The organism is Burkholderia sp. WTPI3 (assembly GCF_021483755.1).
Classification (GTDB): Bacteria; Pseudomonadota; Gammaproteobacteria; order Burkholderiales; family Burkholderiaceae; genus Burkholderia.
The window spans coordinates 1-56,121 of the sequence record NZ_JAGIXF010000008.1 but is presented as its reverse complement, the minus strand read 5'-3'; the positions used below and the strand labels follow the sequence as shown (position 1 = coordinate 56,121).

Here is a 56,121-nt window from a genome sequence, read left to right as displayed (position 1 = left end):
AGCCGGGTGAAGTGAGCCAGGAGGATTGAATATGGCGAAAGCCAAGGGAGCGGCCAATACCGAATCACCCAAGTCGCGTGCGCAGGTTCAACACACGCTGGGCTTCGGTGTGCCCGCGACCTCAGACCCACACCACTTTACCGTTGTAATTCCCAAGGGCAGCACGAGCAAAGTCCAGATCAGCGAACATCTCGGCTTGCAGGCTGCTAGTGTGGACAGCACGGTGATAGATCGTGTCCTGCTAGATCGACCGCGCTGGACGGCCATCCGTGCAGAAGTGCAGCGTGCATTCAATGCGCGCCTCGCTGCACACGGTTTGAAGCCCAGTGCGTGGAAGGTCGGCGCCAATCCCGTGGATCGCCTGCTCGGCAAGGAGCTGTGCGTTCTGGCGTGGGCGGTTGAGCAGATGGACGCCGAAAAGATCCCGGTCGCCGTTCGCAACTGGCTGGCGCTGCGCCCGGAAGAACGGTGGTGGCTTTTCGGCATGACAGCGATGAGCACAGGCGGTCTTATGGATGCAGGCAGGGGTTGGCGGGTCGCGCTCAAGCACGCCTTGGGCGATGTCGCGCAAAGTGACCTGCTGGCCCCACGCACGCGCCGTAGCAGCCGTGGTCAGGATGACGTTCGCGCCTCACTCGACCTGTTTGGGGACGAGACATCGTGAATGTTGTGCTCGTATCGACGCAACCGAAGATTTATCACATCGCCCAGGTGGATCGGCTGTCGTTCGAACCCGTAGCGACTCATTGAACAAGTACAAGCAAGATGCACGCAAAGACACAAACGGCAATGCTCACGCCCCTAACTCTGAAAGACGCGCCTGCGCTGATTGAAACGGTTTTCCCGGCGCAGAAGGTTTCTTTCGAGGCGCAAGAAGAGCGGACGGCGGTGCAAAGCCAGACCCTTACCGGTCTTGGTTCGTACTGGAAAGGCCGTAAGCCGCTGATTCTGGTACGGGCCATCGTGCTCGGGTGCCTGCTACCGCCAACGGACGATGCAGAGGCCGACCTCGCCATCTTCGAGAAGTTAATGGCCTTCGATGATGAAAGCTTGGCTCGCCGCGCACTGACCGCCAATGCGTACTCAGCTACGACGCTTCAGGATGTTATCCCAATCTCCGATCCCGAACGCTACTTCAGTGGGCGAGGCTGGCGGCGTGACATTAGCATCGACGAAAAGCTCGTCCTGTACCGCCGCGCGTTGGCCACGCTGTCGAGCTATGAAGAAAGGGCCAGCTTGGGCAAGCGCCCGGAAGAATTGGATCAGAATTGGCTCTATGCTCCGGTATGGCCGGATGTCAATCGCCACTACGCGCACTTGGGCGTGAACGTGCAGTCGTTGCCTGAGTTGGTCGAGCAATTCGGTATCCTGCGCTACGGCCATCGCCCGCGCGTGGGCGACACATTTTGCGGCGGTGGCTCGATTCCGTTCGAAGCCGCTCGCCTCGGTTGCGACGCACGCGCCTCCGACCTCAATCCCATTGCCTGCATGCTGACTTGGGGGAGCGCAGAGATCATTGGCGCACCTAGCGCTCGGCGTGCACAGGTTTCAGAAGCCCAGTCGACACTGGTGAAAGCCGTCGATGAGCGTATTGCGAAGCTGGGCATCGAGCATGATGCTCAAGGCAATCGAGTCAAGGCCTATCTCTGGTGCGTCGAAGCACGTTGCCCTGAAACCGGATGGATGGTGCCATTGTCCCCGACGTGGATTGTTTCGAAGACACGCAATGCCATCGCCCGCCTGAAACCCGACCCCAAGAACAAGCGGTTCGATATCGACATTGTCTCGGGCGCATCCAAGGCGGAAATGAGCGCCGCCGAAAAAGGTACTGTACAAGACGGCGATATGGTGTACACGTTAGACGGCAAAACATATCGCACGCCCATCAAGACGCTGCGGGGTGACTTCCGACAAGCGGATGGCGTGACGGGTAACCGACTGCGCCGCTGGGGAAAGAACGAGTTTAAGCCACGCCCTGACGATATTTTTCAAGAACGGCTGTACGCGATCCAGTGGATCACCAAGGCGACGCTGAATGCTGGTCGTCAGGAGATCTACTTTGCCGCGCCGAACGACGATGATCTAAAGCGCGAGCAGCGCGTGGAGGAGTTCGTCGCCAAGAATCTGAGCCACTGGCAAGAGGAAGGCTTGGTTCCTGATATGGCAATCGAACCGGGCGACGAGACGACGCGCTTATTCCGTGAGCGTGGCTGGACGCACTGGCATCACTTGTTCAGTCCACGACAGCTTCTAGTTGCTGCTTTGGTACATGAACAAATCAGGGCCATGCCCGCTGACGTGCAGCCGGCTCTGTACCTGTCGTTGGCGAAAATGCTGGATTGGTCAAGCAAGCTCTGCCGCTACGGCACCGGTGCGGCGCGCGAATCCATCACGCAGACCTTTTACAACCAAGCCTATAACACCAACTACTTTTATGGGGTTCGGTCGTTTGTTACCGGCCAGAACTATCTGTTTCTGACCGACGCGGCGAGCAGTATTGCCGGCAGCCTGACTGTCAGCAACAAGGAAGCATCCGATCTCCAGCACGACGCCGAGTTTTGGATCACCGATCCCCCCTATGCAGATGCGGTGAACTATCACGAGATCGCCGAATTTTTTATTGCATGGCTGCGGAAAAGCCCTCCCAAACCTTTCAGCGAATGGGTGTGGGATTCCCGACGCGCACTGGCCGTCAAAGGCTCCGGTGAGGACTTTCGGCAGGGCATGGTAGCCGCCTATAAGGCGATGGCCGGGCATATGCCGGACAATGGCATGCAGTGCGTGATGTTCACGCATCAGGATACCGGCGTATGGGGCGACCTGATCGGCATCTTCTGGGCTGCGGGCCTGCAAGTGGTGGCCGCGTGGTACATCGCCACGGAAACCACCTCAGAACTCAAGAAAGGTGGCTACGTCCAAGGCACGGTCATCCTGATGCTCAAGAAGCGCACCGCTGGCGAACGCACCGGCTTCAAGCAGCGCCTGCTGCCCGCCGTGCGACAAGAGGTGGCCCGCCAGATCGAAACCATGATGCACTTGAACGACACAGTGCGGGCGCATCACGGCGAGCCGGTGTTCAACGACTCCGACCTGCAAATGGCCGGATATGCGGCGGCGCTGAAGGTGTTGACCGCCTACACTCACATCGGCGGCGAGGATGTCACCAACTTCGCTCTGCGTCCGCGCGCACGTGGTGAAGTGACAGTGGTAGACGAAATCGTACAGCAAGCGGCGGAAAGTGCATCCAGCCTGCTGGTGCCCGAAGGACTGGCGGCGGATTCCTGGGCCAAGCTCACCGGCATCGAACGCTTTGTGCTGCGGATGCTTGACATGGAAACCACCGGCTCGGCCAAGCTCGACAACTACCAAAACTTCGCCAAAGCCTTCCACGTCGAGGACTACGCCCGCGTGATGGGCGACATGCGGCCCAACCACGCGCGTCTGAAGCGCGTGAGCGAATACACCTCGCGAGAGTTAACCGACACTACCGAGATCGGCGCGGCCCGGCTGGGGCGGCTCATCATCGCCTTGCAGCAACTCGTCAAGGACATCGAACCGCAGGTTATCGTCGATCAGATACGCGCGGAAATGGTGGACTTTCTCGAAGTGCGATCAGTGCTCGTGGATGTGCTGGCCTTCATCGAACGCAAATCGCCGGAACCGGAGGTGCGCACTGCCGCTGAAGTGCTGGGCGCGCGCCTCAAGAACCTGCGTTTCGGCGAATGAGGGCTTGAAGCATGAGCATCCGCCGCCTTTCTTCGCGTACTCACCGGCTCGATGCGAGTTTCCTGATGCAGCATCTGGCCGGTGCGAAGAGTTACAAGCGCATCGCGGGCTACTTCACCAGCTCCCTATTCGAGGTGGCGGGCGAAACGCTGGAGCAGATCCCCGAGGTCAAGATCGTCTGCAATGTGGACATCCACCCGGACGACTTGAAGGTCGCGCAACTGCGTGAGAGCAAGATGCTGGGCCGCTGGAACGAGCGCGGCCTGGAGGCCGAAGCGCTGCTGAACCGCGAGCGATACCGACGCCTGGATGACTTCCTTCTTAAGCATGGGCAAGCGGTGCGTGTTGCGCCCGACGACATTTGCGGCTTCGTTCATGGCAAGGCGGGGGTGATCACGCTGGCTGATGGCCGCAGGCTGGGTTTCGTCGGATCGATGAACGAGACGCGCAGCGGCTGGCAGCGCCACTATGAAATCCTGTGGGAAGACGAGTCGCCGGAGGGCGTGGCGTGGATCGAGGAGGAATTCGATTTTCTCTGGAACGCCGCTAAACCACTGCCGCAGGCCGTGATCCGCGAAGTGCATCGGCGCGGCTATCGGCACGAAATCGAGTTCACCGAGATCGAGGACGATGAGAACCTTGCGCCTGCGGCTCTGATCGAGTCGCCGCTATATCGCGAGGGACAGCAGCTTCAGCCGTGGCAGCAGGGCTTCCTGACCGAGTGCCTGCGGCACCAGCACCTATATGGCACGGTGCGCCTGCTGCTGGCCGACGAGGTGGGCTTGGGCAAGACGCTCTCGCTAGCCACCGCCGCGCTGACGCTGTGTCTGCTGTCGGACAAGGAAAATGGCCCGCGCCGTCCGGTGGTGATCTTCGCCCCGGCCACGCTGACCGAGCAATGGCAGACGGAGATGCTGGACAAGCTCGGAATCCCGACCGCACGTTGGGATACCGTGGGCAAGGTCTGGCTAGACGCGGAGGAGCGAGTCATTTCCCCTGCGGGGCGCGAGCAGATCGCCCATTGCCCACTGCGGATCGGAATCGTTTCCACCGGACTGATGATGCGCGATTCGCTGGAAAAGCAGCACCTACTAGGTATGCACTTCGGCATCGTCATTCTGGATGAAGCGCACAAGGCCAGAACGCGACAGGGCTTCGGCAAGGAGGCAGGCATGCCGAACGAGCTGCTGGCCTTCATGCGAGAAGTCGCCGCGCGCGCAGACCATGTTCTGTTGGGAACGGCCACGCCGATCCAGACCAATCCCGCCGATCTGTGGGATTTGCTCGGTATCTTGCATCAAGGCCCGGGGCGCTTCGTGCTGGGCCATGACCTTGCGCCGTGGCACCGGCCAGAAGACGTGCTCGACATCCTCGCAGGTCGTGAGGAAGTGCTGACCCTCGCCCATGCTTGGGAATTGCTGCGCTCGCCGCTACCGCGCACGGAATCGACCACTGAACCTCGTGCCCGGCGCTTGTTCTCCGCCATCCGACAAGACTTGGGCCTGCAGAACGGCGAGTGGCAGACCAACCATTCGCTCGTCGACTTGACCGAAGAAACGCGGGAGATTTTGGAAGAAGAACTGGAGCGCCGCATCGCTGGCGCCACTTTTTTCCAGCGCGAGAACCCTCTGGTACGCCATGTCGTGCTGCGCAAGCGCCAGCAGCTCGAGGAAACGAAAGACAAAGATGGCAAGCCTTTGCTAACCCCCGTGGGTGTGGATGTCCATCCCGAACGCGAGAAAGTCACGGAGCAACGCGCCTTCGACGTGTTGTTCGAAGGCAAGGCGCTGCGCACCTCGGAAGATTTTCGTCAGGCCTACGGCGAGGCCCGCGCTTTTGGCAAGGCGCTGGCCAAACGCGGCAAGGGTAGCGGCTTCATGAAGAACCTGATGGAGCAACGCATCTGCTCCAGCATCCATGCAGGCTTAGCAACTGCGCGGCGCTTGCTAAAAGGCGACGCCATACATGAAGAAGACGAAGAGCAAGAAGCTGACGTCAAGGTCGAGACAGGCGAGGAGCGCGAGGTGCTGCAACGCCTGATCGACCGACTGGAACGACTGGATGCCGACCCGAAGATGGAGGCCGTCGTTCACTTCCTCGATAAGGAGAAGTGGCTGAACTTGGGCGTCATCATCTTCAGCCAGTACTACGACACAGCAAAGTGGCTAGGGGATTCGTTGGCGGCCCGTTATCCCGAAGAGGCGGTCGGCCTGTACGCGGGTGCAGGTCGCAGCCGCCTGTACCAGCGCGGCGACAGCGTGACCGTCGAACGCGAAACGCTCAAGCGCATGGTGGCGGAACACCAGATCCGTGTCATGGTGGCGACCGACGCCGCCTGCGAGGGCTTGAATCTGCAAACCCTTGGCACGCTGATCAATGTCGATCTTCCGTGGAATCCGACGCGTCTCGAACAACGAATCGGCCGCATTAAACGGTTCGGGCAGCGTCGAGAAACTGTGGACATGCTGAACCTCGTGTTCGAGCAGACCGTAGATGAGAAAATTTACGAGCGCCTATCCGAGCGCATGAAGAATCGCTACGATCTGTTCGGATCGCTGCCGGACACCATCAAGGACGAGTGGATCGATGACATTGAAACGCTCGGTGAAAGGCTGGACGAATACATTAACGCGCAAAAGAAAGCAACGGGCTTCGATCTACGCTACACCGGCACGATGATGCCACCGGAGAAGGATTGGCGAGAATTTACAGAAGTCCTATCGCGACGAGATCTTGCAACATTGATGAGTGCGGCGTGGGGATAAGGGCCGCGATCTGACTATTGTGTCGCCAGCGCTGCCGACAGCGCCGTCTGAAACACGATCAGCCCAGCCTGCACAGTGAGCCGCGTCTGATCATCGAGTTGTAGATCGTTGACGATCGTCAGCGCCGCAGGAATCGACGTGTTGATGAGTGATTGCATCGATGCGGTATCGACACTGGTGGTTGCCTGGCAGACGGCCGTACTGTCGGCCGCAAGTGCGGCCAGTGCCGATACCTGCGAGGCAAGCAGCGTGTTGCCGTTCGAGGCCAGCGCAGCGAGACTGTTCAATTCCGGCTGGACCACGGCACAGGCCTGTTGGACGCGGGTCTGAAATGTGGTCGCAACCGTCGTTGCCTGCTGCTGTTGCGCCGTCGTGCAGGCACCGAATGCAATTGGCGTGACAAGACCCGCCGCGAGAAGCAGCTTCTTCATGATGGACACCTTCGTGGAGATTGCCGCGAATGCGGCAGGAGGAGAACCGCGGGGAATTACACCTGCGGGGTGGCCGGGGTCGGCGCAGCAGCCGGATCAGTGGCAGGCTCTGCAGGTGCGGTCGCATCGGCCTTCGCAGCTTGGCGGCTCACCCACCAGTTCCCGATCGCATGTGCGCCGGTCACGAGAAGCGCCGCGACCAGATACGGCAGGCTATCCGGGATGGGCGACGGGCATCCGGCCAGCAGCCACTGGAGCATGGGTGCGAGCGTGGCGGCCGTGATGGTCGTGCCGCCGGTGACGAGGGATGAGACTTGATTCATGAGCGGCTCCTTTGCCGTGGTGAAAAAAAAGCGGATGGTTCACGCGAGGCTGGATGCCCCGGACACCAGCGTGCCGCCCGCGTTGACGTAGGCGGTCTGCAATGTGGTGATCGTGTTGACGTGCTGTCCATAGTCGTTGCCGAGGAGGCTTGCCCAGACGCCTGAGCACAGCTGCACTGCCTTCGTGAAATTGCCGATGTCGATGAACGGCAACGCGCCTCTCTCGCGAATCTGCTGAAGCGCGATCCTGTCCTGCGAGAGCGGCGAGAAATCGGTCAGCCGGAGCAATTGCCGGTACGCCAACCAGTAGCGATAGAGCAGCTGGTACCGGCCGGCGGCCGTCGAATTGAACGTGGAGTTGAGGATGTCCGGGTGCGTCGCGTAGCTCGAAAACGTCAGCGGCTTGTCCGGCGTCGCTCCGACGAGCACGCGGTAGCCGTCGTCGGAGTCGGGAATGCGCGACGTCCCTTCGCTCCACGCAATCATGTCGAGAAACGCGGTCCGGTTGGATCCTCCGGCCTGCTGTGCGGTGATGACGGGCATGATCAATCCTCCGTGTTTTGGCGCCGACGAAATATCCTGTCGCGCGCCAGGATAAATATCTGTAAGACCGTGTAGACGAGCGTGGCTGTCAGCACCACATTCGAGAGCGTCAGATACGCTTCGACCTTGCCCAGCAGCGTGCCGATCAGGCCGCCAACCCACGCGACCGATACCTTGACCGATTCCATGACGTGATCATTGCTCTCCATGGGCATGCTCCAGAAATGAAAAACCGCCCCGGAGGGCGGCGTCAGATGCCTGCGGGTCGCGTTCAGCCTATGAGCCGCAGTAGTAAGAGAAGACGGCGAGCGCGAGATCGGGCGCCGCTTGCGGCTGGAATACGTAGAAGCCGCACGAATCGGGCGTGAGAAATGAGTTGATCGCCTCGCTGAAAAGCGTTTGCCACGATGAACCGTCGCCCGACACCTCGTAATACCAGTTCGTCGCGTCGCTCCGGATTCGCATCCATTCCGGGACAGCACCGAGATTGGTGGAGAAGGTGTTGCCGGCCCACGACGAGAAATTGCTGAAGTTGCCGACCCAGTAGCCGAGCTGGTTCTGATACGCGAGCTCAAAAAGCTTCAGCTTTCCGCTTGCGCTGTCATACAGGCAAGGCCCAACGCAACCGTAGTTCGCGTTCGAGGGAGCGGCACGCAGGCGCATCGTCATCTGGAAGGCCCCGGATGGAATCGGCTGCGTGAGGACAAATGCCTGCGCGCTGCTTGAATGCGGAGTGACAATGCCAATGCCCCACGGATATTGCGTGGCGATGGCGCCTGTTGCCCCCTGATTTCGCAGGGTGAAGGCGGACAACTGCGGCACCGTGTCCGTCGCGCCATGCGATGAATTCGGTGTGATCGTCGCACCTGAACCCGCCGCCGTCACACTCGCGTTCGTGAAATTCAGTGCGCCCGGCGCCACGGTCTTGATGATGCCGCCCTGTTCAACCGCGCCGAGGGTACCGGCAAGGGCCAATCCCACTCCGAGATTGCCGCCGTCGATTACCTGCAGGGTCGCGGCGCCCGTGAGCGATTTGAATGCGAGCGCCTGTGCCGTCGAATTCGCCGCATCGAGAATGGAGACACCACTGCCTTCGTTCGACGCGCCAGTAACTGATCCACCCGGGCAGGTCAGAACCAAACCGCCTGCGCCGTTGTCCGTAATCGAGAAATTCCCCGCTGCGGCCAGCGTTTTCACGACGAGATTCGCGGCCGTGGATGTCGAGGTGTCGATCAGGCCGGCGCCAGCCCCTTCATTCACGGCGTCGCGCAGCGATCCGCTGATCGCATTCGGCTGGTAGCTGCGCACGTCGGTGTAGCTCGATGCCGTCAGTGTGCCGGTTACCACCTGATACAGCGGGAACGACGCCACCGGAAAGCTTGACGTGTTGGTACCGACCACTCCCGTCAGCGGATCCGCGTAAATATAGTTGGTCGCGCTCGCGGCCAGCGTCAGGGTACCGTCGGGCACCGCCTGCGCCACACCCTCGGGGTTCACGTACGTGCCGCCGTAGTAGCCCCAGACAAGGCCGCCCGTCGTTGCCCCACGCCGGCCCCACAGCATCAGTGGGCTGGCGGCATCGAACAGCGCGTTGAGCGTCGCCTCCTTTGTCGAGGAAGTCGCGGATAGCGTATCGAGCAGGGTCGAGCTGTTCGACATGACTTACGCTCCGGCGTACCAGGAGAAGAGCGAGACGGCGATGGCCTGTCCGTTCGGGTCGGCGAAAAAGCCGACCTGGTCCGGTGTGAGGAACGTCGTGCGTGAGAATGAATACATGTTGACCCACGTAACGCCGTCCGGCGACACATCGTAGTACCGGTTCGTCCCATCATCCCGGATCCGGTGCCAGTCCGGCCAGAAGGTCATCGCGTACTGCGAACCCTGAAATCCGTTCCACGACGTCGGGCTGTTGAAGTTGCCGATACCGTACTGGAATCCGCTCTGATAAAGCAGGCCCGCGACCTGCAGCAGCCCGCTCGAACTATTGCGCCAGACCAGACCGCACTTGATGTAGCTGGAGCTGGCCGGTAACGCGCGCATGCGGGCGACGACCTGGTAGGGCGTCGCGGGGGCAGCGATCATAAGGCATGCGCAGTTCTCACCACCCGCTTTCGGCGTGGACAGGCTGATGCCCCAAGGCTCCTGTAGTGCCGCTGCGCCACTCTGGTTGACCCAGGTGAAATTCGACAGCTTCGGTGGTTGATCGGGCGTACCGAACCCCGAGAACAGCGACACTTGCGCCTGCGATCCGCCCGGATTGGTGACCTGCGCGCCCTGGAAATTGATCTGCGTCGCCGCGCTGACGACGGTCGTACCGTTCTGCTGGATCGCCGGCGCGACGGCGGCAGCGGCATTCGCAGTGACTTCGATGCCGGCGGCGCCGTTATCGGTGAGGGTGACACCGGAGCCCGCCACGAGCGTCTTGAACGCAAGATTGCTCGAGGTCGAACCGACCGTATCGAGCACGCCGACACCGCCGCCTTCGTTGCTGCCGCCCGTGACGGTGCCGCTCGTACCGCTCGTGCTGATCGTGATCCCGTTCGTTCCGCCGTCGGTGACCGTCACCCCCGAGCCGCCAATCAGCGACTTGAAGGCCAGCATCTGCGGCGTCGAATTCGTCACATCCAGTAGGGGTATTCCGCTGCCTTCGCTCGTCGCGCCGCGGATGGTGCCGGCGATGACACTCGGCTGGTAGCTCCGGCAGTCGGTGTAGCTGGAGACGCCGGTCGAACTGGCCAGGATCTGGTAGAGCGGAATCGACCCTGCCGGAAAACCCGTCGTGTTGACCGACACAGCGCCGGTCGAGGCGTTCGCGCAGACGTAGTTAGTCGTGCTCGCCGTCAGCGAAACGGTACCGTTCGCGATCGCATTGGCGGTGGTGCCGACCATATACGTGCCGCCGTAATAACCCCATGTCAGGCCGCTCGTCGTACTCGCACGCCGGCCCCAGATCATCGCGGGACTCGCCGCATCAAACAGGGCATTGGCGATTACTTCCTTGGCGGCCTGATTCGTCGCGATGGTGTCGAGCAACGTCGTGCTGTTGGACATCGTGTTACCTCGTGATCAACGTCGTAGAGGGCGCGCCGAGCACGCCCTGATCGCTGTTCTGCTGCACGCAGAAGGTAATCGTCGCCCCCGTCGACCAGCCGTCTGCCGAGATGTTGGCGGCTGTATACGTGTACGTGCCGCCCGCGCCATTGCCGGCAATCGTGACGGTTCGGACCGTGGTCGAGCCATTCAGGATCGTGAGCGTGTAGTTCTCGGCCGACTCATCGAGCGGCACGTCGGCCCCATCGAGCCACTGGGCGCGCACCCGGGCACGCCGGATCCACGACAGTGAGATGTCCGAGGTACTGGCCGAACTCCCGTGTGCGGCCGTGAAGTACGCGGGCGACAGCGGCATCACCCGCCCATTCTTCGGCGTGAGACTCACCTGCGCACCGGGCGAGCCCGAGAACAGGTTGAGCAGGAACGTCTCGAAATACAGCGTTGAGCCGAAATCCGTTGTCTGGATCGGCATGGACGCGATCGCCGCAGGATCGAGCAGCACGAAGCGCTCGCCGGCGGTGTGGGTTGGCATGGCTGTTTCCGTGCCGCCACGCCCGCGCAACAGACCCGACAGCGTCCACGTGTTGGCCGCCGTCTGCGTGGCAGTGCGGAAAAACAGGATCTCACCGCCCAGCCACGCTGCATTTGCTCCGGCAAGGAAATCCGCATAGCTGCACGAGGCGAGCGCGCCTTCGTAAATCACGATGCTGACCGTGTTGATCTCGTCGGGAAGATTGCCGCCGCCGAACGATGAGAGAACGCTCGCCGCGTAACCGGTGACCGATGCGTGCGTGATCTGTGCAAACTGCGTGAAGGTTACTTCATCGCGCGACAGGTCGATCGCCACACCGGGCCACGACGAAGCCATACCGCACGCGGTAATGTAGAGGCCCGGCGTGCTGTCCGCATCGCGCAGAGGCGGAATGTCCAGCACCGCCAGGATGGTCGGCCCACTGTAATCGATCTGCTGGCTCGCGAAACCAAGTGCCGTGCCACCCTGCGCCGTGTATGAGGAGCCCGGATAGATGTCGGGCTCCTCGAGCGCGGCGGTCCAGATCAGCGACCCCTGTCCGTCGTACTGGCAGCGCGTGACGCGGACCGTCCAGCTCTCGCCATTGGCTCCTTGCAGCGTCATCACATCGCCCGGCTCGTACTGCAGGTACGCGAGGCCTGTCGAGAAGTGGAAGGTTTTGCGGCCGACCCATGCTGACCACAGCATCGCCTGAGTGCGCACCAGCGCATCAGAGCCCGCGAGCACGATCGGCACCTGCATGACCGTGTCGCGGTTCGAGTTCGTGTACGCGCGCATCGCGCGCTGCGTGTTCGGGTTGTAGTCGTCGCCGAGTTCCGGGTAAGTCAACTGCATCGAGCGCGGCAGATCGACCTCCTGCGCGATCGTCTCGGTAACCGGTGTCGTGTTCGCCGTGTCGCCCAGATTTGGGGAGGCTCCAAGATCGGTATACAGGAAGGTGCCGACCGGCTGGGCGCCGCGTTTGACGAACCGGATCACGCCGCCCGAATCGCACGCATCGAAGAAGTACGTGGACATCAGCGGGCCCAGATTGCTGCGCGTGGTCGAATGGTTCGTCACGCAGTAGCCGTTCAGCACGTCAGTGAGCTGGGAGACGTCGACCTGCGACGCTGACAGGCCAGCACGACTGCACAGGTCCGCCACGGCGTTGCCGACTGTCGTGAAGGTCTGGCCCTGCGAGATCCACATGTAGCCAAGTGAGATGCTGCCGAGATTCGCGCCCGAGGCGAACACGAAGAAATTCTCATTGATGGCCACCATCGTCGAGACGCCGAATGGGGCGTAGCCGAGCACCGTGTACGTGTTCTGTGATGGCCGGAACAGGCACACGGCCTGGTTGTCGCCGACCGTGTAGATGTAGTCGTCCGTCAGCACATACCCGGTGTTTGCATTGAAATTGATGCCGGTATACGTGGCGGTGACGGCCAGCGTGTCGCGGTCAAACTGGAACAGATGACCAGTCAAATCGTCGAATCCATAGACATGCGTGGCCGAACCGCCGAGGATGTGCCATTCGCCCAGCTGGGTGCTCTGCGCGACGATCAACCCCTGTTGCGAGAGATCACATCGGTAAATTGGGCGGCCGCTCGTCGTATAGCAAGAGCTCAGAAAGATGTCGCTGCCGTTGCGCCAGAAACACGCCTCGTCACCATCGAAGCCAAGATCCATACTGCCCGTGAGGCTCATGTCGTCGTAAGAGCCGTCTGGATGCAGCCAGCCGGGCCACGTGTAAATGCCGGGCACATCGCTGTAGCCGAGCGGCATGTTGATGCCGCCCCGGTTGCCGCTCCAGTTGAGTAGTTGGGTCTGGACGGCACCATAGGCGCTCAGGTTCGCAACCGTGACGCCGTTGTAGCCAAAGTAGTACCCATACCCCATCGCGATGCCGCCCGAGGCAGACAGGCACGGCGCCATGAAGAAGGTCCCGAGCGTGGTCGAGTATGCATAGGTCGAGGCCGAACTCGACGTGGCGAGCGCAGCCGGCGCCGTGACGACCTCGACCGAGAGCGACGGCAGGTAGTTGCCCCACTGCGACAAATCCAGGGCGTTGAAGACGACGTAGGCCAGTCCCCGGTACGCGGGCGTATTGTTCACGCCGAGCGTGGCCTGCATCACCGGATCGGGCAGCTGGTTTTCATCGCCGGGGTAGAGGGTGAAATTCGTCACCATCTGGTTCGAGCCACTGATCGCCTGGAAATTCGACGGATTGGACACGTCGTAGATCAGCTTGCCGTTGGCCCAGATGCGCCGCACGGCCGTAATCGGACCTGCACACAGGCCGACCGCGAACGACATCGACACTTTCTGCTGCTGCGGTCCTTTGCCGCCTGCCCCTTTGCCGCCGCTGGCAACGTAAGGCTGGCCGGCCCAGATGATGTTGCCGGCGATCCGGTAGATGCCATAGGCGAGCGGAATCGGCTTGCCGTATGCGCTGTCCTGGATACGGATGTCGGCGGGCTGCGGCCCCTTCTGGCGGAACAGCAGGCCACCGGCAATGCCCCCCGCCATCCACCCGAGTTCTGCGCCTTCGGCGATACCGGCTGGCCCGCCAATCAGAAAGCCGGCCGCACCTCCGACCACGGCGCCAGCGGCAGACAGAACGAGCTGGCCCATTCAGCAGACTCCAGGGATGCGGTAGGCGGCGATCACGTTGCGCCGGGTCTTCTCATCGAGGCGCGATTCGACGACGCGCCGGTTCGGCAGATACGCGTGGATGAAGTGGTCCGCATCGGTGAGGATTGCCACATGGATCGGTGTCGCATGCCACGCGAACAGCAGCACATCACCGCCCTGGGCATCGACAACCGGAACTCGTATCAGGTGAGCTTCGAGCGTGCCACGCAGCCGTCCATCCGGGCGGCGCCCGTAACCGGGGGCGTCGGGTACTTCGAGACCGACCGCGCGCGATACGCCGATCACAAGACCGATGCAGTCGCAGGCGATGCCCTTCAAACGTCCCTGATGTTGGTACGGGGTGCCGAGCCAGTCCCGGGCTTCGACGACGAACTGCTCGCGCGAAACGATGCCCGTTGCCATTCAGTTGCCCTGCGGCGAGAGAAGAAGGTCGGGGCCCGGTATAAAGGGCTCACCCCGGAAATGGACGATGTTGTTGTAGCGCGCGTAGCAGGTGCCGAGCTGTTTGTCGCAGCCGGCCGTGATCGTGTACGTGTCGCCGACCGTCACAGGAAACGGCATTGCCATCGCAAGCGTCACGGTGCCCGGCGTGAACGACTTGACCTCCATCACGAAGCCGGCGTTCTGGCCCGTCAGCCATTTGACCTTGCCGAACGCAAAATAACCGACCGTGTAGTTGTAGCTGATGAAAATCTCGCCGCCGGCCTGCGCGCTGTTGAAGGTGTAGAGGCCCGTGGCCGAAACGGTGTACTGCCCGGATCCGGTCCCGACGCTGTACGTGGTGCCGTACGAATCGACGACCGAAATGGTCGAGACAAAGGCCCCGCCGTTGGGCGGCACAACCTGGACCGTGAACGGCGAGCGCGTCGGGATCTTGTGGCCCGTCGTGTCGGAATAGGCGACGACCGGCCCGGTCTGCGTGAGGCCCGGGTCGCTCCAGCTCGTTGCGCCGCTCACGCTCGCGACCGTACCGTTGAAGGTGAGCGACGTCAGATTGACCATGCACTTCGCGTCACCCAGCTGCGCGCGGCACGTCGGGCTGTACACGTCGCCCTGTTCCTGCTGCATCAGCTGGGCCACGCCGCGCATCTCAACCTGATACGCACCATTCGTGATCGTCACCTGCCCGAGCGTGCCACTCGCCAGCGTCACCGCGCCCGCCGACGGGTTCGTGTAATCGACAAGCATGCAGGTGACCTGCGCAAAATCCCACTGACCGGATTCCAGTGAGGCCTGCGTGATCGCGGAACTGTCGAACACGGCCTGGACCTCCAGGTTCGAGGTGGACAGGTCGCTCGTGTTCTCGATCTGCGAGTGCGTGTAGCCCCCTGCCGACTGATACGTCAGGCCGCCATACGTGACGGGTTGATCGAGATCGGTGAACGCGAAGACCTGCCCATCGGTGCGGGTGATTTGCCAGAGCGTGCAGACGGTCTGCACTTCGCTCTCAAGTGTAGCGACGAGGGCGGACGGGATCGAACGCATGGGAATAAATGACGAACTACGGCCGGATCTCGATCAGCGGAATCGAGCCCCAGTCGACCATGAGATCGCCGAGCGGCCCGTTGCGGTCCATGACCTGCTTTTTCATCTGGTCAACATCAAACCGCACGGGCACATCGAACTGCCCGGTCCACGTGAGCGCGGCCGAGCCAGTTGGCGTTGGCGTGATCGTCACGAGCCCGGTTGTCGTATCGAGCGTGACACCGGTTGCAAGCGGCGCACCGGATTTCATAACCTGCACGCTGCCTGCGACCGGCTTCTGGATCAGGCGCGATTCGGTGAGCGCGCCGTTCGAATAGAGCCGGGTCATCTGGTACACGCCGCTCGTCGCCGTCGCGACCAGCACGCCGGCACCCCCGTCCGTGTAATCGGTCCAGTCCTTGATGCGAAACCCGTACGCGCGGCCCTTCACCGTGCGGAAGAACGCATCCAGCGACGCGGTATCCGCCGCATTCATCGCGCGGCGCCCGACCTCGAACTGGATACGTGCCTGCGTCCAGGCCGGAATACGTGCATCACGCCCGCTGTAGACCTGGTTGACGACAGTCTGATACGTGGGGCCGACCGTGGCACCGAACGCGATGTTGTCCGGAAAGCGCGGGAATTCCAGAAACGTCGTCATCGCTCAATCATCCATTGCGCGCCATCGCGATGTTCGCCTGACGCATGATTGCCTGTGCCTGCTGCTGCGCGCTTTGGCGCGTCGTGCCCGGTGGCACGGCAATGTTCAGGTTGAACGTGTGCCCGGCACCTCCGCCGCTGGATGCGCTTCCCGGTGTGACGGTACCGCCCTGGTCGCCCATCATCAGGAACGTGCGGTTGGCGACCGTCAGCAGCTCCGGCCCTTTCTCGTTGACCTCGTACAGGCCACCGGGCGATGCATCGCCACCGGACGCCATGTGGAAGGGGTAGGTCAGCAGGCTGCCGATATCGTCCGCGCCGACACTGAAATCAGGCGTCAATCCCATCAGGCCGGAGGGCATGAGATCGGTCGAGAACGACATTGCACTGCCGCCCGTCAGCCCGAGCAACCCCATGCCCCAGCTGAACAGCTGCCCGAGCCATCCGCCGGTGCTGCTGCCGCCGGAACCATTGCCCGAGCCGATACCGAAGAGCTGGTTCGTCAGGTCCTGCGCGACGATCTTCGTGATGGCCTGCTCGATGCTGTTGGCCATATCAAGGAATTCCTGGCGCAGCGTCTTCGTCCGCGTGATCGTGTTGTCCAGCATGTTCGCGAACGAGTTGGCGAAGACATCGGAGATCGACTTGCCGAGCACGCTGCTCGAGGCGGACAGTTGCTGGACCTGCAGGCCGAATTGCTGCGCCTCGAGATCGAGTTGTGGCAGGCCAGAGTTTGAGGCGATGCCCTGCATCTGCTCCTGGATCTGTGCGAGCTGCTGCGCGGCCTGCTGGCGTAGCTGGCCAAGTTCGATCATGCCAGCCACCGCACCTTTCTCGCCGGTTTCCTGTGCGAGGGCCAGCTCCTTCTCTGCGAGCGTGAGCCGCTGGGTGATCTGCTCGGCTTCCTGCTTCAGCGAATTCATCTGCGCCTGGGCGATCGCGGCGTTACGCGCCTGCGCGAGCGTGGCAAGCGTGTCGGTATCGCCGGCGAGCGTGGCCTGCCGCTGCAGATGACCGTGCTCGCGATCGAAGTCGGCGCCGGCCATGCGACCCGGGTCACGGTCGAGCTTGCCAAGTTCCGAGTTCAGCTTCTCAACCTCGTCCCGGTATTTACGCGTGTCCTCGGTCTGCTTTTCTGTCAGCTCGGACAGACGTTCTGACGACTGCAGCAGCGCCTGCTGTTCGTCGTTGCGCAGCGCGTTCGCCCGGTTCGTCAGCATGACGCGGGTCCGGGCGTCGGCCGTGCGCTTCGCCGCACTTTCCACAATCGCGATCTGCTGGTCGTAGAGGGTGCGGATCTGCGCGTTGTACTGCTCGATTGCCGCCTTCGATTGATCGTAATAGGCCTGCTCGCTGATCCGGTCGTCCCGATACTGCAGCTCGAGCTGCTTCTGGCGATCTTGCAGCAGTCGCCCCTGTGCGGTGATCTGCTCCTGGATCGGTTGCGTCTGGGCGTCGAGATTCGCCCGATTGAGCCCAGCTCCATCGCCATGGCTGTATTCCTTGCGGATGCGATCCTGCATTGCGGCGATGTCAGTGGGCGAAGCCCCGGCCTGCTGACCGACGCGCGTGGCTTCGTCGAGCTCCTCCCTCAGACGTTCCGCGCCGATTTTGTGCGCCTTCGTGAGCTCATCCCAGCGGGATTTCGCGGCGACCACCATCTCATCGGTGTGCGCCTTGTAGGCGGCCAGCGACGCGGCATCCTGCTGGCGGCGCGCGAGCGACGTGGCGGCCGACTGTTGACGCATCAGGTCGCCATAGCTGCCGCCTGCCTGGAAATTCATCGCCGAGCCATCACCCACGCTCATCGCGTACCCGAAGTCGGTCTGGCCCGAGCGCATGGCGGTGAGCGTACGGTTGATCCGCGCTGCTGATTCCGCCGCCGTCTCGGCGCGCCCGACCGACATGAGTGCATCGGCCGCGTCGCTGATCGCGGATTTCAGACCACGCCAGGCCCGCTCGATGTAGCCAAGGTTTTCCGTTGCGGTCGTACCGAGGTGCTGGTAGAACGCCGTCGAGGCGACTTCCATCGCCTTTTCCTGCTGACCGGCCTGCTCGAGCGCCTTGACGTGATCGTAAAGTGCGCCGTCGACGAAGTGATACTGCTTGTTCGCCTCGAGTGCCCACTTCAGTACGCCGTCGGACATACCGGAGAACTGACGGACAATCTCTTGCGCGCTCAGGCCAGTCATGACCTGCAGCCGGGCGGCAGCCAGTGCCACGGACTCAAGGGCGCCGGAACTGACGCGCCCCGATGAAATCAGTGCCTGCGTGATCTCGCGCGCATTGCCAATCGTGGCGCCCGTGGCATCCGCCACGCTGCGCGACAGCCGGTTATAGCTGGCCTCGGTCTGGCCCGCGTAGTTGCCGGTCAGCATGATCGAGCGGGCAAACTCGGCCGACTCCATCGCTCCCTTGATCGCCAGTGCCGCGAAGCCGGCCACAGCGGCAGCCAGAGCGGCAATCGCGATTCCGGCCGGAGAGGTCAGCTTCGACATGATGTCGATACGCTCGCCGAGCACCATGAGCGAGCCCGCTGCGCGCTTGAAATTACCAGTGGCGAGTTCGTGGGCGAGCACCAGCATCTCGCGGCGCGCACCCACCGACGCGTGACCGACCCGTTCGATGCTGGCTGCGGCTTCCTCGGCGCCCTGCACGCGCTGGATCGCCCGGCCCGCAGCGGCCACACCCTGGATGTTGTCGGACGTGCGGGAGGCTGCCGCATCCATGCGACGCATTGCAGATTCGACGATCTGCTGAAGGCGCCCCATGTCTTCCTGCGTGCGGGCCACATTGCCCTGCAGTTCGAGAACGAGAGAACCGAGCGACATGGCGGAACGCTTACGTGCGGTTGAATACCAGTTTCAGGATCGTGGCGGACTGCTGCTCGGGGTCTTCGAAGTAGATCGGCTTCTCTTCGACACGGGGCAGGTAGGGCATGAAATCGCTCGCGCGGTAGGCCTTCGGCAGGGCGCGATTGCCGTGGTTGCCGACGGCGGCGGCGATGATGCCGGCGCGCAGGTCGGCGCGCGCCTCACCGATGGCCTCAAGGCGCTCGAAGGCCATCCATTCGGTCAACTCACTGCTGTCGAGATTGGCGAGCAGCTGCCGGACCGTCATGCCGAGGGCTGCGGCAAGCCGGAAGCAGAAGCGTCGGGCTGGCCGCTCACGGAGTTTTTTTCTGCGTCTGCCACGGCATCCTTTGACAGGCCGTTGATGCGCTGCGCGGCGACAAACAGCCGCTCGATGACCGCTGCATTCTTGCCCGCGAGCGCAGGCAGGTCATCCAGCGTGAGAAGTGGTGTGCCAGTCTCATCGACCGCCGTGAAGATCACGAGCTTCGCGCGCATGTTCTCGGTATCGACGGTGTACCGGCCCGATGCATCCTTCGTCATCAGGCTGGTTTCATAGGCGTCGCGTTGCGTGCCCGTCATCGTGCGGAGGATGACGGCGCCGCCCCATTCGGGCACATCGACAGTTGCGGTCGTCAGGTCGCTGGCAGCGAGGATCGCCGCCTTGTTCAGGATGGTAGACATGGCAGTTCCGTAGTGAGGCAGAAAGAAATAGGCAGGCGTCACGCGAAGGTGATCGGCCCCGTGATGATCAGGTTGACGGTGGCGGTCAGCAGCTTGTCCACGCCACCATCCCAGGGGAACGACTCGACGAACGCGGTGAAGGTCGCGGTATGCGCATTGGGCAGCGTTAGTTTGTAGTTTGCGAGCGCGCTGCTCGCCTTGAGTGTCTGTAGCGCAAGCTGGCCGGCATCGGCGAGGTCAATATCGATGTCGAAGCTGAAATTGCCCGGATCCTGCAGACCCGCGCGGTATTCCTTGGCAAGCGAGGCCAGGTTCGTCGCATCGAGCTTCGAGGTCTTGCCATCAAACCCCTTGATGGTCTTGAAGTTGCCAATCGGTGTCCACGCGATGGGCGTGGCCGTGCCGCCCGAGGTCCATGACGGGCCCCCGGTCGAGTTGTAGCCGATCGCGAACGTATTGGGCGTCACGTTGGTCACGACAAAGGACTGGCCGTTCAGGCCAGCTTCACCGCCTACGCCTGCGAACGACACCACGTCGCCGTTGGCAAAACCGTGCGCGGTCGCCTCGATGATGGTGGGGTATCCGAGAATGATTCCGGTGATGCTGACGGCGGCGCCGGCGCCGCCCGACACGGCAAGCGACGAGCCCTGCGACGAAATGGCAGTCGAGGTCATGGGAGTGGCTCCAGGGAAGGAAACAGCAGGGAAAACAGATCAGTCGTGCCAGACAGAGAACGTCTGCACGACGCGGAAAGCCTTCACGTCGGATTCGTACAGGTCCTGCTCGTGCTGCAGGACGTTCTGGATGGTCCACGACTGGAACGCAGCGGCCACGGCCGCAGCCGTCGCGACGGCATCCGTGTAGGTGTAGCCCCAGGACGAGATCTCGAAGAGCGTGTTGTTGATGGGCGGTGAGCCATTGCCGGCGAGCGTGTTGCAGACCGGGCTCGCGAGACGCCGGTAGACGATGTACGGATACGTGCCATCCTGCAGCTGCACCTGGGGTGCGGCGCCACCGGCGGAAAGGGGCTGCAGGAGTGCCGCGACCTGCTCCTGGATCGTGGTCATTTCACGCAGCTACTTCATCAATAGCCCGAGGTTTGCCGCTTCCTTCGGGATGCGGGTCTCGAGATAGTCGATCATGGCCTGGATTGCCTGGTCCTTCGCGATGGCGAACGCGGGCCGCATGAACGAGCGGGGCTCCACCCAGATTGCGCCGGGGGCGGTCTTCACGGCCGTCCGATGTGCCTTCAGCGTCACGCCCTTCGGGCGCGGGGGGACATACGCGTGGCCGAACTCGAGCCACGTCCAGTAGTACGCGTCGAGATTCGTAATACGGCCGCGCACAACCTTGACCTGGTTCTTCCGGCCACGCCGCACGCCGACGTAGAACACCTGCAGCAGTTCGTTCGAGCGCTCGGGAATCTGCTTCTGGTAGATCGCGCGCCGGATACGGCCGGGATCGGCTCGTGGATCATCTCCCTCGTAGACCGGCGCGAACACGACCGCTTGCTGGCGCAGCACGGTGGCGCCAGCATTGACCGCTCCACGCAGCACGTTGCGCCCGATATTGCGGGGCAGCTGCTCGAGCGCGCGGGCAAACTCATCCAGCCCCTTGATGCAGCGCAGTTCAGCCATAGGTCAGTCCTTCGTTCGCCAGCAGCTCGACGGTCCGGTTCGATTCATCGATGTTCAGCGCCGCAGCGATATCGAAAATCCGCCCCGCGTAGACAATGCGATAGGTCGCCACGACACGCGGATCAGCAAAGATCGCGTCATACCGGACTGTGAAACGGTGGGAGACATCCGTCGAGATCGATTGCGCGGCGGCACGCTTATCGCCGCTCAGGGCTTCGATGTACGCATAGACCGACTTGATCGCCGTCCACGTCTCGACCTGCTGGCCGAAACTGTCCCGGGCCGTGCTGCGCTGCTGGACGGCAACCCGACGGTTCAGCTGCCCGGCGCGCATCTGCGTGGTCATGGCAACCTCATCATGGCAACGACATCCGGTAGGGATCGAGGAGCCCCGCCACGAACGGCAGTTCCTCGACCTTGCCCCGGTTGAGGATCGCGACTTCCTCACGGTTCTCATACAGCGAGCCGGTGCGCAGCAGGATCCAGTTGCGGATGCCCTCGGGCACCGGCTCCGGGCCACCATAGACATAACTTGTGCCGCTGCCTGCATCCGACAGCGTGACCGGGTTACCGCCCGGATCCTGCAGGGCATAGAGGCCCGCACTCGCTGTCGTGACCGTGTATGGCACGTCAGCCTGCAATGGCGTCGGCAATATTCCGCCCGAATTGAAAAACCGGACGGTATCGCCGACATTCCACGTGACGGGGCCGCGCACCTGGATCTGCGTCGCGGGCAGACCGCCCTGGACCGTGCAGACCGACATGTAGCCAGCGTCATACGTCACAGTGACCGCCCCGATCTGCGGCAGCGGGATCGGCCAGATCTTGCCGAATCCGGGCGTGATGATCGCGGGCATGAGCGCCGCGTTGAGCACGTAGTCGCCCGGATCCATCGTCTGCGGTGTGCCGTTCATGTCGAGATAGTCGATCGACACAACATCGACGAGCGGCGCGTGCGGCAGCACGATGGCAAAGGCCGGGTAGTTGATCACGTGCTCGAACGGTAGGGGTGTGCCGATGCCGGCCATCGGGAAACGGTCGAGTACGAGCCGGTAGCGAGCGTGGAGCAGCTGCTGGCGGGTGATGGTCTCAGCGGCTATCCGGGCGGTGGTCACGAGCGACGCGATGAGCGTATCCTGGGCATCGTCGGTCACGCGCAGGTGCAGCTTGGCCTCCGCGAGATCGACGGGCTCGCCCACCGGCCGCTGCAGCAGGATTTCCGGCATGGCTCAGGCAATGTGACCGTCAGACGATCTGGACGACGCTCGCGTCGCCGAGATTGACCGGAATCGACGCTGATGCATCCACCGGCGGATCGAAGCGGCCACCGACACCGAAAAGGTACGCGGCAACAAACGAGGCTGCCGTGCCGACCGTGAGCGAGAGCTGCACGAACGCGTAGCCGTTGTTCGTGTCGACGTCGCCGCTGCGGAAGTTGATGAGCGCCTGCACGTTGGCACCGCTGGCCGCCTGGATCGTCGTGATCGCCATGTTCGGCAGATCCTTGGCGCCGGTGCCGGTCGCATCCTGCGCCTGACGGATCTTTGCGTCGAGCGTGGCATTCGTGCCCATTGCGCCCGTACCGATAAGCGCGAGGAACGTGTGGAAATTCTGCACCGGCACCCAGGCCGTGGCGACGGTGCCGGCCGGCTGGTTGGCGGGATCGATCGAGGTGAGCAGCGCCTCGAAATCAGTGGGTTTCAGGCTCGGAAACATATTGGGATCCTCCCGGAATCAGCGGGCTGCGAGCTGGATGAACGGCGACAGATTGTTGGAACCGTTTGCCGGCTTGATCGGATTGACGATGGTCGGCTGGCCATCGAGGCGGAACACCGTGCGAAAGGCCATCGCGTCGGCATCGAAGTACAGGTGCATGGACGTGGCGGTTTCAATCCCGGACGCCTTCTTGATGGTGCGGTAGTACGACATGTCGAGCAGGATCACGTCGCCTTGCGACGAGAAACTCTTCGCGTGCTGCGAGACGAAGACCGGACGGCCGAGAAGCATCCCGTAGGGCGACTCCTGCGCGCCGGCCGAGATCGGCAGATAGATCGGGTAGTTGCCGAGCGTGAGCGTGAAAAGCGCGGGCAGCACGTCGTTGTTCACGAGCCAGATCGCGCGACCGAACGAGCCCGGCGGTAGCCGCGAGATCATCTTCGAGAGGTTCGAGATGGTCAGCGTCTGCGTGGCCTGACCCGAATCCTTCGAAACCACGATCGCCGCATTGCCCTGTAGTGCGCCGATCGGCATCCCGTTGCCGGCGCCGAACAGCAGGGAATCGTTGGTCTTCCAGCGGATCGAGTCGCCGATCTTGCGGTTCAGATACTGGCCGAGGGCTGGGCCGTCCGCGATGAGTTCATCGGTCAGCGGCACGAGCGCCATCATCTTGTGCAGGAACTGCGTCGTTGCCGACAGCTTGGGCTTGGTCGCCGTGCCGGTATTGGCCTCGGCCTGCCAGTACGCGCGGATCCCGTCGGTGCCCCACGGCGTGGTTTCGTCTTTCGGGAACACCATCGAGTTACCCTCGATGTCGTAGTCGTCGGTGTACGGCAGCAGAGCATCCTCGCCCAGCGACAGCGTAAAGATGTCGCGCGAAAACTCCGGGGGAATCAGAAAACCGCCATCCGGGCCGGAGCCTTCGCCGCCGTAGGTGGTCGGTGCGACCGCGCCAATGCCACCGAACCGAAGCCGGTCGTCGGCACGCATCGGATTGACGGTGGCCATGTGCACCGAGCGGGCGAATTCGCCGAGGGTCTGGAAGCCGCGCTTCGGATCCTGCTCGACGTTCTCCGACACGCTGATGCGCGCCCCCTCGGGAATCGGCACACCTGCGGTGCGTTCGGCCTCGATCAGTGCTTCCTCGCGCTCGATCTGGCGCTGCGTGGACTGGATCGATGCCATCAGCGTGTCGTACTGCGTCGCCTCGGCTTCGTTCAGGTCACGATCTTCGGCGTGGGCGGTGTCGACCAGCTTGCGCGCGTCGGCCACCAGTGCAGCCTTGCGCTGCTGCAGGGTGCGGAGGGTTTTGCTCATATCAGGCTCCAGAAATGAAAAAACCTCACTGCAATGAGATCTGCAGCGAGGTCGAGAGATGAGACGGGTTGGGATTACGTGCCGATCAGTTCGAGGAGACGCCGCCGGCACGCGATGCGTCCCATGCCCTCGGTGACTGCGGGCTGGGCCTGAGGAGCAGCAGGAAAATCTGCTGCCTTTGCCTTCACAGACTGGCGCAGGTTTTTTGACATGCGCCGGATCACGTCATCGAAGGTGGCAATGTCATCGACCATGCCGGCGTCCTTTGCGGCCTGTGCGCCGAGCACGCGCCCCTGCCCCATGCCATCGCGCACAGTTGCAACTGGTACGCCCCGGTTGCGGGCCACGGCCTTCGTGAATGCGCCGTAGTATTCGTCGACCCGGCTTTGCATGAACGCCTGCGCATCGGCGGAAAGCGGACCGTACGGGTTGCCTTCGGTCTTGTATTTTCCCGCCGAGATGAGCGTGGTCGTGACGCCGGAATCTGCCAGCGCCTTTGACCAGTCCTCGTGCGCCGACCACACTCCGATCGATCCGACCTCGCCGCCAGGCGTTACATAGAACTCGCTCGCGGCACTCCCGAGCCAGTACGCGGCACTTGCGGCGAGGCTGTTTGCGATGGCAACGACCGGCTTCTGCCCGCGTGCCTGGTAGATCTCGTCGGCCAGTTCCTGCACGCCGTAGACGCTGCCACCAGGCGAATCGACATCGATCAGGATCGCGTCGATAGAGTCATCCGCGAGCGTCGAACGCAGGGTCTGCGCGAATAGCTGCGTGCTCATCGAACCAGGGCCGGAGATGTCTTCTGCCATGTTTCCGCGCTGCGTGACGACGCCGTACATCGGGAGCACGGCGATCGAGCCGTTGCCTGCTCGTGCGCTTGTGCCACGCCGTGCCGCCACGGTAGCGGCATCAGCCCGGACCTGTGCCATCGTGTCGGCATCGGCGACGCTGCCGAGCGACCAGCGCGCGATGACGCCGGCAAACGCCGACAGCCGTTCGGGCATGACGGCCCATGGCGTCGCGAGAAATTCAGAGATCAGGAGCGCATGCTTCATTCGTTATTCCCGCCATCGTCGGATTCGTCGTCTGGGACATCGTCAGGTTCGCTGGAAGATGGCTGCACCGGGGCCTGTGAAACACCCGCAGCATCCGGATTGCTGGCATCGCTTTCCTCGACCATGTTGAGCGGTCGCAGCGGTTCGTCGAGCCCGTCGAGCGGATCAAGCGATTCCATGCGGCGTGCCTCGTTACGCGTCAGCCAGCCATCGAGAATCCCGTTGTGGTAGTACATGGCCCGTGCCTGCGCATCGCCGCGCAGCAGTGCCGTGACAGGGAACTCGACGTTGAGACCCTCATCCTCGCCGAGGAAGTAGTAGCGGATCGCTTCTTCCCAGCGCACGAGCCACGGACGCAGAGTATGGATCACGAACTCGAGCGATTGCTGCTCGATGTTCGAGAAGGTTGCCTTGTCCAGGTCGCCGATCATGTGCGGCGGGATCCGGAACAGACGCGCGATCTCAGAGACGGAGAATTTGCGCGTCTCGATGAACTGGATGTCCTCGTTCTTCAAGCCCAGCTCGTGGTACTTCATGCCGAATTCGAGGATGGCCGTCTTGTGCCGGTTGCGGCCGGTCTGCTGACGCTGCCATGCCTCGCGGAATTCGCGCCGCTTCTCATCGGACGGAAACGCGTTCGGCATCTCGATCCAGCCACCCGGCGTCGCGTCGTTCATGAAGAAGCGCATCCCGTAGTCCTGTGCGGCGAGTCCACCGGCAACTGCTTCGCGCGCGGCTGTAATCGGGTTGTAGCCGACGATTCCGTCCGGCGACAGACCGCGCAGGTGGAACACTTCGCTTCGTGCGAGCACGATCTCGCTGCCGTCGCGGCGCGTATACCGGTAGCGCCACTGCGTATCGGACAGCAGTTCGATCGTCACACGATCCGGATGCAGCGGCAGCAGGTCTGTCACTTCACCCCGGCTGTTCGAGACGATCTGCGCGAACGCGTTGCCGCGCAGCGTGCAGTGTCCCTGCAGCATCTCCCGGAATTCCAGGGGATTCTGGAAATCGTTGGGCCTTACGGCGAGCAGCCGGTGAAGCCAGTGGTTGTGCAACGGCGTCTTCCGTCCATCATGCCGCTCGCGGTACAGCATGAACGGCAGTGTTGAGACGGATTCTGCAAGCACGCGCACGCAGGCGAATACGGCCGTGAGCCGCATTGCCGCATCGGCGTTGACCGAGTGCGGCGTGCCCCGAAACGGCACCGGCGAGAACCAGAAATCGCCCCACGGAGACCGGTCACCGGTGTCCGCGTTTAGGCGCATCGATAGCAGCACGGATCACTTCCTCGCGATGAGCGCGCCGAACACCGTGAACGCGAGCACAAGCGTGCCGACCGCTACCAGTGCCGCCGGAATGCTGATAAGCGCCAGGCCCGAGCCGATCAGGGCAATACCGGTCAGCAGGGAAGCGTTGTAGGTCAGCGGGCTCATACGATCATCAAGGTGTAGTCGTCGGGCATCTTCGGGGTGCCGTCACCGACGAGCGCGCGCGACAGCGCCATGATCAGCGCGACGATCCCGTCGATCTTGTTCTCGGAGCGCTCCTTGCGCGGGTAGATGTTGTCCTTCGCATCCAGGTGCGCGACGACGTTGCTCACCATCCAGCCCAGCACGGGATCGCCATCGTGGAGGAGCCGACGCTGCAGCACGAGCGCCTCGAGTGCCTTCATCGGTTCCGAGAAATTCAGCACGGTCGGCCGCACCTCGATCATCGGCAGGCCTTCGGCTAGCATCCGTGTCGACAGCTGCGTCGCCTGAAACGGATCGAACGCGATGGCCTGGACCTGGAAGCGGCTCGCCGTCTCGATCAGATCGGCCTCGATCCAGCCGAAGTCGATCACGTTGCCCGGAGTGACCGTTAACCGACCGGTGCGCATCCAGCCGGCGTACTGGCTGTTGCCCGTTGCCATCACCGTTTCCTCGGGCAGGTAATACTTGCCGAAGACCACATAACCGCCATCGATCTCCGGATGCACGAAAAGCAACATCAGCGCGGCGATGTCAGTCTTGCTTGCGAGGTCCAGACCAATCCAGCAAGGCTGGCCGATGAAGCTTTCGATATCGAGTGCCGAATCCGCGCACCGGTCCCACGCCCGCATATCCATCCACGCGGTGTCGGCGTTGACCCATTCGTTGAGGTGCTTGGTCTTGAAGTTGTTGACCGCGCTCGGCAACTGCATCGCCTTCGCTTGCAGCGGCACCAGCACCTCGGGCTGGACCGAGATGCCCCAGTTCGGATTCGCCTTGATCAGCGCTTCTTCGGTCGTCCAGTCGTCACCGTCGTCGAGGCCGTACACGATGCCGAACTGGCTGTCGTCCTCGAACACGCCCTCGAGCAACTTCGTGACAAAAGTGCGGATTTCGTAGCAGATGCCGGCCCGGTTGCTGCCCGCCGTCGTGATCACCCACAGCAGCGAATTGTTCCGTTTGCCGGTTCCCGTTTCGACCACGTCGTAGACCGTGCGCGTCTTGTGGGCGTGCAGTTCATCGACGCAGCCGAAGTGGATGTTCAGGCCGTCGAGCGTGGAGCCCTCGGCGGAAAGGGCTTCGAACTTGGAGCCGGACGCCAGCACATTCATGTTGTGCGCACCGACGGCGACACCAAAGCGCGAACGGAACCCGGCGCTGCGCCGGGCCATCGTCTGTGCATCGCCAAACACGATGCGCGCCTGGTCGCGTGTCGTCGCCAGCGAATACACCTCTGCGCCGCCTTCGCCGTCGGCCGCGAGCATGTACAGGCCCACTGCAGACGACAGCGTCGATTTGGCGTTGCCGCGCGGCACTTCAATGTATGAGCGCCGGAAACGGCGTCGGCCATCGGCCTGCACCCAGCCGAACACGGTGGTCAGGATGAACACCTGCCACGGCTCGAGTGTGATTGACTCACCGGCCAGCGGCCCCTTGACGTGGGGCAGTCGCTCGATGAACGAACACAGGTTGTCCGCTGGCGCGAAGGGCCTGCCGGAGCGGTCCGTCAGCTTCGGATTGAACCGATAGGGACTGCTCTTACCCTTGAACCGGGCTAGATCATTCAGCTGCCGCTGGCAGGCGAGCTTGACCCAGCGGCACGCGGGGACGTTGCCCGCTACGACGGCCTCGGCATACCGTCGGGCAGTCATCGCGTAGCTCGACGTTGCCATCAGCCGGCGATCTCCGACCATGGATCGTGCGCGCTCGTCGGCTCCTGCGCAATCTGTACCCGCGAGCGGGAAGCGGGGGTGAAGCCCATTTCCGATTCGTAGCTTTTCATCTCGAGCGCGAGATCGCGAATCACGTCCATCAGCGGCGAGCGACGCAGGATGCCGCTCGGCGTCTTGATGATCATGCCGGCCACGCCGGCGCGATTGATCTTGGCCAGCGCCTCCCGATAGAGGCCGGCGCAGTTGGCCCAGCGTTCCAGCACGGCGGCATCGAGCGACGAGAGCAGTCCCGGCGGCGCATTCTCGATCGCGTAGCGCCAGGCTTCCTTGGCGGTATCCGACATGTACTCGGGCGGCTCACCGAGCTTTCCGGTCGGGCGTGGCTCGTGCGGATTGATCCGGCATTTCTGCAAGGTGCCTTTGACCTTCTTGACGGCAGCGGGTAGCGGCTTACGGCCGGCCATGGGGGGCATCGAGCATCAAAAAAAGTTTTTCATTTTGCACGCGCAAAAATTCAGGCACGCGCACGATCCGGCGGCCGGAAGCGCCAGAGATCTGATCCCCCCTGAGGGGCCATCGTTGCCGCCGTGGGCCGCGACAACGCCACCCGTCACGCCCGTTCGCGCGCGGGCATCCGTTTCGCTCAGCTGTGCAGCGAGGCCCACACGGCGCGGATTTCATGGAGTCGTTGGGCGACGAGCGCGCTGCGCGGTTTCGGTTGCTGTCTTCCGGTTATGGCACGACGTGCACAGCGACTGGAGGTTGACCCAGTCGAGGCGAGCGCCACCATCCTTGATTGGCACGATGTGATCCACGACGCGAGCAGCGACGGTCAGACCACGCGACGAGCATTGCAAGCACAGCGGATGCGATCGCAGATAAGCCGCGCGACATTGCTGCCAGGCCAGCGACTTGTAGAAGCCGAGTTCCGCATCGAACGCGCGTCGCGCTCGACCGTAATCGCGATGCGTCCATCCACGATGTGTAGCGCAGAAGCCGGGCGTCGTGAGCACCGCCGCGCATCCTGGGAACCGGCACGGCGTCGGCGCTCCACGTGGCATCACATCGTCCGCTTGGCTTCATGATTGAACAGCGTGTTCATGGAGTCGTTATCCACCACGAGAGGAGTACGACAATGAGCACCATCGAACTGACGCCCGCGCAACACGCGATCCTCGCCTACGCGATCAACCATACCAGCGGCAAGATCGACTGGTTTCCCGACAACATCAAGGGCGGCGCCCGCAAGAAGGTGATCGACGGCCTGTCGAACCGCGCCCTGATCATCACCGACGGCATCGACTGGTTTGTGGCCGCCGAGGGTTACGATGCGCTGGGTGTGCCGCGCTTTGGACTGGTGTCGCCCGTCGATGCTGCCGATCCCGAGATGGAGGTCGCAGTCGAAACTGCCGAAGCAAACCTCGGGATCAAGGCACCACGCCGCACGCGCGAGAACAGCAAGCAGGCGATGGTCATTAGCATGCTGCGACGGCCCGAAGGCGCCACCATCGCGCAGATCTGCGAAGCGACCGGCTGGCAGGCGCACACCGTGCGCGGCACGTTCGCAGGATCGTTCAAGAAAAAACTCGGCCTGACCATCACGTCCGACAAGGTCGATGGCGAGCGGATTTACCGCATAGCAGGCTGACTGCCCCGCAAAAGCTCACCAGCCTTCATTGAAGCGCGCTCCATCGTGGGCGCGTGCCGCTTCGATGCTCGTGTGCTCTTGCCCGAACCGTAGGTCCAGAGGAGAAGATCGAGTTTTTTGGCTGCGGTGAGGCCGGACTGACCATGCACACGATCGAATTCCTTTTCAAGGTCGGCCCATTCAGTCGTAGCCAAGAGATTGTGCGTAACTCGCCCGAGCGCGCTGTGGACAGCGATTGCCCTCCGCGTCTTTGCAGACGGCGATCCGGTTCGCAGAAGCGACCAGGGCATCTCAGGGAAAAATTTCTTCATTACCCCAAGTACGTTGCCATCTACGGTTGGTTGACACCGATCGATCCTGGTAATGCCCTTCGATACGAAGGATGCTTCAACTTTTCCTGTAGTCGCAAGAACCTCTGCCAACAGCCATTCGAACGATGAGTTCTTCGCAAGCAATGCAGTCGTGAGCCTGTCGAAAAATTTGGCTTGCCATTGGGCATTCCGCCTGACTTTAAAGAAACGGACAAAGCAACGCTGAAACTCAGCGTTAGTGCGGAGATCGCTGTTCAGGGCTTGCAGCCGATCGAGTTCCTGAAGTTCCCCAATCGCAGCTTTTATCTTGGGGTGCGCGACAACGCCATGAACACGGATGTCGCGAATCAACGAAGCATATTGATCGATATTGCAAAGCTGCATGATGTCGGCCATTTTCATTCCTTTCGTAAGCTGATGATTTCCTGGCTTGAGAAACAACTGCCCGAGGGGTCGATGTGATTCAAGGCTCCTCCTTGGAACACGTCGAACAGTTATTCCTCCGGGTAGTGCCGATGGCAGATCTGTCAGATCGCCAAGGAAATGCGTTTGCCAAACGCCTTACGCGGATATATCCACGATCCAAAACCGTTCGCGACTTTGAACCGTATCGGGGATGGCGGACATTACTCCGGCGCATCCACGCTGGCCTGCTTCTGGTCGATGAGCCAATGATACTCGAGAGGGGGTAGAACAAGTCAAGCGCGAGGGAGCGGGAGCTCATCAGACGCAGAACAAGTTGTTTGCAACCGGTCGAAGAGCGTGCCATCTATCTCACGGGTAGCGCTCTTTCCAGTCCAGTCCTGCCAGCGCCGCACGATCACGTCGACGTACTTCGGATCGAGTTCGATCAATCGCGCGCGTCGTCCTGATTTTTCGCAGGCGATCAGCGTCGTACCCGAACCGCCGAATGGATCCAGCACGATGTCGCGCCTCTTGCTGCTGTTGCGCACCGCGCGTTCAACCAACTCGACCGGCTTCATCGTCGGATGCAGGTCGTTCTTCGCGGGCTTCCTGATCTGCCAGACATCGCCCTGATCACGTGCGCCGCACCAGAAGTGATCGGCACCTTCGCGCCAGCCGTAGAGAATCGGCTCGTACTGACGCTGGTAGTCGGCGCGGCCGAGCGTGAAGGTATTCTTGGCCCAGATGATGAACGTTGACCAGCGACCGCCTGCCGAGCGGAATGCCGACTGCAGCGTGTCCAGCTCGCTCGACGACATGGCAATGTAGATCGCGCCGTCCGTGACCGCGAGCAGATTGCGGCAGGCATCGGTCAGGAATGCCTCGAAGCCCTCGCCGAGATTGTCGTTCAGGATCGGGCGATTCTTACCACGTAGCTTCTCTTTCTCGCTGTTGGCGTAGTTGACGTTATACGGCGGATCGGTGAACACCATGCTGGTCCGTTCGTCGCCAAGCAGTGCACGGTAGGACTCCGGCTTCGTCGCGTCGCCGCACAGCAAGCGGTGCTCACCGAGCAGCCAGACGTCGCCTGCGCGCGACACCGGCGTTTCCTCAACCTCAGGCACTGAGTCATCGTCCGTATGCCCAGATCCAGTCGCCGACTCGCCCGCGATCAACGCGTCCCATTCGTCCGCAGTAAAACCCGTGATCGAGAGATCGACGCCGGCATCCTTCAATGCCGTCAGCTCGATACCCAACAGCTCATCGTCCCATGAGGCATTCTCGCCGATCTTGTTGTCAGCCAGAATCAGGGCGCGTCGCTGGATGTCGGTCAGATGCGCCATTGGCACCACCGGAACATCGACAATACCGAGCTTGCGTGCAGCAAGCAGACGACCATGACCGGCGATCACATTATTCTGGCCGTCGACCAGGATCGGCGTACCCCAGCCGAACTCACGGATGCTGGCTGCGATCTGCGCGACCTGAGCATCGGTATGCCGCTTCGCGTTGTTCGCATACGGAATCAGCGCATCGACCGGCCGCATCTCGACCCGGATGTCGGCAACCGGATCACGCATGGTTGGCTTCGAGAATCGTGACGCGCTCGGCCTCAACTTCCTCGAAGCTCAGGCCAGAGCCAGCCAACGTGACGGATGCGTCGGGATAGTGCTGTACGAAGCGGCGAATAGCGACATCGACATACTCCGGTGCAATCTCCACAGCCCTGCACTGACGGCCCGTGCGTTCGGCCGCGATGAGCGACGTGCCGGAACCGTTGAACGGCTCGAACACGATGTCACCCGCATCCGAGTACGTAAGCATGATGTGCTCGGGCAGCGCGACCGGGAACACGGCCGGATGATCAATGCCGTCGCCGATCGGCCCCTTGTGCCGCATGATGCGAATCACTGAATCAGGAATGCGCGTGTCCTGCGTGGGCTTGCCGGCATGCGACCAGCCACCGACCTCGCCGTCCTTCCTGCGCATCGCCGTCGACGAGCCATCTGCGCGCAGATGCGAATCCTGGCCAGCATGCGTGCATGGCACGATCTTGTTCGGACGACGTGCAGTGCGATTGAAGTGGAACACGAATTCGAAGCTCGGCGCGAGCCGGCCGTTCCAGTCGCCGGGCATTCCCGGTCCCTGATCCCAGACGTACCAAGCGAAGCGTCGCCAGCCACTGGCCTGCATCCATTGCAGCCAGCCGTCCCAGTACGGCACGACTTCGTTGTCGCGGTGAATGAGGCCTAGATTGACGAGCACCTGACCGTCGGCGGACGTCGGCAACGCAGCGAACACACCACGCATCAAGGCATCCCAGTTGTCTATCGCACCGGTATAGTCGCGCTGGTTACCGTAGGGCGGCGACGTAAAGGACAACGTGGCCTGCTTACCATCCATGACGCTGGCAACGACAGATGCATCCGTTGCATCGCCGCAGATCAGCCGATGACGACCGATGAGCCAGACGTCGCCCGCGCGAGTGATAGGTACTGCGGGCGGCACCGGCACATCGTCTGCCGGTTCCGCGTTCTGCGATCCAGCCGTGTCGTCCGCGTCGAGCATATCCTTGATCACTGCGTCATCGAAGCCGGTCAGTTCGAGATCAAAACCGGCTGCCTGCAGGTCGGCCAGTTCGAGCGACAGCAGTTCATCGTCCCAGCCAGCCCGCTCGGTCAGCCGGTTCTCGGCGAGGATGAAGGCGCGCTTCTGCGTATCCGACAGATGCGACAGTTCGATCACCGGCAGCTCCGCCATGCCAAGCTGGCGTGCTGCGAGGATGCGACCGTGTCCGGCAATCACGCCATGCTGACCATCGACCAGCACCGGATTGTTGAACCCAAACTCACGGATGCTCGCAGCAATCTGAGCCACCTGCTCCTCGCTGTGCGTGCGCGCATTGCGGGCATACGGGATCAGCGACTCGATCGGACGATAGTCGATGTGCAGATTCATGGGCAGAAAAAAGAAACCCGCCAGGCATGACACCGGGCGGGTTCAAGGGGACCAACGAGGAGACCGGCGCACCAAATCAGCGAACTGGACAGGCTACCCTGCTGTGCTCACACGACTGTCCAGAAGATAGCTGAAATCCTACGCGAAAACGCCCGAAGTGTTGCACGGCCTAAAATCGCACTACTCCCCGTATGACCGCGCAAGCCCGCTGGAACGAGCCAAAATACTTCAAATCACTATCACGTTCAGATCGCTGCATTGAGCTGGTCGGCAACCTGCTGCATGCAGCTACGCCAGCGCCGCCATGCCGTTGACCGACAGCAGCCAAAGCGCCGGCAAATGTCGGGCCACTCGTACTGCCTGGCGCGCATCCACACGAGGTGACGCTGCTCGATCTCGAGCCACTGCACCCACTTCATCGTCTCGAGCATGCGGTCAATCGCCAACGGCGAAGGTGGCAACGGACGATACTCTCGATCCTCGTTCGCAAGCATCTCCCACTCTCGCCGCACGAACGCCGGCCAGACACTGAAGTAGCCCTGCACACCGACACGAGGCAATCGCCGGCTCGTGTCAGCGGCTTCCGCAAACCGGGCTGCTACGGCATCGATGTCCCACTCAGCCATGACGACCTCCCGGAATACCGTAGAGCCGGTTGCCGATGCGACGCACGAACTCGCGCTCGACGAAATCCAGCCGCTCATCCTGTTCGGCGACAACGAGGATCCGCTGACGCTGCCAGCCGTCGCGTTTCACGGCATCGACATCCATCGTCAAGGGCTGGTGACGCGCGAGCGACGACGGGGAAGGTGGAATCGGAATCTTCATTCGATTGCCTCCTGCGTATCGATGGCCCAGTGCAGCAGTGCGAGTGCGTCGGCCTCGTTGTCATCAGTGACGGTTTGCCCGAGCGCGCACATCGCCGCAATTACCGCCTCTTTGCCCGCATTGCCCTTGCCGGTCGCGTGCTTCTTGATCGTGCCCACCGGCACACCCTGGTACGGGATACTGTGGTGCTCGCACCATGCCGAGAGAATGGCGAGGAATCCACCATACACATGTGCGGCGTCGACACCCGCGTGCCGACGGACTTCCTCGAAGTACACCGCGTGAATATCTCCGGCGCTGCCGTGCAGCTCTGAGAGCCAGCGACGAAAGCGCAGGAAACGCATGCCACCGCCTTCGAAACGCTGCGGCCGGAAGTGTTGCGCGCCGCTCGTGATGCCGCCATCACACCTGCGCAGCGCCCAGCCGGTGGTCGTGCCCAGATCGAGGGCGAGAATCGTCGTGATCATGATTGCAGTCGTTCCTGTTGGGGGGAACGGCGCAGCCGGCAGAGCAAAACGTAATACCTTTGTGTGCGCGCGCACGCGCACGCGTATAGGAGTTACGTTGTTATGCGCCGGCTGCGCCGTTCAGCATGCTCGAATGGCGACTCAGTTGTCGGTGTATGGGGTGTAAGCGGGCATATACGGGTGCTTGAGGCCGATGCTCCGAAAGCCGCGCAGGCCGGCGGTGTTTTTCCATTGCTCGCATCCACGCGTGATGAGCAAATCCGAAAACCGCCGTTGTGATCCAACAAACTCACCAGCGGATTCCGCCCATTGCTTCCAGTCGCCGAACAATTCGGCGGTCAGCGACTTCGCGTTGGCCTCACGCACACAGCGTTCGTCGAGCCAGCGGCCCAGTGCATCCTCGGCCTGGAAATACTCATCGGTCGCTTCCTTCACCAGTTGCGGCGGATCAAGCCGCCCCAGACGTTGCCAGTCGAGACACCCCTGAACAGCCCACGCCAGGATGCCGTCACGCTCAGCCAGAAGCTTCTGCTGGAGCAGCTTGTCGCGTCGCTCGGGAGGCACGGTGATCGTGAACGGGATCAGGTGCAGACGCCGCTTCATTGCTTCGTCGATGTTGCGGATCGCAGGCTTGTGGTTACCGGCGACGAACAGCTTGAACTGAGGGAGGAATTCGAAGAAGTCCTGCCGCATGAAGCGCGCGGAGATCTTGTCGCCCCCCGTGAGGTTCTTGAGCTTCGACTCGGCCCAGCGCCGCCCTTGTTCCGTTTCAATCGCCGACACAAAACGCGCGCCACGCAGGCTAGCCATATCGGTCGGGTGCCGGTCGTGGCGCGCCTCCATGAACGTGTCCATCGGCGCGTTGGTCGCATAGTCGCCAAGAATCGTTGCCAGCGTGTTGACGAACACCGATTTGCCGTTTGCGCCCGTGCCGTAGAGGAAGAACAGCGCGTGCTCCTGTGTCGAACCGGTGAGCGCGTAGCCCGCCGTCCGTTGCAGATAGGCCTGTAATTCGGTATCACCGCCCGAGATCTCGGTGAGAAACTGCCGCCAGATCGGACAATCGCCACCCGGGGTCGCCGTGGTGACCCGGGTCATCCGGTCGGTACGGTCGTGCGCACGTTGCCTGCCCGTCGTGAGATCGACCACGCCTCCTGGTGTGTTGAGCAGCCACGAGTCGGCGTCCCATTCGGCAGTTGTAGCTGCATGCCGGCGATCCGATCGGGCCAGCCGTTCGACACCCGCGACCGTGCCGGAGCCGGCGAGTCTCGCGGCAATCTTCGGGTTGTCGGCGCGCACGGCTGTGTGACGGCACACGCTACGGATCAGGTCGGTCGCGGCCAGCGTCTCTTCGGAGCGCCAGCGTTGGCCGTCCCACATCATCCAGCGCCCCCATGCGCACACGTAGCGCCAGTCGCGGTGATAGCGACGGGTGAAAGCCAGCGCCAAGGCGTCCTCCGTGCCCCACACGGATTCATCGCTGCCGACGGCGGACTCCTGCTCAGCGTCGATGGCATAGATCTGCGCACGCGGGGCGTGGGTGAGAAAAGCCGCAAGGTCGAAACCCTCAGACACGGCGTCTGCTGCATCCCATCCTTCTGATGCCTCCTCAGGCGGATACAGGATGTGGCAGGATTTCGCGCCCGCCGTGAGGATGGCCTGCGCTGCCTGCGTGGCGTATTCCCAGCCGGGTTTGTCCCGGTCGGGCCAGATGAGCACGGCCATGTCCGCGAGTGGAGACCAGTCGGTCTTCTCGACGGGCGCGTTCGCACCGTGCATTGCCGTGGTGGCAACAATGCCTGCATTGATCAGTGTCTGCGCGCATTTCTCGCCCTCGACCAAGACCACCTGGGAAGCGCCGACCATGCCCGGCTGGTTGTAGAGCGGGCGCGGATTGGGTGGAGACATCTTGCGACGCTTTGCATCCCAAGGCCGGAATTCCTTCTTCCGGCCTGGCGGGTCGTAGCGGTAGACGACGGCGATCAGCTGGCCACTGGCATCAAGGTAGTCCCACTTCGCCGTGGCCGGGCCAAGATCATCGACCGGCGCCTCCTTCTTCGTGCGCAGTCTGGACATGGGAACGCTTTGCCCGATTAGCTCTCGGGCCTGCTGCAGCACGCGCAGAAAATCCACCTGCGCATTGGCACCAAGCCACGCTGCGATCAGGTCGAAGATGTCGCCACCGTCGCTAGTTGCGCGATCGGTCCACAGGCCAGTTTTCTCGCCTTCGAGCACTACCTCGAGGCTGTCGCCCGGACTGCCCAGGACGTCGCCCACGAGGAACCGGCCCCGACGTCGCTTGCCCGCGGGAAACATGGTGGTCAGTACCGATTCGAGTCGAACCAGCAATGCTGCGTGGATCTCATCGCGCCCAATCTCAGGCAACGAAGCCGATGGCTGCGCTGTATCGTTAAAGTCCAGCATCGACGCCCTCCCCATGCGCTGTCTGATTGATGATGGCTTGCCGCGCTTCAGCCCAAGCGACCAGTTCATCGAGCTTGAAGCGCAAAAGCTTGCCGACGCGGTAATGTGGCAACTTCAGGCGTTCACGCTCACAGGCATGCGTGAGCCAGTACATCGGCAGATTCAGACTGACCGCGGCCTCGCGTGCCGAGATCAGACGCTCACCGAGCATGGCGGCAAGCGGAGTCGAGACGTGATGATTCATGGTTGCGTCCTCCAGCAGCGGTCCTGCCACGCGCACATCCGGCATTCGAAGTGAGTGGGGTCATTGAATCCGCGCGGCAGTCGCTCGCCGGCATCGCTCGCGCCGATCACTGTCACGGCACGGTCGGACATGCGCTGGGCGAGCACCGCATCGAACGGAACCAGCTCGATGTACAGATCCATCGTGTCGGCGTTGATCGCGGTGAACACGGCCGGATGCTCGTGCAGACCGAGATAGGCCTGATAGAGCGCGACCTGTGCGGCGTAGATCGGTTTGGCGACGGCGAGCCGGTGCTTGAGCAATTCACGCCACGACTTGCCGCCGAGGCACTTGTTTTCCCAGAGCGCCGGATAGCTGACGTCGTCAGGGCCACCGACGAGCACACCGTCGATGTGCCCCTGCAGCCGGCCGTCGAGTGCCGAGAAGCCGAATTGCTCGCCGTCGGCCTTGCGCGTGCGCAGATCGAATCCGGCATCACGCAGCCACGCGACCATGCAGTCCTCCATCACATGGCCACGCTCGAAGATGCGCAGCATGCGGCCCGGAACGCCGCGACCGTGATCGACGGCAGTGCGCTCGTACTCGTACTGCAATGCGCGCTCGCAGGCTGCGCCAAGACGCGATGCACCGAGATACGTTCGGATCCCCTGGCGCTTGCCCGCACGCTGCATGCCGGCATCGATCAGCGTCGTGATCCGTTCCGACAACGTGGACGACGAGTTGAAATCCATCATTGCACGCCCCCCCACGGCAGGTCGTCGGCCATGTCGGCAAACGGATCGAGTGGAGGCGTAGTACCACGCAAAGCTGGCTGGCGCGTCGCCTCGTGGTGCGAGACCATTTGTTCCGTCCAGCAGGTGACGATCGCGTCAATCACGCGCAGGGCTTCTTCCTCGGCGTAGGCACCGAGGGGTTTGTCGAAACCGATCTCGCCAGCGGCTTCGCCGAAGGCCTTGAGGCACCGCTTCATTACGGCGCGCTCGACTTCAGTCGGATCAATCATCGTGTTCTCCGCAAGGGTTGCGCCGCCGTCCAGGGCACGAAGCCTGGTGCCGTACAGCGCATGGAAGGCGTCCTGGCAGCGTCGCGAGCAGAACGCCCAGTCAATCGGGTAGCGCCGGGGATTGCCGATACCGTGACGGGTATCGGCATGCGTGAGTCCCCGGGCCTGACGGGTGCAGACCCAGCATTTCATTGGGGATCTCCGCGTCAGGCCCAGGCAGGTTTGCCCGCCGGTGTCGGTCGGGTCGTGGCCGGTGCGGGACGGAAAGCCGGCGCGGTTTGTACTGGAGCACCCGACTGCCCACCAGAGCCGGGAGGCTTCGAGACACCGCCCATGAACGCGGCGTAATCGGCGTGATCCGGTTCGACCGCCATGCGCACGACATTGCGGTCATCGCCGCGAGCATCCTTCTCGATGTCCACGCGCACGATGAACTCGACGCCATCAAGATCGGCGAAACTCTCGATACGGCGGGCAGCCGATGCCTGCGGACTGTTGTCCTGCGGGTGGACGTGCCGAGCGCTGTTGAGAATTGCGCGGATGAAGCTGCGCCCCATCTGCCCCCAGGTCGGCCCCTTGCGCGAGTGCAGACCGATGTTCGTCCACATCTTGCGTTTGGCATACGGGCCATCGGTCACGACAAACTCACAGGCCAGATAGACCGAGCCCGTCTCGAACGATTCGGTCGCGTAGCCGCCGGTCCAGCCCTGCTCGGGATCATCGTAGCCACCGGGTTTGATGGTCATGCGAACCGGCACCACCGTGCCCTTCGGGATCAGCTCAAAACCAGCGTGCTGGGCATCGGCATCGTTGAAGTCGTTCCATTGGGACATGATCAGTTCCTCGTCGTCGGGGATTGGGTCGCTGCGGCTGCGCATTTGCGGATCAGCGCGTGGAGATCGGGCGGCTCGAGCAGGTCGAGCTGACCAGAGCGATCCTTGGCCGGATAGCCGTAGGGGTTGAGCGTGTGGGTGACGAACGCACGGTACGCTGTGCCGTCGTCGGCCTTGATCTCGGCGAGCGTGACGACCTCGTCGACGATGCCGGGCAGCTCGGCGGCAGTCTTCGAGCCTTCGATCTGCGGGGTGAACACCTTGCGGTTGAAGTCGTCGACGCGCTCGTCGAGAATCGCGACGAACACGACGTTCTTGCCGCGCGCATGCTGCAGGTGGGTCAGTGCCGCGAGCATTTCGGTGCCGAGCAAGCCATAGGCACCACGCATGTCGGGCTTGCCCGTGCGATCGGACACGGACTGCGGCTGGGTTCTGGACCAGATCAGTGCCAGGCGCGCGAGCACCGTGATGCTGTCGACGAAGTACGTGTCGTAGCGCGTCAATTGCGCCGGATCGCCGAAGCGTTCGCATACGTGGCGAAAATGCGCGTCCGAGAACGGGACCTCCGGCGGCAGGGCCGGGTTGGGGCCAGCGAGGAACACGACGAGATCGCGGAATTCCGGCCAGGTAGCCGGGCGCATGCAGTCGCCCTGCCAGTCGCGTACTGCGAGGTCACCCGCCTCGAGATCGACGAACAGGGTGGTGGCCTCGGGCAGCGTCCGGAGCAGGCTGGTTTTGCCGATGCCGCTCTTGCCGAGTACGGCGATCTTGACGCCCTGGCGCTCGGCCAGCCGCTGGTCGGCGGTGATAATGGGCAGAGCCATTACGCGGCCTCCTTCAGCAGTTCAGCGACGGCCGGATTCCAGAGGATCTGGTAACCGGAGTGGCCGTTACGCGAATACGGCATGGCTTCGGCCCACGCTTCGCCGGCATTGGTCAACTCCCACTCGTCACGATCGTTGCGCATCTGCAGACCACGATGTGCGAGGCGCTGGTTGGCCGCCTTTGCCGAGATGCCGAGCAGTTGGCCGACCTGCGTGGCGTTGAGCGAGCAGATCGGGGCATCCGCTGCGGGCAATGCGCGACGGAGCGTTTCGACGGCGATACCGGTGTTCTCGTGGATACAGGTCAGCGTTGCAGCCATCGCAATGCCGGCCTTGACGCCAGGCAGCTTCGCTACGGCCTCGCCGATCAGCAGGATCGACGACACGCGGTCGTGGGTCGGTGCGGGCAGGCTGGCGACGGCGTTGTAGCTGCCGGTCTTGCGAATGGCGGGCAGTACTTCGCTCGTGACCCAGCGCTTGAAGCGCTTTGCCGCATCCTTAGTGCTACCGAGGATCAGTGCATACAGCCCCGATTCGTTGACGTGGTTCTGGCGCTGACGGCCGCCAGGCGTAAGGGTGTCCAGTTTCTGGACATCCTCGTCATCGACATGCGATTCGACGGCCTGGCGCGGATTGCCGAACTCGAGCACAGTGCACACGTCATTGGCGTTGAACCACGGCTGGCCAGCGTCATCGACATGGACGCGCACTGCGTGGGCTTCGAATTCGAACGGAAGGATATTCGTCATGGTCAGGCTCACATGTCGTCAAGAAGGGCCAGCCGGAAAGTCGGCTTACCGGGTTTGGTGGTACGCGCCGACGCAAACTGCTCGCGCAATGCCGGCGGCCAGTTTGAGAAGCGTGATTCGGGAATCGACAGCTCAACGTCGACGTAGTCCTCGGCTCGCTCACCGGCAGCCGTGATGCGTGCGGCTATCTTGGACAGGCCTTCCTGGTCCCAGGACACGCGGCGCGGCAGTTCGAACGTGATGCGCAGCGCGCCGTCGGACACGTGCGTGGTGCCGAAGTCGCGACCGGAGTCGCGCAGGGCTGCGCGAGCCTGCTCGCCGTAAGCGGCATCGAGCGCCGCCTCGAACTTCGCGCGGGCCGACTTCAGCCATTCGCTGGCTTCGGCGAGGTTGCGGTGAATCTCGGCTTTCTGGGCCGCAGGAAGCGCCGCGAGCTGGGCCACGGACATGGCCGCGAGGTCGGCGGGGAAGATCGTCATATCGGTCACGGCGATCTCCATTAGCGAACCACGCGCCCGGAGGTCGAGTCGTGCAGTGCGCCACGCTCGAACTCGAGGATCGCGTCGAGCGGATAGCTCACGCGCTTGGAGAGCTTCAGGTACTTCGGCCCACGCCCTTCGCTGCGCCAGCGTTGCAACGTCTTGGGGCTGATGCCCCATCGCTGCGCGAGCTCGTTTTCGCTGAGCACCCGGCGATCGCCGGGGGAAAAGATCGCCTCGTGGTGCGACCGGGTAACACCGTCTGTCATCGTCGTCATCAAAGTCTCCTGTGACGCTGTTGAGGAACAGGTGTCATTTCAGGATTTCGATGGCGAACCTTTAAGGGAGCCATTGGCGAACCACGCGGAAACTTCTGGTTCGCCAATCCACCAGATCAAAAAAAAGGCGAGCACTGCGCTCGCCGTCGGGAAAAATGGTGCTGGAAATTCAGACTGGACGTTCGGGGAATCCGAGCAGCCGGCGCTGCTCGGCCCAGTCTCGGGGTAGCAATGCTGCGCGGCCGCGCAGCGCGTGAAGATCCAGTTGGCGCGGTTGCCGTCCGTCGAAAATCGCCTCAATGATGTCGGGCGCAAGCAACGTCAGGCGCAGCACCTCGGCCACCCAGCCGGGCTCGAGCTTCAACGTCCGCGCCAGCTCCGTGGCCGTCGCATAATGGCCCTGCTCGATCTGCCGCTGCCAGTAGAAAGCCTTGCCGAGCATGCGAATCATCGGCAGGTCGATTCCGCCGCCCGTTGTCGCGGAGTGCTCGCCCGGTGGCGGGATCAGCAGCTTGCGGTTGTGCCGTCGTTTCACGGACAGCGCTACGGTCGTGACGCGCTGCGTGCCGTCGTAATAGCTGCGAGAACCGCCGGCCACCTCGACGCGGATCGTGCGCGGATCCGGCGGCAGACACTTCGCGCCCGTGGTGTCGCGCTTCATTGCGCCACCTCCATCGCGTCCGGGCGAGATTCCTCGACGAGCGGGTGCGCGCTGATGTCCTGACCGAGGCCGAGCCAGCCATCCTCACGCCAGTGGATGTCGAGTCCCTGCGCATGCAGCTGGACTCGTTCGATCAGGAGTCGCGCGACCCGCTGCTGCTCCGCCGAAAACAGCTGCTCCCACACCGCGCCGATGCGCTGCATGACTACGACCACCTGTGGTTCATCGAGCCCCGCGCCGGCGGGATGCCGTTGGCATGACCGCCATGCGCCGATCAGCACCTCGGGCGCGCTCAAGGCCGCATGAATCTGGACCAGCACGGCCTGCTCGATCTCGGCTGCGGGCAGATGGCCCGTGCCGGGGATCTCCGGAGCGAGCGTCGCGCCGGCATGTCGGCGCTTATGCAGGTAGGGCACGTAGTACCGGTAGATCCGGCCGCTTTTCTTGCGCACGAACGTGTGTAGCATGCGCTGGCCATCCGGTGCAAAGAGCAGCCCGGCGAGCAGTGCCGAGTGCTTTGTGCGCCGCTCGCGTGGGCCCTGCTGGCGTCGTTCAATGAATGCGTGCGCAGCGTTCCACAGTTCCTGCGGCACTATGGGCTCATGCTGCCCGGCGAAATACTGGCCCTTGTGGTGGATCTCGCCGAGATACACGCGGCTGCGCAGTACATGGAAAATGAACTGCTGGTCGATCGGACGACCAGTACGGTGACGCCCGTCTTGTGTGACCCATGCCTTGGTGGTGCGACCCTCGATAACGAACTCGCGCACGAGACGCGCCGCCGATCCGTGTTCGCCATACCGCCGGAAGATATCCCGCACGAGCATGGCCTCCGGCTCATTGACGACCAGTCGCCGATCGACGACGTCGTAGCCGAGCGGCGGCATGCCACCCATCCACATGCCACGCGCCTTGCTCGCGGCAAACTTGTCGCGGATGCGCTCTCCCGTCACCTCGCGCTCGAACTGCGCGAACGACAGCAGAATGTTCAGCGTCAGTCGCCCCATCGAGGTCGTCGTGTTGAACTGCTGCGTGACGGCGACGAAAGAGACGCCGCACCGGTCGAACACGTCGACGAGTCGAGCAAAATCCGGGAGACTGCGCGTGAGCCGGTCGATCTTGTAGACCACCACGATGTCGATCGTGCCAGCCTCGATATCGGCAAGCAGTCGCTGCAATGATGGCCGATCGAGATTGCCGCCGGAATATCCGCCGTCGTCGTACCCGTCATTCACCGCGATCCAGCCCTCGTGACGCTGGCTTGCGATGTAGGCGAGACCCGCATCGCGCTGTGCTTCGAGGCTGTTGTATTCTTGATCGAGGCCTTCGTCGCTGGACTTCCGCGTGTACACGGCACAGCGTTTTTTCGGCGTGACCGTAGCAGGCATGGGCGCGATGTTGCGTGTCCCCTTCATACGACCTCCGCTTTCCGGCGACCGGATTTCAGGCCAAAGAAAGCAGGTCCCGACCAGTTACTGCCGGTGATCTCGCGCGCGATCGCTGTGAGGCTACGGAAGCGGATGCCCTGGTACTCGAAGTCGTTGATGCCGCGCACGAGCACGCGATGATCGATGTCGTTGTAGGTGCGGGTGATGACCGTGCCGGGAAGTAGGCGTTCGCCGGCGCGATGCACCTGTCGCGGCATGATGCCAGTTTCGCCTATCTCTTCGAGCTTGCGGCGAAGCGATGTACGCAGTCCGCCGAACGCTCGTTCCTGCATCCGGTAGGCAAGCCGGGTTTCAATCCAGATGCGATTGTGATGGTTCGGGCGCTCGTCGAAATACTCGTCCCACAGTGCCCACAGGCGGTCGATCGGCAGATGGGGAAGCTGGGCAATGCGTGCCGCGATGGTCGCGGCGCAAGGCTGACCTGCGTGTGTCGTCATGAACGAACTCCAGTCGGTTGATAGGGGTTCGTATTGACGCGCTCGTGACCGCAGAAGCCAAGGCTAACGGTTTCGCTGAGAACCTCCGCTGAACCGGACGGACAGGCGCGAAGGCGCAGCAATGCGACAGCCAGCAGGTCTACGATTTCCTGCTGCGGGTGCCGGGGCTTGTCGGCACACACCGGAACGGAGATAGGTTGGATATTGGACATGGTAAGCGTTTCGGTGGAAAACGCTGTCCATGCTATGAGCCGATGACACTTCGCGTAACGTGATTTAGCGGGAGTGCGCGTGAGTTGGCGAACGCCAGCGTGGGATGGCGACCACTGTGTTGACCGCCATCCGATCCGGCGCCGTTAATTGCTTCCGTGCGTTGGCTGAACCGTCGGCGTCTTTCAGACGTCGATGGGCGATGTCTTCCAAACGCCCTGCACCAAGGTTATCAGCAGCGCGTGACGGGCTTCGATGGCCTTTGCATCCCAAACAGGAAATGCCTTCAGCTTTTCGTTGACTCGGGAAATGGAGGTGTTCTGACCGACGTTGGTCAGCTCAACCAAGCTGCGCGTAAGATAGTTTCCGCTCTTGCGGTACTCGGCCTGTTTCTTCGCGTAAAAATCATTGCCGGCGACAATATTGATTGGCTTCTCTAACAAAGTCAGATTACCGAGTCGGTTCTTATAGCCGTCGTAATCCGCACCGGGATTCTCCTCAGCCCACATGGCACGCAGTTCGGGCGTTGGCGTATTGGGCAGAATATGCTCGATCTCCAGACTGGTAAACGGCCCCAAGCTACCGGGCGTTTTCAGCCCGCTAAAAGCCATATCGACATACTGCGTCAGGCGTGCCAGCAAATAGCGCGTGCGGTATTGCTGCATCGAATACAGGGTGAAGCGTCGCAACGCATCGACCAGTTCCTGAGATTTTCCGGCCATGCTCGTATCGAAGCGTTCAGCAATAAATGCGTTGAGCTGCGCCTTCTGCTTCATTGGATCTGTGACAGCCGCAATGGCGCGAATTTCATCGGCCCATTGAGAGAAGCTGCGCTCCAGATCCTTGGTCGGTGTCTTCGTGAAAATGTAGTAGAAGAGGAAACTCTCCAACTGCGCCACGAAGTGCTCAAACAGCGGCTTGGGGAAATTGGAGGCCGCCAGCAGCAAAACGTAATGCAAGCTGAACGCGCCACCGGCCAAACGCTTGAGACTATCCATCGCCAGACTGGGTTTGCCGTCATTACCCAACCCGTTGGCAAAGGCCAGGTAGTGCTCGACGTTACGGATCACCTTGCGAACGAATTCGAAGGGCTTGTTCGCGTAATCGCACATGGCCGCGTTGTCCTTGGCCACGAACCAGTCGTAGATTTCGTCCTCGCGCACCACCGAGTCACCACGCTCGTTCTTGATGACGTAATTGGCCATCAGGAAATAGCGCAGGAAGCGCAGCGGCTTTTCCTTTTCTTTCTCCAGCGGCTTGGTGATTTTCTTCCACTCGTCCTTAAGCTGGGTGAACTGCGCTTGATCGACCTGCGTGAACAATAGGTTCTTCAGCAGATCCATCGGGTTCAGGCCTACGCCGCGCTCGTTGATGGTCTCGAAGATCTTCAGCGCACTACTCACGTCGGTGGATATCTGGATGAACACCACGTTGTTGGCCAGATAGCCCCAATACTTCTTCAGCTTGGCGACGTCGTCGTAGTTATCTTTCAAATAGTGGTACAGCGTGCTGTAGGCATTGACCAGATTTTCCAGGGAGCCGAAGCTGGCGATCCCTGAAGCCTGAATGCCCGTGCGCACGGCCTGTGGATCAGCATCCAACTCCACCAGCTTGGTCATTACTTCGGCCGCATTCTCGTAACGAGGCTCCAGCTTCAGATTCGTGCGGACCTCGCCGTCGCTGTCCACATAGCTGGTCGAAATCAGTCCGGAAATCATTTGCCGTTGTGGCTCACCCTGGAACAGATGCTTCAGCGCGCACAACAGCAGGAAGAATGTGGTCAGGCGCTGCTGACCATCGATGACCTCGTAGTGATTCTTCTGATGGGTCGGCGACACCAGTACGGTGCCAATGAAGTATTCCCGCGTCGTGCCCCCATCGATCTGCTCCCCGATATCCTCCAGTAGCTGATGCACTTCCTTGTCCGTCCAGACGTACTCGCGTTGGTAGTCCGGAACGATGTAGAAGCATTCCCTGAAGGCCTCCTCGATGCTGTATTTATGGTTTTCGATACGAGCCACTTTTTTTCCCCGATCAGTTATTCAATATCATCGCTAACGCAATGAAAGTTGCTGCCTTCATGTGTCAGCTTGTGCCTGCTGCATTCCAACGACGCGGCTCCGCATCCTCCAGCAGCAGCAACGTGAGCACGCGATCACGCGCGGCATACGTGTGCTTGAATTCACGGAGCCTCATATACGACGCTTCATCCGTGCACCACAGCGATGCTGGCAAATCGACGCCGTCACGCTCCTGCTGGACACTGGTGTCTGCCGCAACGGTGCCCGACAAAGGTTCGGCGGGGTTGGACAGTCGCTGGATTCGCGCCCGGCTAAGGACAGCCGATCGGCTCCGCCATTCGTATTTTAAGAATCCGTTGTCCCAGTGCAGCAGAATGGCTCGAAGGTCGGTGTATTTTATGAAACGAATGCACAGTGCCTCAAAAGACACCTGAAAGCGTGACGCGAGCTGACTCAGCAGATGCAGATTGATGGTCTGCCCGGCCATTGCGTCTCGCAGCACGTCACCCGGCAACAGCAGATTGCTTGCAAAATCATCCGCCTCGCGCTCAATCACTGCCAGAGTGTCCTGTCCCGAGTACACGCTTGCCTTATCGCACTGGAAAGACATCTGGCGGTCCCGGTGCAGAATAAAATGCCCGAGCTCGTGTGCAATCGTGAATCTCTTGCGCTCCGGACTGGCGTTACCGTTATAGAAAATTCCCCACTCGGCAGCATCGTCTGGATTACGCACCAGCATACCTTCACAGCTGGCGATTGGCGAAGGCATCGGAGGCTTGATCTCGCGAACACCTTTTCCATAAGGTGTACCAGGCAATCCTTGGCGAACCAAGTCAAGGTCAATCACATTGGGTAGCCCTGAAGGAAATGCTGTGCGCAACAGCCGCAGGATCGCTGTCGCCGCCGTGAATCCGTTAAGCGCCACCGCACTCATTGCGCGTTCCCGCCATCCTTACGGGAACCGAACATCAAATTGAGTGCATCCCGATAGCGCTGTTTGTCGCCGTCAGTCATGCCCGCGTACTCCCGAAAAAACGCGACATCTTCCGGGGTTGCCTGCGGAACGTCCTTGGGCGCTTCACCCATCAAATCCTCGACCGTGACGCCCAGCAGCTTGGAAAGGGCATAGACGCGCTCTGCCGTCGGTCGTTGCCCCTCCCTCATTTCCAGCTCCCAGACATAAGCCTTGGTACAGCCGATCTCGTCGGCGACCTGCTGGAGAGTCAATTTTTTTGCCTCCCGCAAACGGCGCAACCGTATGCCGAACGCCGAAGCCATGGCGCACTCCTGTTTTGATGGGTCAAGTTCGCTAAACCCGAGAGTATAGCAACGAGATACATCGATGCAACGGATGTTTCAAATTGATTGACAAGAGGAAAAGAGAGGGACAGAATCCCTCGCAGTATCTCAAAACTTTACTTATTTGAGATTCTGTTTGGCGAACCCAGTCGCCGGCTAGCGACCAGAATATCGGTCCCCAGCCTCCGACATCTCCAGGAAGAACCGAAGCAATGAAAAAGACGCACGTCGATATTTTGCTCGAACTGCCGGTGGATGGAGCGCTGCGCGGTTTTCTGACGTCCCACGGGCTGCCCCTACCGGCTGGCTTTGACTGGAACCAAGCGGATGCCACGTCCAACGCGCTGGTAGATGCCGTTCACGAGTGGTCCGATGCCGCCGCCCGCGACCAGATGATCGGCAACCTCATGGCGAGCGTCCGGCTCGGCGACGCAACGGGCAGGCAGGCGCTGTTCGAGGCGGCGATGTGGGACAGCGCGGCACTCACGGGCCTGACGCTGTGCGGCAGCGACCTGCACCGGTCGTTCTGGCTGTATGTGTATCACCCCGACATCTTCGAACGTGCACTCGACTTCAACTTCTGGGAGCACCATGGGCCACAAACGCAGCAATACGATCTCGGCATCACCAGTGAGCCGGATTCGTCCGCGGTCGCAATGGACGCCTTGCGTGGCGCCATCTCCGATTTCTACTGGCGGGAGCTTCAGTGCGGTGATGGCAGCGTGGCTCACCTCGTGCAGCGCAGTCCCGGCGTCTTCCTCCTGACCGTCCACGTCAAGGATCTGGCCACGCTGCGGCTGGAGTTTGAGGGCTCGAATCTGAAGCGCCGCGTCGGCAATCCAAATATCCAGATGGCACTGGAATACTCTCGTGCCACGGGCGTGGTCCGCACACTCGTGCGCGGCGGGGCGAAATACCAGCAGATGCTGGTCGACGCGTTCGCCGAGCATGTACTGGGCGTCAAAGTGAACGCACAACGGATTAAATCGCCGACACTCGACCTGTCGTCGCTGCGTACCGGTTTCGATGTGCCGGAGGTATTCGAGGATGGTTTCGCTGTCGTGCAGCTCAAGGCTCTCACACTGATCAGTCCGGACAGTCAGCTCAAGGTCGAGTGCGTCGCAATGGCCTCCAAGGAGCAGCGGTCAGTACATGAGCTGCTGCAGGAGAAGCTGCCGACCCCACTTGCAGACCGCTGGACCGTGGCGGCAGCGCAGATCAATCTCTACTATCCGCCCGCGCCGGGCAGGCGTGCCAAGGTAGTTTCCGTGGAAGTGACCAGCAAGGGGCGCCTGAATCTGCATCAGTTCGATGCCCGGTTGCAAGCCCAGCTAGAGAGCTATCTGGTCAAGGTCGGCATCCTTCAAAAAGGGCAGATGCTCAACGCTCAGGAAACGCCACCCGGAGCCGATGCGGTCAGTTCGTCACCAGAATCGGTGAAGTAACCGATGTCTTCGCACGATGCCTGGTCGCTGATCTGTCGGCTGTTTTCAGGCGGGACACCCATATTGCGCGCAGCGCTGTCTCTGCGCGAGATCAATGTCCTGCCTGTCGTCGGCCATGCAGTCAAGCAGGCGATGCTGGACCGGGATTTCGTGCTTTGTCCGCACTGCCAGCAGCATAGGGTGCAGGTCTGGGGTGACGGGCACGGCGGTCGGATGTGCCGCTGCCCGGACTGTGGGCCGGTCGCAATCGATCGGGACGACGGTACCTCGCTGGCACTGGATGAGGATTGGCTACGCCGGAAACTGCGCACCGCCTTGGAGATCAGCAGCCGTGACGGCATCGACGATCTGGGCGGCAGCATATGGCGCCTCGGCAATGCGCGCAGCATGCCAGTACTGCTTGCCCGCGACCCGATCCGTGTCTGGCGCGAGCCTGCTGTGCTCGATCGAGTACGCGTTAGCGGGCAAGGAATCCGGCTCATCGCGCCCCGCTCACAGCTGGTCGTGCCGCCCGGCACAGGGGTGGAATGGCTGGCGCTCGAGGATCGTTTCGGGCTCTATGGCGACGCGATTTCGTTCATCGGCCCGAGCTCAGCGACCACGACGACGGTCACGACCGATCCGGCCGTGCCCGTGAACGGGCCATTCTCGGCCGACTTCCGATGGGTCACGCTGCCGGATGGCGACGGCTTGCCGATCCAATGCACCGAGGCTCAAGCCAAAGTGTTCGAAGCATTGTGGTCGTTCAAGGGCGAACAGGTCACCGCAGAACGAATCATGCAGCGGGCAGGCCTTGCCAGCGACAAGCCGATCGACGTGTTCAAGGTGAAAGCCCGAGACAAGGGCAAGCCGGAATACGTACGACGGCTCGCAGCCTATCACGCACTCGTGATCACACAACAGCGGCAGGGGTTGTACTCGATGCCGTGTGCAGCGGGTTCGCCTGACGGTATCGGTCGTGCAGGCGTTGGACACAACCTTGATGCCCCGACACACGCATAAGCCATTGTCAGAAAAGGGAATGTTCGTGTGCCACGGCAAGAATGTTGCCGCAAATTTTGAGAGAACAGGGGGCGAAATATAGGCAAACCAGACCGAGACTGGCCTGATCCCGGATTTTGCGTGGCACACGCAGAATCGCCGGGAAACCCGCATGGCGTGGGGAACGCCGCAAATGAAAACGCCCAACCGAGAGAGGTTGGGCGTCTAATTCTGGTGGCCTGGGACGGAATCGAACCATCGACACGCGGATTTTCAATCCGCTGCTCTACCAACTGAGCTACCGGGCCAACGAAGAAGAGAAAGTATATCCAGCCTGACTCACTCGCGCAAGTGCTTTCGCAAAATATTTTTATACGGCGCCTTCCGACGGCTTCTTGCCGAGCTCGACGCCGAGCTGCTTGAGCTTGCGATACAGGTGCGTGCGCTCGAGGCCGGTCTTCTCCGCGACGCGCGTCATGCTGCCGTTCTCACGCGCGAGGTGATACTCGAAGTACGCGCGCTCGAACGCGTCGCGCGCTTCGCGCAACGGGATGTCGAACGGGATCGCGGCCGTCTGGCCCGCAACGCCGAGTGCCGCGGCCATGTCGTCGCCGAGCGTCGGCAACGCAGCCGCGGACGCCACGGCTGCCGGGCCCGCGGACTGGCCGCCGCCGGCCTTCAGCGCCGCGTTGGCGGACACGGGTGCCGCGCCGCGCGCGAGACCGTGCTCGACGGACTTCAGCAGCTTCTGCAGCGCGATCGGCTTCTCGAGGAAATCGAGTGCGCCGATCTTCGTCGCTTCGACGGCGGTGTCGATCGTCGCGTGCCCGGACATCATGATCACGGGCATCGTCAACAGGCCCTGTGCCGCCCACTCCTTGAGCAGCGTGACGCCGTCGGTATCGGGCATCCAGATATCGAGCAGCACGAGATCGGGCGCCTGATTCAGACGGTACTCCCGCGCGGCCTGCGCGTTCTCCGCCGCCTCGACGACATGTCCTTCATCGCTGAGGATCTCCGAGAGCAATTCCCGGATGCCCATTTCATCATCTACCACCAGGATGGTTGCCATTTACGCTGCCTTTGTCTGCACACTTGCTTTTGTCTTGGCCGGGGCCGCCCCGCCCTGCACGCCAGAGTCGGCGCCTGGCGTATCGCTCGCCATCTGCAGGAACAGAATCGACACCTGCGCACCCTCGACGGTCTCGCCGTGCATGCGATTGCGCAGATCGATACGCGCGCCGTGCTCGTCGACGATTTTCTTGACCGTGGCCAACCCGAGCCCCGTGCCCTTCGCCTTCGTCGTGACGTAAGGCTCGAACGCGCGCGTCAGGATGCGTGCCGGAAAACCGGGCCCGTTGTCGGACACGGTAAGACGTACCGCGACGCGCGTTTTGCCCTCGGCGTCGGGATCGCCATATTCTACTGTCTTGGTTTCGATCAACACACGCGGATGCGCGACTTCCGCGACCGAATCCTGCGCGTTCTGCAGCAGGTTGTGAATCACCTGGCGCAGTTGCGTCGCGTCGCCGCGTATCACCGGCAGCGACGGTGCGAGCTCGGCGACGATCGCGCTCTTGCCTTCGCCGACGCCGTACAGCCCGAGCACCTCGCTCGCCAGTTCGTTCAACTGCAGGTTCGACAGCACCGCCGGCGGCGTGCGCGCGTACTCGCGGAAATCGTCGACCATCCGCTTCATCGCGGCCACCTGGTTGACGATCATCGTCGCGCCGCGCTTGAGCACGTCCGCGTCGTGCGGCGCGAGCTTGTCGGACAGCTTCATCTGCAGCCGCTCGGCCGACAGCTGGATCGGCGTCAGCGGGTTCTTGATCTCGTGCGCGAGCCGGCGTGCGACTTCACCCCATGCGACCGAGCGCTGCGCGGAAATCACGTCGGAGATGTCGTCGAACACGACGACGTAGCCGGACGTCTGCGGATCGTCCGCCTCGCCCTCGACCGTCGATACGAGCCGCGTGCCGCGCACGAGCAGCGTCAGCGGATCGGCTTCGCCGGGCACCTCGACCGCGAACTGCTGCTGCCAGTGGCCGCGATCGCCGCTGCCGCCGTCGGATGCCGCCTCGCGATCGGCAAACGCCTTGCGCACCATCGCGCCGAATTCCGCGACGACGCCGATCCGGTCGAGCGCCGTGCCGATCATCGAGTTGAACGGCTGCCGGAAGATGCGCTCGGCGCCGCGGTTGGCCGTCGTCAGCCGGAACTGGCGATCGAGCACGAACACGCCGGCCGTCAGGTTCGCGAGAATGCTCTCGAGATACGTCTTCGAATGCTCGAGCGCGACCCGGTTCTTCTCGACCGCGAGCCGCGCCTCGGACAACTGGCGTGTCATCGCGTTGAACGACTGCGTGAGGAAGCCGAGCTCGTCGCGCGTCTTGATTTCGCGCTTCGGTGTGTAGTCGCCTTCCGTGATCTCCTTGGTGCCCTGCGCGAGCAGGAACAGCGGCCGCGCGAGCTGCTGGCCGAGCGCGAGCGCGAGCATCATCGCGATGAAGGTCGCGAGGAACAGCGCGAGCGTCAGCGTGCCGATGTACATCTTGCGCAGGCCGGTGCGGCCGAGCGATTTCTCCTGATACTCGCGATACGCGCGCTGCACCGCGTCCGCGTTGTGCGCGAGCGTCGGCGGCACCGGTTGCGTGAGCTGCAGGAACCGCTCGGCCGGCTGCAGCAGCGACGTCGTCGCGTCAGGAATCGGCCTCACGACGCGCAGCCGCAACGCGCCCTTCGCGCCATGCGCCTGCGGGTCGCCGTCGACTTCGCCCTCGATCGCCGCGTACACGCCGTGTTCGCGCGCCTGGCTCAGCATCAGCGAGGTCGGCAGGTCGTCCGGAATCAGCGCGGCGAAATTGCCCGACGCCTGCGCGACGATGTGCAGGTCGGGCGCGGCGCCCGAGCCGCCGCGGCTCGGTTCGACGATGGTCGCGTCCTGCACGCCGAACTGGTCGCGCAAGCGCAGCAGCGTGAGCGTCGTGCCGTTCGTGTTCGCATCGACGCTCGCGAGCTGGTCGGTCATCAGCCGCGCCTTCGTCTGCAGATCGGACAGCGACGCGTCGAGCATCCCGCGGCCGAGGTTCAGGCCCGCCGTCAGTGCGGTCTCGACGTTCACGTCGAACCACGACTCGATACTGCGCGACACGAACTGGTACGACACGATGTAGATGATCCCGCCCGGCACCACGCCGACGAGCGCGAAGAACACCGCGAGCTTCGCGAGCAGTCGCGTGCCGAACTTGCCCTTCCTCAGGCGCACGACGATCATCCCAATCAGCCCGAGCACCACGAGCAGGAACACGAGCGCGACGACGATGTTCATCGCGTACAGCCACGAGTAGTAGCGGTCGAAGAATTCGGTGTTCGCGCTCGCGGCCGCGAGCAGCACGAGCAGCAGCAGTGCGGTGATCGCGACGGTCGATACGATCACGCGAACGAGGAGGCTCTTCCCGCTGGCCGCGCGGCGCACTTTATTTAGCACGTTCGGTCACCGTGAAGTTGAAGCGCTTCCAGTCCGACCCGAGCGTCCAGTCGCGGTTGTTCACCGCATCGACCTGGAACGGCTTCGGCATCAGCGCGGTATCGAGCTGCATCCGCACCGATGCCGTGTAGGTTTCACCGCCGCGCACCTGGTTGCGGTCGATCACGTGCCACGACGTGATGTGCCTGACGACCGCGAGCGCGTCTTTCAGCGACGGGAAGCCGAGCTGCAAGCCGCCCGTCGACACGCGATATTCGCGCGTGAGCGGCTGGAACGACAGGCGGATCGTCTGCGACACCGACACCGGCTGCTCGTCGAACCAGTACCAGCGCGCGCGGCTCAGTTCGAAGTCGGTCGTGAAGTACAGCGGGATGCCCTTGTTGACGGCATCCTCGAGGTTCGGATTCAGCTCGAAATCGAAGCGGGCATCGAGGCTCCAGCCGCTTCCGTCGGCCTGCAGCGACGCGCGCTGCACGGCGATCGATTCGGCATGCGCCGGCCGAGCGACAGTCAGGCACAGCGCCAGCACGGCCATCAGGACGGCAGCGAGCCGAAGTGGAAAAAGGTGTTTGATCGTCACCGTTTCTGAAACCGCGCGTAGAAAAATCCGTCGTGATCGGTGTTCTGGTCGAGTGCGCCGGCCGCCCCGCCGCGCACGCCGCCCGGCAGCAGTTGGCCGGGCGCGTCCAATCGTACCGCATCTTCACAGGCCGCTTCAAACCAGCGCGCCTGCAATTCGCCTTCTTCGGGAAAGATCGAACAGGTCACGTAGAGCAGTTCGCCGCCCGGCTTCACGAGCGGCCACAGCGCCGACAGGATGCGGCGCTGTTCCACGACGAGCGCCGCGATGTCGGCTTCGCGGCGCAGCCAGCGGATATCGGGATGGCGACGCACGATGCCGGACGCCGAGCACGGCACGTCGGCGAGGATGCGATCGAACGGACGGCCGTCGTACCACGCTTGCGGTGCGCCCGCATCGCCGACGCGCACGTCCGCCGTGAGCGACAGGCGCGCGAGGTTCTCGCCGATGCGCGCCGCGCGCGTCGCATCGCTTTCCAGCGCGACGACGTCCGCGTCAGCCAGTTCGAGGATATGACCGGTCTTGCCGCCCGGTGCCGCGCACGCGTCGAGCACGCGCATGCCGTCGCGCGCACCGAGCCATTCGGCCGCGAGCTGCGCGCCGGCATCCTGCACCGACACGACGCCGTCGGCAAAACCCGGAATGCGGTCGACCGGCAGCGCCGACGCGAGCCGCACCGCATGGCGGCCGATCGCGGTCGCTTCGATCCCGCCGGCGCGCAGGGTATCGAGATACGCGTCGACGCTCGAGCGGCGAGCGTTCACACGCAGCGTCAGCGGCCCCTGGCGCTCGCCGGCCTCGAGGATCGCCTGCCACGTGTCGGGCCATGCACGCTTCACCGCGTCGACCCACCACGTGCGGTAATTCCAGCGCGCAACCGGATCGCCCTGCAGCGCCGCAACGAGCGCGCCTCGCTCGCGCAGGAATCGACGCAGCACCGCGTTGACCATCCCCTTCGCGAATACGTATTCGCGTCGCCCGCCGATCACCGTCACGGCCTGGTCGACGATCGTGAACGCCGGATACGCCGCCGCGTCCTCCGGATCGAGCAACAACGCGAGCGCGCCGGCAAGCACCGCGTGCACATGCGCGGGCGGCGCCTTGCTGACGAGCTTGCCGATCAGCCAGTCCGCGCTGCCCAGACGACGCATCGTTCGATACGCGACGTCCTGCGTCGCGCCGCGCGCCAGCGCCTGCGCGCCGGCCGGCATCTGCGCGAACACCGCGGCGAGTGCCTCCGGCAGCGCGGTGCCGCGCCGCACCGCGTCGACGGCCTGCGCGGCCGCGTCGAGCGCGAAGCCCAGCGAATCGGGCGCGAGGTGCAGCGCGGACAGACGCGCAGGGCGGCCGGCGGTAGACGGAGCGGAAGAACGGGTTCGTGTCATCGGAGCAAAATCGGCAAACGGGGCGCGGCAGGCGGCGAGGCCACTACGGCCGCGTGGCCGCGCGATCCCAAACCGCGCATTGTATCGTGCGGTCCATGCGGCCCCTTTACGGGACGCGTAAATGAAACGCCCCGCAGCGCGGGGCGTGCGGGGCGATGCGTGAAGTACGACGAGGCTT

59 protein-coding genes and 1 tRNA gene (1 of these 60 only partly in view) are annotated in these 56,121 nt (G+C 62.6%); 7 read left to right on the top strand and 53 right to left on the bottom strand.

Annotated elements, in window-relative coordinates; genetic code table 11:
- From J7024_RS06765 to J7024_RS06750, 4 genes are all read left to right on the top strand, one after another.
- Positions 1-29, top strand: partial view of an anti-phage-associated DUF499 domain-containing protein gene (locus J7024_RS06765; protein WP_234744912.1) — the 3' portion only. The gene continues 3,097 nt to the left of window position 1, outside the view; the window shows 29 of its 3,126 coding nt (coding positions 3,098-3,126); its start codon lies beyond the left edge, outside the window; its stop codon occupies positions 27-29.
- A gap of 2 nt (positions 30-31) precedes the next feature.
- Positions 32-664, top strand: coding sequence for an anti-phage-associated DUF3780 domain-containing protein (locus J7024_RS06760; RefSeq protein WP_234744911.1), 633 nt, complete (start codon positions 32-34; stop codon positions 662-664).
- A 125-nt stretch (positions 665-789) separates the two neighbouring features.
- A complete protein-coding gene (locus tag J7024_RS06755; RefSeq protein WP_234744910.1) occupies positions 790-3,726 on the top strand; it encodes an anti-phage-associated DUF1156 domain-containing protein in 2,937 nt (978 codons plus the stop codon).
- 11 nt (positions 3,727-3,737) lie between these two features.
- A complete protein-coding gene (locus J7024_RS06750) occupies positions 3,738-6,491 on the top strand; it encodes a phospholipase D-like domain-containing anti-phage protein (protein ID WP_234744909.1) in 2,754 nt (917 codons plus the stop codon).
- A gap of 14 nt (positions 6,492-6,505) precedes the next feature.
- Here the strand turns inward: J7024_RS06750 and J7024_RS06745 are convergent, their stop codons facing one another.
- The 26 genes from J7024_RS06745 to J7024_RS37445 all read right to left on the bottom strand — a co-directional run bounded on the left by J7024_RS06745 (position 6,506) and on the right by J7024_RS37445 (position 29,599).
- Positions 6,506-6,922, bottom strand: coding sequence for a hypothetical protein (locus J7024_RS06745; protein WP_234744908.1), 417 nt, complete (start codon positions 6,920-6,922; stop codon positions 6,506-6,508).
- A gap of 56 nt (positions 6,923-6,978) precedes the next feature.
- On the bottom strand, positions 6,979-7,245 hold the full coding sequence (locus tag J7024_RS06740) for a hypothetical protein (protein ID WP_234744907.1): 267 nt from the start codon (positions 7,243-7,245) through the stop codon (positions 6,979-6,981).
- 39 nt (positions 7,246-7,284) lie between these two features.
- Entirely contained in the window at positions 7,285-7,788 is a 504-nt protein-coding gene (locus tag J7024_RS06735) for a glycoside hydrolase family 24 protein (RefSeq protein ID WP_234744906.1), read from the bottom strand.
- 2 nt (positions 7,789-7,790) lie between these two features.
- Positions 7,791-7,997 (bottom strand): hypothetical protein, encoded by a 207-nt coding sequence (locus tag J7024_RS06730; RefSeq protein ID WP_234744905.1) that lies wholly within the window; start codon positions 7,995-7,997, stop codon positions 7,791-7,793.
- Between the two features lie 67 nt (positions 7,998-8,064).
- Positions 8,065-9,447, bottom strand: coding sequence for a hypothetical protein (locus tag J7024_RS06725; protein ID WP_234744904.1), 1,383 nt, complete (start codon positions 9,445-9,447; stop codon positions 8,065-8,067).
- A gap of 3 nt (positions 9,448-9,450) precedes the next feature.
- The gene (locus J7024_RS06720; RefSeq protein ID WP_234744903.1) at positions 9,451-10,839 is read right to left on the bottom strand and encodes a hypothetical protein; all 1,389 of its coding nucleotides are present in this window, start codon (positions 10,837-10,839) and stop codon (positions 9,451-9,453) included.
- Positions 10,840-10,843: 4 nt separating this feature from the next.
- Positions 10,844-13,984, bottom strand: coding sequence for a phage tail protein (locus J7024_RS06715; RefSeq protein WP_234744902.1), 3,141 nt, complete (start codon positions 13,982-13,984; stop codon positions 10,844-10,846).
- A complete protein-coding gene (locus J7024_RS06710) occupies positions 13,985-14,407 on the bottom strand; it encodes an NlpC/P60 family protein (protein ID WP_234744901.1) in 423 nt (140 codons plus the stop codon). It lies immediately after the preceding gene.
- Positions 14,408-15,490: a DUF2163 domain-containing protein gene (locus tag J7024_RS06705; protein ID WP_268838006.1), complete on the bottom strand. Its 1,083-nt coding sequence runs from the start codon at positions 15,488-15,490 to the stop codon at positions 14,408-14,410.
- A 16-nt stretch (positions 15,491-15,506) separates the two neighbouring features.
- Positions 15,507-16,130 (bottom strand): DUF2460 domain-containing protein, encoded by a 624-nt coding sequence (locus J7024_RS06700; RefSeq protein WP_234744899.1) that lies wholly within the window; start codon positions 16,128-16,130, stop codon positions 15,507-15,509.
- 7 nt (positions 16,131-16,137) lie between these two features.
- Complete coding sequence (locus tag J7024_RS06695; protein ID WP_234744898.1) at positions 16,138-18,960, bottom strand: phage tail length tape measure family protein; 2,823 nt, start codon at positions 18,958-18,960, stop codon at positions 16,138-16,140.
- A 10-nt stretch (positions 18,961-18,970) separates the two neighbouring features.
- Entirely contained in the window at positions 18,971-19,249 is a 279-nt protein-coding gene (locus J7024_RS06690; protein ID WP_234744897.1) for a phage tail assembly protein T, read from the bottom strand.
- Positions 19,246-19,665 (bottom strand): phage tail assembly chaperone, encoded by a 420-nt coding sequence (locus J7024_RS06685; protein WP_234744896.1) that lies wholly within the window; start codon positions 19,663-19,665, stop codon positions 19,246-19,248. Before J7024_RS06685 ends, J7024_RS06690 begins: the two co-directional genes overlap by 4 nt.
- Positions 19,666-19,703: 38 nt before the next feature.
- Entirely contained in the window at positions 19,704-20,339 is a 636-nt protein-coding gene (locus tag J7024_RS06680; protein WP_234744895.1) for a phage tail tube protein, read from the bottom strand.
- Positions 20,340-20,378: 39 nt separating this feature from the next.
- On the bottom strand, positions 20,379-20,732 hold the full coding sequence (gp17, locus tag J7024_RS06675) for a tail completion protein gp17 (RefSeq protein ID WP_234744894.1): 354 nt from the start codon (positions 20,730-20,732) through the stop codon (positions 20,379-20,381).
- A 9-nt stretch (positions 20,733-20,741) separates the two neighbouring features.
- The gene (locus J7024_RS06670) at positions 20,742-21,302 is read right to left on the bottom strand and encodes an HK97-gp10 family putative phage morphogenesis protein (RefSeq protein WP_234744893.1); all 561 of its coding nucleotides are present in this window, start codon (positions 21,300-21,302) and stop codon (positions 20,742-20,744) included.
- Complete coding sequence (locus tag J7024_RS06665) at positions 21,295-21,648, bottom strand: phage head closure protein (protein WP_234744892.1); 354 nt, start codon at positions 21,646-21,648, stop codon at positions 21,295-21,297. The genes J7024_RS06670 and J7024_RS06665 overlap by 8 nt, the downstream gene beginning before the upstream one ends.
- Before the next feature lie 10 nt (positions 21,649-21,658).
- On the bottom strand, positions 21,659-22,528 hold the full coding sequence (locus J7024_RS06660) for a head-tail connector protein (RefSeq protein WP_234744891.1): 870 nt from the start codon (positions 22,526-22,528) through the stop codon (positions 21,659-21,661).
- A gap of 19 nt (positions 22,529-22,547) precedes the next feature.
- Entirely contained in the window at positions 22,548-23,018 is a 471-nt protein-coding gene (locus J7024_RS06655) for a hypothetical protein (protein WP_234744890.1), read from the bottom strand.
- 18 nt (positions 23,019-23,036) lie between these two features.
- On the bottom strand, positions 23,037-24,335 hold the full coding sequence (locus J7024_RS06650; protein WP_234744889.1) for a phage major capsid protein: 1,299 nt from the start codon (positions 24,333-24,335) through the stop codon (positions 23,037-23,039).
- Between the two features lie 74 nt (positions 24,336-24,409).
- Positions 24,410-25,393 carry a S49 family peptidase gene (locus J7024_RS06645; RefSeq protein WP_234744888.1) on the bottom strand — a complete coding sequence of 328 codons (984 nt, stop codon included), beginning with the start codon at positions 25,391-25,393 and terminating at the stop codon, positions 24,410-24,412.
- On the bottom strand, positions 25,390-26,673 hold the full coding sequence (locus tag J7024_RS06640; RefSeq protein WP_234744887.1) for a phage portal protein: 1,284 nt from the start codon (positions 26,671-26,673) through the stop codon (positions 25,390-25,392). The genes J7024_RS06645 and J7024_RS06640 overlap by 4 nt, the downstream gene beginning before the upstream one ends.
- 3 nt (positions 26,674-26,676) lie before the next feature.
- Positions 26,677-26,829 carry a hypothetical protein gene (locus J7024_RS06635; RefSeq protein WP_155754958.1) on the bottom strand — a complete coding sequence of 51 codons (153 nt, stop codon included), beginning with the start codon at positions 26,827-26,829 and terminating at the stop codon, positions 26,677-26,679.
- Positions 26,826-28,538, bottom strand: coding sequence for a terminase large subunit (locus J7024_RS06630; RefSeq protein ID WP_234744886.1), 1,713 nt, complete (start codon positions 28,536-28,538; stop codon positions 26,826-26,828). Before J7024_RS06630 ends, J7024_RS06635 begins: the two co-directional genes overlap by 4 nt.
- Positions 28,538-29,002: a phage terminase small subunit P27 family gene (locus J7024_RS06625; RefSeq protein WP_185733376.1), complete on the bottom strand. Its 465-nt coding sequence runs from the start codon at positions 29,000-29,002 to the stop codon at positions 28,538-28,540. The genes J7024_RS06630 and J7024_RS06625 overlap by 1 nt, the downstream gene beginning before the upstream one ends.
- Positions 29,003-29,215: 213 nt before the next feature.
- On the bottom strand, positions 29,216-29,599 hold the full coding sequence (locus J7024_RS37445) for an HNH endonuclease (protein WP_442861897.1): 384 nt from the start codon (positions 29,597-29,599) through the stop codon (positions 29,216-29,218).
- 74 nt (positions 29,600-29,673) lie between these two features.
- Between J7024_RS37445 and J7024_RS06620 the strand changes: the two genes are divergently transcribed.
- Positions 29,674-30,186, top strand: coding sequence for a DUF3489 domain-containing protein (locus J7024_RS06620; protein ID WP_234744885.1), 513 nt, complete (start codon positions 29,674-29,676; stop codon positions 30,184-30,186).
- On the opposite strand, the gene J7024_RS06615 is transcribed toward J7024_RS06620, so the two are convergent.
- The 22 genes from J7024_RS06615 to J7024_RS06510 all read right to left on the bottom strand — a co-directional run bounded on the left by J7024_RS06615 (position 30,168) and on the right by J7024_RS06510 (position 48,044).
- Positions 30,168-30,893, bottom strand: a complete 726-nt coding sequence (locus J7024_RS06615; RefSeq protein WP_234744884.1) for a hypothetical protein — start codon at positions 30,891-30,893, stop codon at positions 30,168-30,170. The two genes, J7024_RS06620 and J7024_RS06615, sit on opposite strands and share 19 nt — an antisense overlap.
- A gap of 302 nt (positions 30,894-31,195) precedes the next feature.
- Positions 31,196-32,482 (bottom strand): site-specific DNA-methyltransferase, encoded by a 1,287-nt coding sequence (locus J7024_RS06610; protein ID WP_234744883.1) that lies wholly within the window; start codon positions 32,480-32,482, stop codon positions 31,196-31,198.
- The gene (locus J7024_RS06605) at positions 32,475-33,860 is read right to left on the bottom strand and encodes a site-specific DNA-methyltransferase (protein WP_234744882.1); all 1,386 of its coding nucleotides are present in this window, start codon (positions 33,858-33,860) and stop codon (positions 32,475-32,477) included. The genes J7024_RS06610 and J7024_RS06605 overlap by 8 nt, the downstream gene beginning before the upstream one ends.
- A gap of 245 nt (positions 33,861-34,105) precedes the next feature.
- Entirely contained in the window at positions 34,106-34,486 is a 381-nt protein-coding gene (locus J7024_RS06600) for a DUF6362 family protein (RefSeq protein WP_234744881.1), read from the bottom strand.
- Entirely contained in the window at positions 34,479-34,688 is a 210-nt protein-coding gene (locus J7024_RS06595; protein ID WP_059844575.1) for a hypothetical protein, read from the bottom strand. The genes J7024_RS06600 and J7024_RS06595 overlap by 8 nt, the downstream gene beginning before the upstream one ends.
- Positions 34,685-35,155, bottom strand: coding sequence for a crossover junction endodeoxyribonuclease RuvC (locus J7024_RS06590; protein ID WP_234744880.1), 471 nt, complete (start codon positions 35,153-35,155; stop codon positions 34,685-34,687). Before J7024_RS06590 ends, J7024_RS06595 begins: the two co-directional genes overlap by 4 nt.
- 141 nt (positions 35,156-35,296) lie before the next feature.
- Positions 35,297-37,579 carry a phage/plasmid primase, P4 family gene (locus J7024_RS06585; protein WP_234744879.1) on the bottom strand — a complete coding sequence of 761 codons (2,283 nt, stop codon included), beginning with the start codon at positions 37,577-37,579 and terminating at the stop codon, positions 35,297-35,299.
- The gene (locus J7024_RS06580) at positions 37,566-37,823 is read right to left on the bottom strand and encodes a helix-turn-helix domain-containing protein (RefSeq protein ID WP_234744878.1); all 258 of its coding nucleotides are present in this window, start codon (positions 37,821-37,823) and stop codon (positions 37,566-37,568) included. The genes J7024_RS06585 and J7024_RS06580 overlap by 14 nt, the downstream gene beginning before the upstream one ends.
- A complete protein-coding gene (locus J7024_RS06575; RefSeq protein ID WP_234744877.1) occupies positions 37,820-38,557 on the bottom strand; it encodes a hypothetical protein in 738 nt (245 codons plus the stop codon). The genes J7024_RS06580 and J7024_RS06575 overlap by 4 nt, the downstream gene beginning before the upstream one ends.
- Complete coding sequence (locus J7024_RS06570) at positions 38,554-39,018, bottom strand: DUF6511 domain-containing protein (RefSeq protein WP_234744876.1); 465 nt, start codon at positions 39,016-39,018, stop codon at positions 38,554-38,556. The genes J7024_RS06575 and J7024_RS06570 overlap by 4 nt, the downstream gene beginning before the upstream one ends.
- Positions 39,019-39,032: 14 nt before the next feature.
- Complete coding sequence (locus J7024_RS06565) at positions 39,033-39,659, bottom strand: hypothetical protein (RefSeq protein ID WP_234744875.1); 627 nt, start codon at positions 39,657-39,659, stop codon at positions 39,033-39,035.
- Positions 39,660-39,661: 2 nt separating this feature from the next.
- Entirely contained in the window at positions 39,662-40,483 is an 822-nt protein-coding gene (locus J7024_RS06560) for an ATP-binding protein (protein ID WP_234744874.1), read from the bottom strand.
- Positions 40,483-41,244, bottom strand: a complete 762-nt coding sequence (locus J7024_RS06555) for a BRO-N domain-containing protein (RefSeq protein WP_234744873.1) — start codon at positions 41,242-41,244, stop codon at positions 40,483-40,485. Before J7024_RS06555 ends, J7024_RS06560 begins: the two co-directional genes overlap by 1 nt.
- Positions 41,241-41,720, bottom strand: coding sequence for a hypothetical protein (locus tag J7024_RS06550; protein WP_234744872.1), 480 nt, complete (start codon positions 41,718-41,720; stop codon positions 41,241-41,243). Before J7024_RS06550 ends, J7024_RS06555 begins: the two co-directional genes overlap by 4 nt.
- A gap of 11 nt (positions 41,721-41,731) precedes the next feature.
- Positions 41,732-41,989, bottom strand: coding sequence for a helix-turn-helix transcriptional regulator (locus J7024_RS06545; RefSeq protein WP_069241881.1), 258 nt, complete (start codon positions 41,987-41,989; stop codon positions 41,732-41,734).
- A gap of 169 nt (positions 41,990-42,158) precedes the next feature.
- The gene (locus tag J7024_RS06540) at positions 42,159-42,650 is read right to left on the bottom strand and encodes a hypothetical protein (RefSeq protein ID WP_234744871.1); all 492 of its coding nucleotides are present in this window, start codon (positions 42,648-42,650) and stop codon (positions 42,159-42,161) included.
- On the bottom strand, positions 42,647-44,065 hold the full coding sequence (locus tag J7024_RS06535; RefSeq protein ID WP_234744870.1) for a recombinase family protein: 1,419 nt from the start codon (positions 44,063-44,065) through the stop codon (positions 42,647-42,649). The genes J7024_RS06540 and J7024_RS06535 overlap by 4 nt, the downstream gene beginning before the upstream one ends.
- Positions 44,062-44,535, bottom strand: coding sequence for a DUF2924 domain-containing protein (locus J7024_RS06530; protein WP_234744869.1), 474 nt, complete (start codon positions 44,533-44,535; stop codon positions 44,062-44,064). The genes J7024_RS06535 and J7024_RS06530 overlap by 4 nt, the downstream gene beginning before the upstream one ends.
- Positions 44,532-44,747: a hypothetical protein gene (locus J7024_RS06525; protein ID WP_234744868.1), complete on the bottom strand. Its 216-nt coding sequence runs from the start codon at positions 44,745-44,747 to the stop codon at positions 44,532-44,534. The genes J7024_RS06530 and J7024_RS06525 overlap by 4 nt, the downstream gene beginning before the upstream one ends.
- Before the next feature lie 183 nt (positions 44,748-44,930).
- Entirely contained in the window at positions 44,931-46,766 is a 1,836-nt protein-coding gene (locus J7024_RS37260; protein ID WP_234744867.1) for a DUF262 domain-containing protein, read from the bottom strand.
- 64 nt (positions 46,767-46,830) lie between these two features.
- A complete protein-coding gene (locus J7024_RS06515; protein ID WP_234744866.1) occupies positions 46,831-47,700 on the bottom strand; it encodes an ImmA/IrrE family metallo-endopeptidase in 870 nt (289 codons plus the stop codon).
- Positions 47,697-48,044, bottom strand: a complete 348-nt coding sequence (locus J7024_RS06510) for a helix-turn-helix domain-containing protein (protein WP_069241885.1) — start codon at positions 48,042-48,044, stop codon at positions 47,697-47,699. The genes J7024_RS06515 and J7024_RS06510 overlap by 4 nt, the downstream gene beginning before the upstream one ends.
- Positions 48,045-48,277: 233 nt before the next feature.
- Here J7024_RS06510 and J7024_RS06505 point away from each other — a divergent pair, with 233 nt between their 5' ends.
- The gene (locus J7024_RS06505) at positions 48,278-49,510 is read left to right on the top strand and encodes a hypothetical protein (RefSeq protein WP_234744865.1); all 1,233 of its coding nucleotides are present in this window, start codon (positions 48,278-48,280) and stop codon (positions 49,508-49,510) included.
- A gap of 3 nt (positions 49,511-49,513) precedes the next feature.
- The gene (locus tag J7024_RS06500) at positions 49,514-50,512 is read left to right on the top strand and encodes a hypothetical protein (RefSeq protein ID WP_234744864.1); all 999 of its coding nucleotides are present in this window, start codon (positions 49,514-49,516) and stop codon (positions 50,510-50,512) included.
- Between the two features lie 211 nt (positions 50,513-50,723).
- Here the strand turns inward: J7024_RS06500 and J7024_RS06495 are convergent.
- From J7024_RS06495 to rsmB, 5 genes are all read right to left on the bottom strand, one after another.
- Positions 50,724-50,799: transfer RNA gene (locus J7024_RS06495), tRNA-Phe, on the bottom strand.
- Between the two features lie 62 nt (positions 50,800-50,861).
- The gene (esaR, locus tag J7024_RS06490; protein WP_124828201.1) at positions 50,862-51,563 is read right to left on the bottom strand and encodes a response regulator transcription factor EsaR; all 702 of its coding nucleotides are present in this window, start codon (positions 51,561-51,563) and stop codon (positions 50,862-50,864) included.
- Complete coding sequence (gene esaS, locus J7024_RS06485; RefSeq protein WP_124828202.1) at positions 51,564-53,978, bottom strand: sensor histidine kinase EsaS; 2,415 nt, start codon at positions 53,976-53,978, stop codon at positions 51,564-51,566.
- Positions 53,968-54,558, bottom strand: a complete 591-nt coding sequence (locus J7024_RS06480; RefSeq protein ID WP_124828203.1) for a DUF4390 domain-containing protein — start codon at positions 54,556-54,558, stop codon at positions 53,968-53,970. The genes esaS and J7024_RS06480 overlap by 11 nt, the downstream gene beginning before the upstream one ends.
- Positions 54,555-55,943 carry a 16S rRNA (cytosine(967)-C(5))-methyltransferase RsmB gene (rsmB, locus tag J7024_RS06475; protein WP_124828204.1) on the bottom strand — a complete coding sequence of 463 codons (1,389 nt, stop codon included), beginning with the start codon at positions 55,941-55,943 and terminating at the stop codon, positions 54,555-54,557. The genes J7024_RS06480 and rsmB overlap by 4 nt, the downstream gene beginning before the upstream one ends.
- Between the last annotated feature and the right edge of the window lie 178 nt (positions 55,944-56,121).

Bases quoted from the DNA above. Each gene is read 5' to 3' on its own strand.
- J7024_RS06680 (WP_234744895.1), bottom strand. From the start codon at position 20,339: ATGACCTCGACTGCCATTTCGTCGCAGGGCTCGTCGCTTGCCGTGTCG.
- J7024_RS06540 (WP_234744871.1), bottom strand. From the start codon at position 42,650: ATGAAGCGCGACACCACGGGCGCGAAGTGTCTGCCGCCGGATCCGCGC.
- J7024_RS06750 (WP_234744909.1), top strand. From the start codon at position 3,738: ATGAGCATCCGCCGCCTTTCTTCGCGTACTCACCGGCTCGATGCGAGT.
- J7024_RS06700 (WP_234744899.1), bottom strand. From the start codon at position 16,130: ATGACGACGTTTCTGGAATTCCCGCGCTTTCCGGACAACATCGCGTTC.
- J7024_RS06755 (WP_234744910.1), top strand. From the start codon at position 790: ATGCTCACGCCCCTAACTCTGAAAGACGCGCCTGCGCTGATTGAAACG.
- J7024_RS06625 (WP_185733376.1), bottom strand. From the start codon at position 29,002: ATGGCCGGCCGTAAGCCGCTACCCGCTGCCGTCAAGAAGGTCAAAGGC.
- esaR (WP_124828201.1), bottom strand. From the start codon at position 51,563: ATGGCAACCATCCTGGTGGTAGATGATGAAATGGGCATCCGGGAATTG.
- J7024_RS06650 (WP_234744889.1), bottom strand. From the start codon at position 24,335: ATGAGCAAAACCCTCCGCACCCTGCAGCAGCGCAAGGCTGCACTGGTG.
- J7024_RS06515 (WP_234744866.1), bottom strand. From the start codon at position 47,700: ATGAGTGCGGTGGCGCTTAACGGATTCACGGCGGCGACAGCGATCCTG.
- J7024_RS06760 (WP_234744911.1), top strand. From the start codon at position 32: ATGGCGAAAGCCAAGGGAGCGGCCAATACCGAATCACCCAAGTCGCGT.
- J7024_RS37445 (WP_442861897.1), bottom strand. From the start codon at position 29,599: ATGCCACGTGGAGCGCCGACGCCGTGCCGGTTCCCAGGATGCGCGGCG.
- rsmB (WP_124828204.1), bottom strand. From the start codon at position 55,943: ATGACACGAACCCGTTCTTCCGCTCCGTCTACCGCCGGCCGCCCTGCG.
- J7024_RS06510 (WP_069241885.1), bottom strand. From the start codon at position 48,044: ATGGCTTCGGCGTTCGGCATACGGTTGCGCCGTTTGCGGGAGGCAAAA.
- J7024_RS06600 (WP_234744881.1), bottom strand. From the start codon at position 34,486: ATGGCTGAGTGGGACATCGATGCCGTAGCAGCCCGGTTTGCGGAAGCC.
- J7024_RS06570 (WP_234744876.1), bottom strand. From the start codon at position 39,018: ATGAAATGCTGGGTCTGCACCCGTCAGGCCCGGGGACTCACGCATGCC.
- J7024_RS06645 (WP_234744888.1), bottom strand. From the start codon at position 25,393: ATGAAGCATGCGCTCCTGATCTCTGAATTTCTCGCGACGCCATGGGCC.
- J7024_RS06745 (WP_234744908.1), bottom strand. From the start codon at position 6,922: ATGAAGAAGCTGCTTCTCGCGGCGGGTCTTGTCACGCCAATTGCATTC.
- J7024_RS06670 (WP_234744893.1), bottom strand. From the start codon at position 21,302: ATGGCTGAACTGCGCTGCATCAAGGGGCTGGATGAGTTTGCCCGCGCG.
- J7024_RS06580 (WP_234744878.1), bottom strand. From the start codon at position 37,823: ATGAATCATCACGTCTCGACTCCGCTTGCCGCCATGCTCGGTGAGCGT.
- J7024_RS06690 (WP_234744897.1), bottom strand. From the start codon at position 19,249: ATGACGGTCCGGCAGCTGCTCGCCAATCTCGACAGCAGTGAGTTGACC.
- J7024_RS06530 (WP_234744869.1), bottom strand. From the start codon at position 44,535: ATGACGACACACGCAGGTCAGCCTTGCGCCGCGACCATCGCGGCACGC.
- J7024_RS06725 (WP_234744904.1), bottom strand. From the start codon at position 9,447: ATGTCGAACAGCTCGACCCTGCTCGATACGCTATCCGCGACTTCCTCG.
- J7024_RS06630 (WP_234744886.1), bottom strand. From the start codon at position 28,538: ATGGCAACGTCGAGCTACGCGATGACTGCCCGACGGTATGCCGAGGCC.
- J7024_RS06730 (WP_234744905.1), bottom strand. From the start codon at position 7,997: ATGGAGAGCAATGATCACGTCATGGAATCGGTCAAGGTATCGGTCGCG.
- J7024_RS06610 (WP_234744883.1), bottom strand. From the start codon at position 32,482: ATGCGTGATCCGGTTGCCGACATCCGGGTCGAGATGCGGCCGGTCGAT.
- J7024_RS06505 (WP_234744865.1), top strand. From the start codon at position 48,278: ATGAAAAAGACGCACGTCGATATTTTGCTCGAACTGCCGGTGGATGGA.
- J7024_RS06705 (WP_268838006.1), bottom strand. From the start codon at position 15,490: ATGCGTTCGATCCCGTCCGCCCTCGTCGCTACACTTGAGAGCGAAGTG.
- J7024_RS06590 (WP_234744880.1), bottom strand. From the start codon at position 35,155: ATGATCACGACGATTCTCGCCCTCGATCTGGGCACGACCACCGGCTGG.
- J7024_RS06715 (WP_234744902.1), bottom strand. From the start codon at position 13,984: ATGGGCCAGCTCGTTCTGTCTGCCGCTGGCGCCGTGGTCGGAGGTGCG.
- J7024_RS06575 (WP_234744877.1), bottom strand. From the start codon at position 38,557: ATGATGGATTTCAACTCGTCGTCCACGTTGTCGGAACGGATCACGACG.
- J7024_RS06665 (WP_234744892.1), bottom strand. From the start codon at position 21,648: ATGACCACGCAGATGCGCGCCGGGCAGCTGAACCGTCGGGTTGCCGTC.
- J7024_RS06605 (WP_234744882.1), bottom strand. From the start codon at position 33,860: ATGAATCTGCACATCGACTATCGTCCGATCGAGTCGCTGATCCCGTAT.
- J7024_RS06565 (WP_234744875.1), bottom strand. From the start codon at position 39,659: ATGTCCCAATGGAACGACTTCAACGATGCCGATGCCCAGCACGCTGGT.
- J7024_RS06635 (WP_155754958.1), bottom strand. From the start codon at position 26,829: ATGAGCCCGCTGACCTACAACGCTTCCCTGCTGACCGGTATTGCCCTG.
- J7024_RS06655 (WP_234744890.1), bottom strand. From the start codon at position 23,018: ATGTTTCCGAGCCTGAAACCCACTGATTTCGAGGCGCTGCTCACCTCG.
- J7024_RS06560 (WP_234744874.1), bottom strand. From the start codon at position 40,483: ATGGCTCTGCCCATTATCACCGCCGACCAGCGGCTGGCCGAGCGCCAG.
- J7024_RS06710 (WP_234744901.1), bottom strand. From the start codon at position 14,407: ATGGCAACGGGCATCGTTTCGCGCGAGCAGTTCGTCGTCGAAGCCCGG.
- J7024_RS06535 (WP_234744870.1), bottom strand. From the start codon at position 44,065: ATGAAGGGGACACGCAACATCGCGCCCATGCCTGCTACGGTCACGCCG.
- J7024_RS06525 (WP_234744868.1), bottom strand. From the start codon at position 44,747: ATGTCCAATATCCAACCTATCTCCGTTCCGGTGTGTGCCGACAAGCCC.
- J7024_RS06620 (WP_234744885.1), top strand. From the start codon at position 29,674: ATGAGCACCATCGAACTGACGCCCGCGCAACACGCGATCCTCGCCTAC.
- J7024_RS06545 (WP_069241881.1), bottom strand. From the start codon at position 41,989: ATGACGACGATGACAGACGGTGTTACCCGGTCGCACCACGAGGCGATC.
- J7024_RS06695 (WP_234744898.1), bottom strand. From the start codon at position 18,960: ATGTCGCTCGGTTCTCTCGTTCTCGAACTGCAGGGCAATGTGGCCCGC.
- J7024_RS06660 (WP_234744891.1), bottom strand. From the start codon at position 22,528: ATGCCGGAAATCCTGCTGCAGCGGCCGGTGGGCGAGCCCGTCGATCTC.
- J7024_RS06615 (WP_234744884.1), bottom strand. From the start codon at position 30,893: ATGGCCGACATCATGCAGCTTTGCAATATCGATCAATATGCTTCGTTG.
- J7024_RS06500 (WP_234744864.1), top strand. From the start codon at position 49,514: ATGTCTTCGCACGATGCCTGGTCGCTGATCTGTCGGCTGTTTTCAGGC.
- J7024_RS06585 (WP_234744879.1), bottom strand. From the start codon at position 37,579: ATGCTGGACTTTAACGATACAGCGCAGCCATCGGCTTCGTTGCCTGAG.
- J7024_RS06685 (WP_234744896.1), bottom strand. From the start codon at position 19,665: ATGTCTACCATCCTGAACAAGGCGGCGATCCTCGCTGCCAGCGACCTG.
- J7024_RS06595 (WP_059844575.1), bottom strand. From the start codon at position 34,688: ATGAAGATTCCGATTCCACCTTCCCCGTCGTCGCTCGCGCGTCACCAG.
- gp17 (WP_234744894.1), bottom strand. From the start codon at position 20,732: ATGACCACGATCCAGGAGCAGGTCGCGGCACTCCTGCAGCCCCTTTCC.
- J7024_RS06720 (WP_234744903.1), bottom strand. From the start codon at position 10,839: ATGTCCAACAGCACGACGTTGCTCGACACCATCGCGACGAATCAGGCC.
- J7024_RS06735 (WP_234744906.1), bottom strand. From the start codon at position 7,788: ATGCCCGTCATCACCGCACAGCAGGCCGGAGGATCCAACCGGACCGCG.
- J7024_RS06740 (WP_234744907.1), bottom strand. From the start codon at position 7,245: ATGAATCAAGTCTCATCCCTCGTCACCGGCGGCACGACCATCACGGCC.